The 57,671-nt window shown below is 40.1% G+C and carries 52 protein-coding genes (2 of these 52 only partly in view); 41 read left to right on the plus strand and 11 right to left on the minus strand.

What is annotated here, in order from left to right; translation table 11 throughout:
- From IGL15_RS00855 to IGL15_RS00875, 5 genes are all read left to right on the plus strand, one after another.
- On the plus strand, window positions 1-1,061 hold the 3' portion of the coding sequence (locus IGL15_RS00855) for a UDP-N-acetylmuramoyl-tripeptide--D-alanyl-D-alanine ligase (RefSeq protein WP_025479235.1). The gene continues 292 nt to the left of window position 1, outside the view; the window shows 1,061 of its 1,353 coding nt (coding positions 293-1,353); its start codon lies off the left edge, out of view; the stop codon is at window positions 1,059-1,061.
- Between the two features lie 321 nt (window positions 1,062-1,382).
- A complete protein-coding gene (gene cshA / locus IGL15_RS00860; RefSeq protein WP_002296553.1) occupies window positions 1,383-2,894 on the plus strand; it encodes a degradosome RNA helicase CshA in 1,512 nt (503 codons plus the stop codon).
- A gap of 129 nt (window positions 2,895-3,023) precedes the next feature.
- A complete protein-coding gene (acpS, locus tag IGL15_RS00865) occupies window positions 3,024-3,374 on the plus strand; it encodes a holo-ACP synthase (protein WP_002296554.1) in 351 nt (116 codons plus the stop codon).
- Window positions 3,375-3,389: 15 nt separating this feature from the next.
- On the plus strand, window positions 3,390-4,511 hold the full coding sequence (alr, locus tag IGL15_RS00870) for an alanine racemase (RefSeq protein ID WP_002296555.1): 1,122 nt from the start codon (window positions 3,390-3,392) through the stop codon (window positions 4,509-4,511).
- Window positions 4,512-4,521: 10 nt separating this feature from the next.
- Entirely contained in the window at window positions 4,522-4,884 is a 363-nt protein-coding gene (locus tag IGL15_RS00875; protein WP_002289874.1) for a type II toxin-antitoxin system PemK/MazF family toxin, read from the plus strand.
- 175 nt (window positions 4,885-5,059) lie between these two features.
- Here the strand turns inward: IGL15_RS00875 and rpsN are convergent, their stop codons facing one another.
- A complete protein-coding gene (rpsN, locus tag IGL15_RS00880) occupies window positions 5,060-5,329 on the minus strand; it encodes a 30S ribosomal protein S14 (RefSeq protein WP_002293413.1) in 270 nt (89 codons plus the stop codon).
- Between the two features lie 189 nt (window positions 5,330-5,518).
- Between rpsN and IGL15_RS00885 the strand changes: the two genes are divergently transcribed.
- From IGL15_RS00885 to IGL15_RS00895, 3 genes are all read left to right on the plus strand, one after another.
- Complete coding sequence (locus IGL15_RS00885; protein ID WP_438766355.1) at window positions 5,519-6,466, plus strand: NADP-dependent oxidoreductase; 948 nt, start codon at window positions 5,519-5,521, stop codon at window positions 6,464-6,466.
- Between the two features lie 305 nt (window positions 6,467-6,771).
- A complete protein-coding gene (locus IGL15_RS00890; protein WP_104765612.1) occupies window positions 6,772-9,477 on the plus strand; it encodes a YhgE/Pip domain-containing protein in 2,706 nt (901 codons plus the stop codon).
- 595 nt (window positions 9,478-10,072) lie between these two features.
- Window positions 10,073-11,896, plus strand: coding sequence for an APC family permease (locus tag IGL15_RS00895; protein ID WP_002294202.1), 1,824 nt, complete (start codon window positions 10,073-10,075; stop codon window positions 11,894-11,896).
- A gap of 141 nt (window positions 11,897-12,037) precedes the next feature.
- On the opposite strand, the gene IGL15_RS00900 is transcribed toward IGL15_RS00895, so the two are convergent.
- The gene (locus tag IGL15_RS00900) at window positions 12,038-12,928 is read right to left on the minus strand and encodes an ArsR/SmtB family transcription factor (protein WP_002298354.1); all 891 of its coding nucleotides are present in this window, start codon (window positions 12,926-12,928) and stop codon (window positions 12,038-12,040) included.
- A 313-nt stretch (window positions 12,929-13,241) separates the two neighbouring features.
- On the opposite strand from IGL15_RS00900, the gene IGL15_RS00905 reads away from it, so the two are divergent.
- The 12 genes from IGL15_RS00905 to IGL15_RS00960 all read left to right on the plus strand — a co-directional run bounded on the left by IGL15_RS00905 (window position 13,242) and on the right by IGL15_RS00960 (window position 24,147).
- Window positions 13,242-14,492: an extracellular solute-binding protein gene (locus tag IGL15_RS00905; protein ID WP_002298352.1), complete on the plus strand. Its 1,251-nt coding sequence runs from the start codon at window positions 13,242-13,244 to the stop codon at window positions 14,490-14,492.
- A gap of 44 nt (window positions 14,493-14,536) precedes the next feature.
- The gene (locus IGL15_RS00910) at window positions 14,537-15,427 is read left to right on the plus strand and encodes a carbohydrate ABC transporter permease (protein ID WP_002298350.1); all 891 of its coding nucleotides are present in this window, start codon (window positions 14,537-14,539) and stop codon (window positions 15,425-15,427) included.
- 11 nt (window positions 15,428-15,438) lie between these two features.
- Window positions 15,439-16,290 (plus strand): carbohydrate ABC transporter permease, encoded by an 852-nt coding sequence (locus tag IGL15_RS00915; protein WP_002315574.1) that lies wholly within the window; start codon window positions 15,439-15,441, stop codon window positions 16,288-16,290.
- Between the two features lie 8 nt (window positions 16,291-16,298).
- Window positions 16,299-16,715 (plus strand): hypothetical protein, encoded by a 417-nt coding sequence (locus IGL15_RS00920; protein WP_002337069.1) that lies wholly within the window; start codon window positions 16,299-16,301, stop codon window positions 16,713-16,715.
- A gap of 15 nt (window positions 16,716-16,730) precedes the next feature.
- Window positions 16,731-17,687 carry a glycoside hydrolase family 43 protein gene (locus IGL15_RS00925; RefSeq protein ID WP_104765315.1) on the plus strand — a complete coding sequence of 319 codons (957 nt, stop codon included), beginning with the start codon at window positions 16,731-16,733 and terminating at the stop codon, window positions 17,685-17,687.
- Window positions 17,688-17,705: 18 nt separating this feature from the next.
- Window positions 17,706-19,328 carry a glycoside hydrolase family 43 protein gene (locus tag IGL15_RS00930; protein ID WP_104765314.1) on the plus strand — a complete coding sequence of 541 codons (1,623 nt, stop codon included), beginning with the start codon at window positions 17,706-17,708 and terminating at the stop codon, window positions 19,326-19,328.
- A gap of 10 nt (window positions 19,329-19,338) precedes the next feature.
- Entirely contained in the window at window positions 19,339-20,784 is a 1,446-nt protein-coding gene (locus IGL15_RS00935) for an alpha-N-arabinofuranosidase (RefSeq protein ID WP_002337067.1), read from the plus strand.
- Window positions 20,785-20,788: 4 nt separating this feature from the next.
- Window positions 20,789-21,055, plus strand: coding sequence for a DUF6171 family protein (locus IGL15_RS00940; protein WP_002315578.1), 267 nt, complete (start codon window positions 20,789-20,791; stop codon window positions 21,053-21,055).
- Window positions 21,056-21,107: 52 nt separating this feature from the next.
- The gene (locus tag IGL15_RS00945) at window positions 21,108-22,298 is read left to right on the plus strand and encodes an arabinan endo-1,5-alpha-L-arabinosidase (protein WP_002298336.1); all 1,191 of its coding nucleotides are present in this window, start codon (window positions 21,108-21,110) and stop codon (window positions 22,296-22,298) included.
- A gap of 630 nt (window positions 22,299-22,928) precedes the next feature.
- On the plus strand, window positions 22,929-23,192 hold the full coding sequence (locus IGL15_RS00950; protein ID WP_002294199.1) for a type II toxin-antitoxin system Phd/YefM family antitoxin: 264 nt from the start codon (window positions 22,929-22,931) through the stop codon (window positions 23,190-23,192).
- Entirely contained in the window at window positions 23,192-23,458 is a 267-nt protein-coding gene (locus IGL15_RS00955; RefSeq protein WP_002294198.1) for a Txe/YoeB family addiction module toxin, read from the plus strand. Before IGL15_RS00950 ends, IGL15_RS00955 begins: the two co-directional genes overlap by 1 nt.
- Window positions 23,459-23,658: 200 nt before the next feature.
- A complete protein-coding gene (locus tag IGL15_RS00960) occupies window positions 23,659-24,147 on the plus strand; it encodes a mannosyl-glycoprotein endo-beta-N-acetylglucosamidase (protein WP_002296561.1) in 489 nt (162 codons plus the stop codon).
- 541 nt (window positions 24,148-24,688) lie between these two features.
- On the opposite strand, the gene IGL15_RS00965 is transcribed toward IGL15_RS00960, so the two are convergent.
- Genes IGL15_RS00965 through IGL15_RS00980 form a run of 4 tightly spaced genes read right to left on the minus strand, consistent with a single transcriptional unit; the run spans window position 24,689 to window position 28,091 of the window.
- A complete protein-coding gene (locus IGL15_RS00965; RefSeq protein ID WP_002319469.1) occupies window positions 24,689-25,360 on the minus strand; it encodes an ABC transporter permease in 672 nt (223 codons plus the stop codon).
- Window positions 25,357-26,274 carry an osmoprotectant ABC transporter substrate-binding protein gene (locus tag IGL15_RS00970; RefSeq protein WP_002298332.1) on the minus strand — a complete coding sequence of 306 codons (918 nt, stop codon included), beginning with the start codon at window positions 26,272-26,274 and terminating at the stop codon, window positions 25,357-25,359. The genes IGL15_RS00965 and IGL15_RS00970 overlap by 4 nt, the downstream gene beginning before the upstream one ends.
- Window positions 26,271-26,912, minus strand: coding sequence for an ABC transporter permease (locus IGL15_RS00975; protein WP_002293405.1), 642 nt, complete (start codon window positions 26,910-26,912; stop codon window positions 26,271-26,273). Before IGL15_RS00975 ends, IGL15_RS00970 begins: the two co-directional genes overlap by 4 nt.
- Window positions 26,913-26,915: 3 nt before the next feature.
- Window positions 26,916-28,091, minus strand: a complete 1,176-nt coding sequence (locus tag IGL15_RS00980; protein ID WP_002294192.1) for a betaine/proline/choline family ABC transporter ATP-binding protein — start codon at window positions 28,089-28,091, stop codon at window positions 26,916-26,918.
- 192 nt (window positions 28,092-28,283) lie between these two features.
- On the opposite strand from IGL15_RS00980, the gene queA reads away from it, so the two are divergent.
- Entirely contained in the window at window positions 28,284-29,315 is a 1,032-nt protein-coding gene (gene queA / locus IGL15_RS00985; RefSeq protein WP_104765313.1) for a tRNA preQ1(34) S-adenosylmethionine ribosyltransferase-isomerase QueA, read from the plus strand.
- 618 nt (window positions 29,316-29,933) lie between these two features.
- On the plus strand, window positions 29,934-32,573 hold the full coding sequence (locus IGL15_RS00990; RefSeq protein WP_104765311.1) for a cation-translocating P-type ATPase: 2,640 nt from the start codon (window positions 29,934-29,936) through the stop codon (window positions 32,571-32,573).
- A gap of 167 nt (window positions 32,574-32,740) precedes the next feature.
- Here the strand turns inward: IGL15_RS00990 and IGL15_RS00995 are convergent, their stop codons facing one another.
- Window positions 32,741-33,439, minus strand: coding sequence for a DUF975 family protein (locus IGL15_RS00995; RefSeq protein WP_002294185.1), 699 nt, complete (start codon window positions 33,437-33,439; stop codon window positions 32,741-32,743).
- 216 nt (window positions 33,440-33,655) lie between these two features.
- On the opposite strand from IGL15_RS00995, the gene tgt reads away from it, so the two are divergent.
- From tgt to IGL15_RS01040, 9 genes are all read left to right on the plus strand, one after another.
- Window positions 33,656-34,801: a tRNA guanosine(34) transglycosylase Tgt gene (tgt, locus tag IGL15_RS01000; RefSeq protein WP_002294183.1), complete on the plus strand. Its 1,146-nt coding sequence runs from the start codon at window positions 33,656-33,658 to the stop codon at window positions 34,799-34,801.
- Window positions 34,802-34,897: 96 nt separating this feature from the next.
- The gene (yajC, locus tag IGL15_RS01005) at window positions 34,898-35,269 is read left to right on the plus strand and encodes a preprotein translocase subunit YajC (RefSeq protein WP_086324370.1); all 372 of its coding nucleotides are present in this window, start codon (window positions 34,898-34,900) and stop codon (window positions 35,267-35,269) included.
- A gap of 304 nt (window positions 35,270-35,573) precedes the next feature.
- A complete protein-coding gene (adhE, locus tag IGL15_RS01010) occupies window positions 35,574-38,171 on the plus strand; it encodes a bifunctional acetaldehyde-CoA/alcohol dehydrogenase (protein ID WP_104765309.1) in 2,598 nt (865 codons plus the stop codon).
- Between the two features lie 228 nt (window positions 38,172-38,399).
- The gene (bglB, locus tag IGL15_RS01015; protein ID WP_002288261.1) at window positions 38,400-39,506 is read left to right on the plus strand and encodes a beta-galactosidase BglB; all 1,107 of its coding nucleotides are present in this window, start codon (window positions 38,400-38,402) and stop codon (window positions 39,504-39,506) included.
- 16 nt (window positions 39,507-39,522) lie between these two features.
- Window positions 39,523-40,551 (plus strand): TRAP transporter substrate-binding protein, encoded by a 1,029-nt coding sequence (locus IGL15_RS01020; protein ID WP_104765308.1) that lies wholly within the window; start codon window positions 39,523-39,525, stop codon window positions 40,549-40,551.
- Between the two features lie 5 nt (window positions 40,552-40,556).
- A complete protein-coding gene (locus tag IGL15_RS01025) occupies window positions 40,557-41,036 on the plus strand; it encodes a TRAP transporter small permease (RefSeq protein ID WP_002288258.1) in 480 nt (159 codons plus the stop codon).
- A 15-nt stretch (window positions 41,037-41,051) separates the two neighbouring features.
- Window positions 41,052-42,347, plus strand: a complete 1,296-nt coding sequence (locus IGL15_RS01030) for a TRAP transporter large permease (RefSeq protein ID WP_002288256.1) — start codon at window positions 41,052-41,054, stop codon at window positions 42,345-42,347.
- Between the two features lie 10 nt (window positions 42,348-42,357).
- Window positions 42,358-43,182 carry a sugar phosphate isomerase/epimerase family protein gene (locus tag IGL15_RS01035; RefSeq protein WP_002322744.1) on the plus strand — a complete coding sequence of 275 codons (825 nt, stop codon included), beginning with the start codon at window positions 42,358-42,360 and terminating at the stop codon, window positions 43,180-43,182.
- A 164-nt stretch (window positions 43,183-43,346) separates the two neighbouring features.
- Window positions 43,347-44,246: an AraC family transcriptional regulator gene (locus tag IGL15_RS01040; RefSeq protein ID WP_002288252.1), complete on the plus strand. Its 900-nt coding sequence runs from the start codon at window positions 43,347-43,349 to the stop codon at window positions 44,244-44,246.
- A gap of 125 nt (window positions 44,247-44,371) precedes the next feature.
- On the opposite strand, the gene IGL15_RS01045 is transcribed toward IGL15_RS01040, so the two are convergent.
- Window positions 44,372-45,241 (minus strand): AraC family transcriptional regulator, encoded by an 870-nt coding sequence (locus tag IGL15_RS01045; RefSeq protein WP_104765307.1) that lies wholly within the window; start codon window positions 45,239-45,241, stop codon window positions 44,372-44,374.
- 152 nt (window positions 45,242-45,393) lie between these two features.
- Here IGL15_RS01045 and rhaB point away from each other — a divergent pair, with 152 nt between their 5' ends.
- The 10 genes from rhaB (at window position 45,394) to IGL15_RS01095 (ending at window position 54,836) form a co-directional block, all read left to right on the plus strand.
- Window positions 45,394-46,854, plus strand: a complete 1,461-nt coding sequence (gene rhaB, locus IGL15_RS01050) for a rhamnulokinase (protein ID WP_104765306.1) — start codon at window positions 45,394-45,396, stop codon at window positions 46,852-46,854.
- A complete protein-coding gene (gene rhaA, locus IGL15_RS01055) occupies window positions 46,851-48,107 on the plus strand; it encodes an L-rhamnose isomerase (RefSeq protein ID WP_104765305.1) in 1,257 nt (418 codons plus the stop codon). Before rhaB ends, rhaA begins: the two co-directional genes overlap by 4 nt.
- 13 nt (window positions 48,108-48,120) lie before the next feature.
- Entirely contained in the window at window positions 48,121-48,966 is an 846-nt protein-coding gene (gene rhaD, locus IGL15_RS01060; RefSeq protein ID WP_002288248.1) for a rhamnulose-1-phosphate aldolase, read from the plus strand.
- Window position 48,967: 1 nt separating this feature from the next.
- The gene (gene rhaM / locus IGL15_RS01065; protein ID WP_002298313.1) at window positions 48,968-49,279 is read left to right on the plus strand and encodes an L-rhamnose mutarotase; all 312 of its coding nucleotides are present in this window, start codon (window positions 48,968-48,970) and stop codon (window positions 49,277-49,279) included.
- Window positions 49,280-49,360: 81 nt separating this feature from the next.
- Window positions 49,361-50,512, plus strand: coding sequence for a lactaldehyde reductase (fucO, locus tag IGL15_RS01070; RefSeq protein ID WP_104765304.1), 1,152 nt, complete (start codon window positions 49,361-49,363; stop codon window positions 50,510-50,512).
- A gap of 126 nt (window positions 50,513-50,638) precedes the next feature.
- The gene (locus IGL15_RS01075) at window positions 50,639-51,397 is read left to right on the plus strand and encodes an IclR family transcriptional regulator (protein WP_002351454.1); all 759 of its coding nucleotides are present in this window, start codon (window positions 50,639-50,641) and stop codon (window positions 51,395-51,397) included.
- 99 nt (window positions 51,398-51,496) lie between these two features.
- Window positions 51,497-52,141, plus strand: coding sequence for a bifunctional 4-hydroxy-2-oxoglutarate aldolase/2-dehydro-3-deoxy-phosphogluconate aldolase (locus IGL15_RS01080; protein WP_002288242.1), 645 nt, complete (start codon window positions 51,497-51,499; stop codon window positions 52,139-52,141).
- A gap of 6 nt (window positions 52,142-52,147) precedes the next feature.
- Window positions 52,148-53,155 carry a sugar kinase gene (locus IGL15_RS01085; protein ID WP_002338609.1) on the plus strand — a complete coding sequence of 336 codons (1,008 nt, stop codon included), beginning with the start codon at window positions 52,148-52,150 and terminating at the stop codon, window positions 53,153-53,155.
- 15 nt (window positions 53,156-53,170) lie between these two features.
- Window positions 53,171-54,013 carry a 5-dehydro-4-deoxy-D-glucuronate isomerase gene (kduI, locus tag IGL15_RS01090; protein WP_002288239.1) on the plus strand — a complete coding sequence of 281 codons (843 nt, stop codon included), beginning with the start codon at window positions 53,171-53,173 and terminating at the stop codon, window positions 54,011-54,013.
- 19 nt (window positions 54,014-54,032) lie between these two features.
- A complete protein-coding gene (locus IGL15_RS01095; RefSeq protein WP_033585961.1) occupies window positions 54,033-54,836 on the plus strand; it encodes a gluconate 5-dehydrogenase in 804 nt (267 codons plus the stop codon).
- Window positions 54,837-55,084: 248 nt separating this feature from the next.
- On the opposite strand, the gene fni is transcribed toward IGL15_RS01095, so the two are convergent.
- The 3 genes in view from fni to mvaD are tightly spaced (at most 12 nt apart) and all read right to left on the minus strand, a layout consistent with a single transcriptional unit that may run on beyond the window.
- Complete coding sequence (gene fni / locus IGL15_RS01100) at window positions 55,085-56,149, minus strand: type 2 isopentenyl-diphosphate Delta-isomerase (protein ID WP_002337058.1); 1,065 nt, start codon at window positions 56,147-56,149, stop codon at window positions 55,085-55,087.
- Complete coding sequence (locus tag IGL15_RS01105) at window positions 56,146-57,231, minus strand: phosphomevalonate kinase (protein ID WP_002288233.1); 1,086 nt, start codon at window positions 57,229-57,231, stop codon at window positions 56,146-56,148. The genes fni and IGL15_RS01105 overlap by 4 nt, the downstream gene beginning before the upstream one ends.
- 12 nt (window positions 57,232-57,243) lie before the next feature.
- On the minus strand, window positions 57,244-57,671 hold the 3' portion of the coding sequence (gene mvaD / locus IGL15_RS01110) for a diphosphomevalonate decarboxylase (protein WP_002288232.1). The gene runs 550 nt beyond the window's last position; the window shows 428 of its 978 coding nt (coding positions 551-978); the start codon falls outside the window, past its right edge; its stop codon occupies window positions 57,244-57,246.

A 57,671-nucleotide genomic window follows, 5' to 3' on the forward strand; every position in this document is an offset into this window, starting at 1 on the left:
TAGGCGCAGAAGTCGTTGCAATTACAGGAAGCAATGGTAAAACCACCACGAAAGATCTAACCGCGTCTGTCTTGTCTGAAAAATACAAAACATATAAGACGCAAGGAAATTACAACAATAATATTGGTCTTCCTTACACGATTTTGCACATGCCCCAAGATACAGAAAAGATCGTTTTGGAAATGGGCATGGATCACGCCAATGAAATCACGGAACTTTCACTGATGGCTCAACCAAAAGCTGCAGCAATCACAATGATCGGTGAAGCACACATAGAAAATCTTGGGTCGCGAGAAGGAATCGCTAAAGCCAAAATGGAAATCACTGACGGACTTGTACCAGACGGATTACTCGTTGTGCCCGCAGATGAACCGTTGCTGACACCTTTAACGGCAACATTAGTACAAACAGTCACAACATTCGGTATTGGAAATGGCGATGTTCATGCGGAAGTGACAGCAAAAGGAAAAGCACAAACCGATTTTGTAGTAGAAGGAGAAACATTTACGATCCCGCTGCCTGGAAGTTATAATGTAACGAATGCTTTGATTGCGTATACGATCGGGCGCTTCTTTGGACTGTCCATACCTGAGATACGCCAAGGGCTCGCCCATGTTTCTATCACTCAAAACAGAACCGAATGGCTAACGGCAGGAAATGGTGCAGCTATTTTGAGCGATGTCTACAATGCAAATCCAACAGCCATGGGACTGGTATTAGATACTTTTAAAAATCTGCCAACAAAAGGGCGCAGAATCGCTGTGTTAGCAGATATGCTGGAATTAGGGAAAGATTCTTTAAGCATGCATGCGCAAATGAGTGAACATATCGATCCTGAGAAATTTGCCATGATTTTCTTGTACGGGGAACAAATGCATGCATTAAAAGAAGAATTGAACCAAAAATACCCCCAACTACCTGTGTTCTATTTTGAAAAAGAAAAGAATAAATTGATTGATGCTGTAAAACAAAATCTTGAAGCAACAGATAGTATTATGCTAAAAGGCAGCAACAGCATGGGCTTATTTGAAGTGGTAGAACAGCTTCAGCAAATGAAATAAAAATCTGTAAACTTGCAGAAAACGAAAAACTATGTTAGAATAACCTATTGCCGAAAGATGAAGAGAAATTGGACTGGTTTTGCCATAGAAACAACTTGTTGAAGCCAGATGTCATAATAATGATAAAGCTGAACGCGACCCGTTTGGCTTTTCTAATGCCTAAACTTCGCAAAGTGATTTTTCGGTGGTGCCACAGGGGCTAAGAATGGATAAAAACGTGCGTGGCCACTGTCAAAAAGAAACAATACACTTTGACCGAACAAATCGACGGGGTAGCAAAAAAGCTACATCCTCAGTTAACAACCATATAGGAGGATTCATTTGAAATTTAAAGAACTAGAATTATCACCAGAATTGTTGAAATCAGTCGAACGCGCTGGTTTTGAAGAAGCAACGCCTATCCAAGCAGAAACGATTCCACTAGCATTAGCTGGAAAAGACGTTATTGGACAAGCACAGACAGGTACAGGGAAAACAGCTGCATTTGGATTACCAATGTTAGAAAAAATCGATCCAGATCGTCACGAATTACAAGGTTTAGTTATCGCACCAACACGTGAATTAGCTATCCAAACACAAGAAGAATTATATCGTTTAGGGCGCGACAAAAAAGTACGTGTACAAGCCGTTTACGGCGGAGCGGATATTGGCCGTCAGATCCGTGGCTTGAAAGATCGTCCACATATCGTTGTGGGTACACCAGGACGTATGCTTGACCACATCAACCGCCACACATTGAAACTTGGAACCGTTCAAACATTAGTTTTGGATGAAGCAGATGAAATGTTGAATATGGGCTTCTTGGAAGATATCGAAAAAATCATTTCACAAGTTCCTGATCAAAGACAAACATTACTTTTCTCAGCAACGATGCCGCCAGCTATCAAGAATATTGGCGTTAAATTCATGAAAAATCCACATCATGTGAAGATCAAAGCGAAAGAAATGACAGCTGACTTGATCGATCAATACTATGTCCGCGCAAAAGAATACGAAAAATTCGATATCATGACTCGCTTGTTTGATGTTCAAACACCTGAATTAACAATCGTCTTCGGACGTACAAAACGCCGTGTAGACGAATTGGCACGCGGATTAGAAGCACGCGGTTACCGTGCAGAAGGAATCCATGGCGATTTGTCTCAACAAAAACGAATGAGCGTATTGCGTTCATTTAAGAGCGGTCATTTAGATATCCTTGTAGCGACAGACGTTGCTGCACGTGGATTAGATATTTCAGGTGTCACTCATGTGTACAACTATGATATCCCTCAAGATCCAGAAAGCTACGTTCACCGTATCGGACGTACAGGCCGTGCCGGAAAAGGCGGTATGTCTGTGACTTTCGTTACACCAAATGAAATGGACTACTTGCATGTGATTGAAAACTTGACGAAAAAACGGATGACGACTTTACGTCCTCCAACCGAAAAAGAAGCATTCAAAGGTCAATTAGGTGCTGCAGTTGAACAAATCGAAACAAAACTTGCAGAAAATGGTCTAGATAAATACCTGCAAACAGCAGATAAATTATTAGAAGAATATTCTGCACAAGATTTAGTTGCACTTTTGCTAAAAACGACAGCAAAAGATCCAGCTGATGCAGTGCCAGTGAAGATCACACCAGAACGCCCATTGCCAATGCAGAAAAAAGGATACAATAAAAATGGCAAACGTGGTGGCGGAAACAACCGTAATCGTCGTGACGGCGGTAATTATCGTGGAAACAAATCAAAAGGCGGTTATAGCAAAAATAATAACAGCCAAAAAGATGGCGGTAAACGTCACAATGATAAAAAACGCGGATTTGTAATCCGTTCAAATAACGATTAAACATAAAATGAAAGTTTCTCTTTTTTAAGAGAAACTTTCATTTTTGTTATTTGTGGACTTATTTGTGGCAAAATGGTTATAATTTGGTAGAATGAGAGTGTTCTAAATTTATTGAAAAGAGAAAAGCATATGATAAAAGGAATTGGGATCGATGCAGTCGAACTTCCTAGGATCACTCGGCTGATCGAAGAAAAACCAAAATTCATTGCACGAATCTTGACCTCTGATGAAATGAAACTATTCCAGTCCTTGCCTTTTCATCGCCAAGTAGAATTTTTAGGCGGGCGTTACGCTTGCAAAGAGGCTTTCTCTAAAGCTTGGGGAACTGGGATCGGAAAAGTTACCTTTCAAGATGTTGAGATTTTAAAAAATGAAAATGGTCAGCCTGTTGTGACGCGTTCACCTCATGAAGGCAATGTATGGGTCAGTATTACTCATACAAATGAAACAGCTTTTGCACAAATTATTTTGGAAGACTAGAAAGAAGGAAAAACGATGGTTGTCGCTTGGCACCGCCCAACGAAAGCAGTGATACATAAAAAAGCTATAACTGAAAATGTAGCAAATGAAGTTGCAAGACTTCCGCAAGGAAAAGAATTGTTTGCAGTAGTAAAAGCAAACGGATACGGTCATGGAGCTATTGAAACAGCTGAGGCAGCAGTTGCAGGTGGAGCTTCGGGCTTTTGTGTTTCAAATTTAGATGAAGGAGTCGAGTTGAGAGAAGCTGGATTTACTCAGCCCATCCTTATCTTGAATATGGTTCCTTACGACGCACTGACTGTAGCTGTTGCTCATGATTTATCAGTAACTGCAGGTACACGGGAATGGTTGCAGGCAGCAGCTGCTGTTTTAGAGAAAAGTAAGCTAGAGACGCCTCTTTCGATTCATCTAAAAGCAGACACTGGGATGGGTCGTATCGGATTTTGTACACCTGAAGAAGTAAAAGAGGCAGCTGCATTCATCAAAGAAAGTCGTGTATTAGAATGGGAAGGTTTATTTACCCATTTTTCTACAGCAGATCAGGCAGATGATACATATTGGAATCTGCAAAAAGAACGCTTTATAGAAGTGCTAAAAAAACTTCCTGAACTTCCTCGATATGTACATGTCAGCAATAGTGCAACGGCTTTATGGCATGATGAAACAATCGGCAATATGATTCGTTATGGAGTAGCAATGTACGGACTGAATCCCTCTGGGCACGCACTACCGGAAGTTTATCCATTGCAGCCAGCACTTGAGCTGGTTTCTGAATTGATTCAAGTCAAAAAACTCCCAGCAGGTGAAGGAATCGGCTATGGAGAAACATATATCACTCCTGAAGCAGAGTGGATCGGAACGATACCGATCGGTTATGCAGATGGCTGGCCACGAAAGATGCAGGGTTTTTCTCTATTGGTAGAAGGGAACTACTGTGAAACGATTGGGCGTGTATGTATGGATCAACTGATGATCCGATTGCCTCAAGAATTTCCTGTCGGAACAAAAGTGACGCTTATCGGCAAAAATGCAGACAAAGAAATCACTATGCAGGATATAGCAGATCAATTAGGTACGATCCACTATGAAGTGGCTTGCGGATTAGGACAGCGGATACCAAGAGAATATCAAGAATAAGGAGGATCCTATGGTAAAAAGAGGAGATATTTATTTTGCTGATCTTTCTCCAGTCGTGGGATCGGAGCAAGGCGGAACACGCCCAGTTTTGGTTATTCAAAATAATCTAGGTAACCATTTTAGCCCGACGATCATTGTTGCGGCCATAACGGCAAAAATGGCTAAACCTAAGCTTCCGACTCACATTGGGATCAAAGCTACTGGAACAGGAATAGAAAGAGACTCCGTTATCCTGTTGGAGCAGATCAGAACGATCGATAAATCAAGATTGAAAGAAAAGGTCTGCCATTTGGATCGACCCATTATGGCAGAAGTTGACCGAGCATTGAAAATTAGTGTGGGTATCGAAGCACTGACTCCTGTTACTAAATAAATATAGCGAAGTAACCATGCAGCCTTTACATATAAAAAAGGACCAACTGTGCGTAAAAAAAGATACGTCTGCTTCTAGTACCAGCATTTCTGCTAGAAGAAGCGAACGTATCTTTTTTGATGATCCAAGGAGTGGTCCATGCGCCCTCCCCCTTTACATTACAGCCAGACTTGGATTACCAGCTGGCTTTTTTTACTCCTGGAATCAAACCTTTATGTGCTAATTCACGGAATTTTATACGGGACATCCCGAATTTACGCATGTATCCGCGAGGGCGTCCATCGATCAAATCACGATTTTTCAATCGTTCTGGACGAGCATCTAAAGGAAGTTTGCGCAAGCCTTCGTAATCTTTTTGCGCTTTTAATTCCTGGCGTAAAGCAGCATAGCGTTCAATCGTTTCTTGCTGTTTTTTTGCTTTGGCAATCTTTGATTTTTTAGCCATCAACAAATTCCTCCAATTATTTTTTATTAGCGTAAATCGTAATCTTTACGCTTTTGGATAAATAATTTAACACGTTTCGCGAAAAAAGACAATTATTTTGTTTTGAATCATGCGCCAAAACGAAAAGACATTTTTTTTGTCAAAATAAAGGCATAAACGTAAACTTAAAGAAAAAGGGAGATGGTGACCATGCGAAGATTTGCAATTAACGGTTACGGAGAAGCACAAGATGTTTTTGAAGAAATCGATGCTCATCCCAGAGAAGTCGGTTCTGGACATGTTCGTGTAGAAATAAAAGCATTCAGTGTGAATCCTTATGATGTTGCCTTGTGTTTAGGAGAAATGAAAGAGATACGAACATTGAAATTCCCTTATGTACCAGGTAATGATGGCGCTGGTATTGTGACAGATATTGGTTCAGATGTCACAACTGTTCATGTAGGTGATCGAGTAGCTGTCCATGCAGTCGGCGGGACTTACGGAGAAGAAGTCGTGTTGCCATCAGCAAAAGTAGCAAAAATTCCAGATAAAATGAGTTGGGAAGAAGCAGCCGGAATGGTCACGCCAGGAATTACGGCTTATAATCTAATCAACCATTTGACGGAAATCCAGCCGACAGATACTGTAATGATACTAGGAGCATCAGGTGCGGTCGGGTCAAGTCTGATCCAGCTTCTCCATGAAAAGGGAATCCGAATCTTAACCAGTGCATCCAGTAAAAGTGAGGAAAAGGTAAAAAAATTAGGAGCTTCAGCATTTGCTGCTTATGATAAAACAAATCCAGGTCTGCAATTTGCTGATCAGGCAGACCTTGTAATCGATGCGACGAAAGGAAGTATCAAAGGAGAAACCGGCATCCAGATCATGAAACCAGGCGGCAGGTATGTTGCATTAAATGACCTCCCAGATCTAGATTTGCGGCAAAAAAAGGAAGGCTTTTATGAATCGTTTGTTCCAAGAAAGGAATATCTAGATGCAGAAGCCTTTGCTGGCATAATCAAAGCCTACCAAAAAGGAGCCTTTCATGTTTTTATTTCAATGAATCTGTCTGCTTCACTTAAGCATGTCATCCAAGCACATCAGCTAGTTGAAGGACATCCTCCTGCTGGGAAAATCATCCTGTCATTCGAAAAATAAGAAATACAGGAATAAAAAACGAAAAAAGCTGAAACATTTTTGTAGGGGCAAAGACAAAAAATGTTTTAGCTTTTTTGCGTATACGTATAATAGATAAAAACTTTGGCATAAAATTATCTTTCCCTTTTATTTCATGATAAAGTAAAGGCTGTAATCCTTAATTATTTCTCAATATGTAAGAGATTACAATGAGACAATTGCCGTGATATGTCCAAAAATTCGACTTTTTTGAAAAAAGCCGATTGAAAAAAGTATGAAATACATGGTAAAGTAATTCAGCTGAAAAAAGAAGAAGGGGGAGAACTATGCAGTCAATCAAAAATACGCTTCGATTATATTTGCTTGACTGGAAACGGATTTTCAAAAACCCGATTGCAACACTTCTGATCATCGCGATCATGATCATCCCTTCGCTATATGCGTGGTTTAACATCAAAGCATTATGGGATCCATATGGAAATACTGGAGAGCTGCCAATTGCTGTTTACAGTGCAGACAAGCCAGCAGAGTTTCAAGGTAAAGAAGTGGCCATTGGGGAGCAAGTCATCGAATCGCTTCATAAAAATAAACAATTAGGATGGCAATTCGTTGATTCAAAAGAACAATTAGAAGACGGAGTCCGTTCCGGAAAGTATTACGCAGGTATTTACTTGCCAAAGGATTTCTCAGAAGATCTGCTGAGTTTTACTAGTGGTGATATCAAGAAACCAAAAATCGAATATACGGTAAATGAAAAAATCAATGCGATTGCACCGAAAATCACCGATAAAGGAGCAAGTTCGATCCAATCGCAAATCACAAATGAATTTATCAAAACAGCCAGTTCGACTTTATTGAAAGTATTCAATGAGATAGGTTACGACATCGATACGAACCTAGTAAGTATCAATAAAGTCAAAGATATGATTTTATCAACAGATGAAAATTTGGACACGATCGACGGCTACACAAAACAAGTCCTCGAATTACAAAGTCAACTACCTGAAATCAAGGAAAAACTGAATAAAGCAAATGAATTCGTGGATTACATCCCTAAAGTAGATGAGATGGGTGAAAAAGTCGTTGCATTGAATGACAAAATGCCTGAATTGAAAGACCAAGCAAAAATCATCCTTGATTTGCAAGAAAAAATCCCAGAGATCCAAAATGCCGGTAAACAACTAGCAGAGATCGACGGTGATTTTGCTTCGATCCAAGAGACAATGAACCAAGGAATCGATGAAGCAAAACAAGGCTTGACGATCATCCAACAAGTACAGGATATCTTGCCAGATGTGAAAAATTTAGAAAACCAGGCAAGTGATCTAGCAAACCAAACAAAATCAGGTGCCTCTCAGCTGAAAGATGCGATACCAAGCATCACAAACAGCGTAGATGTCACATTGAAGTCAATTGGACAAGTGGCAACAACGACAGGTTCGTTAATAGATACTGTAAGAACAGCTATTGAAGATGGTAAGCTGACTGATGATGAAAAGAAAAACATCAGCAATGTATTGAACGGCTTTATTGACGGAATATCTCAACAACAAAATGCAATCGATAAACTGGTCGAGTTCCTGACTAAATTGCAAACAAGTGCTGGAAATACGAAATTGCAGCCAATTATTGATCAGCTAAATCAATTAAAACCCTTGCTAAGCAATCTGCAAAACCGCCTATCTGCTTTGAACACAGCTGTTCAAAATGAAGACACGAAGGCTATTGATGAATTGCTAGATCAAATTGATGCCGTTGTTAATAATATCAATGGCATCATTGCTGGTATCAATACAGGTCAAATCAGTTCCACTGTCACTTCTCTACTAGACCAAGTCATCGATACGATTGGGACTGCACAAGGCGCACTGAGCAAAGCGGACCAGATCGACTTTGATTCGCTTCTCAGCTCAACGAAAGCAACTGTAACGAATGCAGTGGCAATTTTAGAAAAATATCAAAAAGAAATGCCTGCAATTGGACAAGAAATCCATGATGCCAATACAATGCTGAATGGAAATATGGATACCATCGTCAATGGCATCAATGAAGGGGCAGACCTATACAACAATGAATTACCGATCCTTCAGCAAAAATTAGGATTGGCCGCTGATTTTATCCAAAATGATTGGCCAGCACTAAAAAATGAAATCACCGGTACATTGACAACAGTAAATGAAAAAATGCCAGAAGTCGAAATAGCTGTGAACGCTGCTGCGGACTTGATCAACAATGACTGGCCAAATATCAAAGCTGGTATCCAAAAAGCAGCAGACGCGATCCGAAAAGGCGAACAAGAAGTCGATCTAGGCGAAGTCATCAAATTATTGAAACTAGATGCAACAAAAGAAAGTGACTTCTTTACACAACCTGTTGAGCTACAAACCAATGCGCTTTATCCAATCGCAAATAACGGTTCAGCTAGCACCCCGTTTTATACTGCACTATGTCTGTGGGTCGGCGCTGTTCTTCTTTCAAGTGTTGCTACGACAGAATACTATTTAGGAAAGAAAGACCGAAACAATTTTACGAAACGAGAACAATTCGTTGCTCGTATGCTGACATTTTTGACAATGGCGATTGCGCAAAGCTTGATCGTTACATTAGGGAATATTTTCTTACTAGGAGTAGATGTCCAAAATCCGGTCTACAGCGTGTCATTTGCTGTCTTGATCGCCTTAGCGTTCATGATGATCGTCTATGTCTTGGCTGCATTATTCGATAATGTCGGTAAAGGGATCGCTATTATCATCTTAGTACTGTCGATCTCTGGCGGAGGCGGGAACTATCCGATCCAAGTCTCAGGGAAATTCTTCCAAATGATCAATCCGTTCTTGCCATTTACTCATGCGGTAAACTTGTTACGGGAATCTGCAGGAGGAATTTATTGGCCAAATGCTACGAAAGCAATCTGGATCATGATCGGTTTGTTTGTTGTCTTTGGAATCGTAGGAACGGCAATCTATCCGTTCATCGAAGAAAAAATGACGAAATTCAAAGAAGCGGCGCATGAGAGCCATATTTTTCATTAAAAAAGAGGTTGTGAAATCAGTGTTTTGACCTGAGTATTAGAGAAAAAAATGGAAAAATAGTTCCTCATATTTTGCCGTTTTTTGAGCTAATACCGAGGGTCAGCTGATTGAACACCGTGTACCAAGAGGTTGTAAAAAAGCTGCTCTGCATCAAGTAATAAGAACGACCAAATAAAAACAGCTTCTTATGTTTTTAATTTGGTTGGGCTTATTACCGCAGATGCAAGCTTTTAAACACCGTTTATCAAGAGGTTGTGACAACTGCGCTATGCTTCGAGTAGTAAGAATTATGGGTAGAAAGCAACCTTACATCTCTCTTTCAAAAGTTAAGATATCAAAAAGGATAGAACTTGATTTTCTAAGTCAAGTTCTATCCTTTTATTATAGAATTCAAAGAAAAAGCCCATAAAAAAATGTTAGATTTTTGCTGTATTAAAGCGTTTGAAAAAGCGCTTGATATTTTTCTGTTTTTTTCCAATTATTTTCTTAAAGTTTATTGACTTTTAAGGTCAGTGAGCGTACTATAACATCTTGTTTACTATAAATTTTCGACTATAAAACTTGAAGTAAAATTGTGTGTAAAGGAGTTTAGAAATTGGATTACTTAAAAAGGTTGTTAGTAGGTAAGCCTTTAAAATCTGCTGAAAATGATGAGCACAAATTAACCCGATTTGCTGCTTTGGCATTATTGTCGTCTGATGCGTTATCATCTATTGCATATGGTACGGAACAAATCGTTGTCGTTTTAGTCGCTTTGTCTGCTGCAGCCATCTGGTATTCGCTACCCATTGCCGCTTTTGTTATTATTTTATTGATTTCATTAACGCTATCATATCGTCAAATCATCCATGCTTATCCTCATGGCGGGGGAGCATATGTCGTCAGCAGTGAGAATCTTGGAAAGAATGCTGGCTTGATTTCCGGTGGCTCTTTATTGATCGACTACATGTTGACAGTAGCAGTATCTGTCTCAGCAGGTGCTGAAGCGATCACATCAGCGGTGCCAGCACTCTACGGTCATCAAGTCGCTATTTCTGTGACAATCGTTTTGCTACTGATGATGCTGAATCTTCGTGGTCTGAGGGAATCTGCATCGTTCCTATTATTTCCGGTGTACACATTTATCCTTGTGATCTCGTTACTGATCGTTGTTGGTTTATATAATATCGTGACAGGTGCTGTGCCATTGCAAGCTACTGCACTTCCAGGAGCGGCTGTGCCGGGTGTTTCTATCGCTTTGATTTTACGAGCATTTTCTTCTGGTTCTTCCTCTTTAACTGGGGTGGAGGCGATTAGTAATGCTGTACCATTCTTTAAGAAGCCAAGAGCAAAAAATGCCGCTGCTACGTTGACGATGATGGCATTGATCTTAGGTTTCTTCTTCGTGGGGATCACATTTATCAACTATTGGTATGGGATCGTTCCTGAAAAAGAAGTCACTGTTTTGTCTCAAATTGGTAAAGCTGTCTTTGGACATGGTATTTTGTATTACGTCCTTCAATTTGCTACAGCGCTGATTTTAGCAGTTGCTGCTAACACCGGTTTTTCTGCTTTTCCAGTTCTTGCATACAATCTGGCAAAAGATAAATTCATGCCTCACATGTATCAAGATCGTGGGGATCGACTAGGCTATTCCAATGGGATTATCACACTAGCGCTAGGTTCGATCGTATTGCTGTTTATTTTCCATGGCTCAACAGAACGCTTGATTCCGTTATACTCTATCGGCGTGTTCATTCCATTTGCTTTATCTCAAACAGGGATGGTCGTCAAATGGAAAAAAGAAGGAAAAAGATGGTTAAGCAAATCGATTGCCAATATTACAGGTGCGTTCATCTCATATGCAATCATTGCGATTTTGTTTGTCTATCGGTTAGGGGACATTTGGCCTTTCTTCATCATTATGCCAATCGTTATGTTCATTTTTTATAAGATCCATGATCATTATAAAAAAGTAGCAGAACAGCTTCGTTTAGAAAATGATGCAAAACTACATGATTATGACGGGAATACCGTTCTTGTATTAGTCGGGAATGTGACACGGGTAAATATCGGTGCGTTGAATTACGCACGTTCGATCGGTGATTATGTCGTTGCGATGCATGTTTCGCTAGACGAAGATGTCGAAAAAGAAAAAGAAATCGAAGCAGAATTTAAAAAGCATTTCCCAGATGTCCGTTTTTCAATCGTCCACTCTTCTTATCGCTCGATTGAAAATCCAATTATCCGTTATGTAGATATCGTAAGTAAAAATGCAGCGAAACAAAACTATACAACTACTGTGTTGATTCCTCAATTTGTACCAAACAGACGCTGGCAGAATATTCTCCATAACCAAACAAGTTTGCGGTTAAGATTGCGATTGTCTTGGCGTGAAAATATCGTTGTCAGCACCTATAGCTACCATTTGAAGAAATAAACCAAGTTTTAAAATCAAAAACAGACCCTCTAGCTCTTAATTGAAGCTAGAGGGTCTGTTTTGTCTTATTCTCAGCTAAAGGTGCCCTCTATAAGCCATTAAAGATGGGAACAGCGTATGAAATGTTATTATTCTTCCTATTTAGCTGTAAAACATTTTGATTTTGATGTCTTGATCATAATTTCCGAATCCTTTGCCAAATAATGTACAGCCTCCTATATTTTCAGCTTCTTCCTTTACCTCGACTCTTAAGTGCCATGTGTCTTCATAGGTAGGAATATCCTTGATCGTGACATCTGACAATGGTTCGCCTTCCATATAAGTTCCATGTTCCATGATTCGAATCGTCTTCAACAGCCCGTATTGATTTAAGTTGTCTGGATACCAATCTGGCGTATACTTGCCTCGAATATCTGCAAAATCTCCGGGGCTTGTCCAGGTGCCCAATGTGATACCGTTTAAGCTAAAGGTAATGTCAGACGGCCAATTATTATTAGAAAAAGGAAATTCAGAAGAAATCTCCATGGAAATCTCCATCATCTCTAGTTTCTCATCTGGAGAAAGGAAATTGGGTGACTGGTATTCAACAAAGCCTTTCGTGAACCAGAGAATCCGACCATCCATTCGATTCGGGTCCATAAAAAATTTAGGTTCATCTACTGGACCGATAAAACCAGAGAGTGTCGCTAATCCACAAGTTGGTTCAACAAAATAATTTGTATAATGACCGATCGGAATCGAAGTTTCTCTAGTATCAAAGGCATTAAATATTTTCTCAGGAAAGTTAATATCAATATGATCCACTCTCAAACTGGAAATCTTTTTTTGCCCCACACGTTCCGTTTTGATGATTTTGGCTTCCTCTAATTTTTTGATGTGCACCGTAATAATCGCACTGCTTAAACCTAATTCTTGTGCCAACTCTTTGACATTCATCTTGTTTTTAGCCAGCAATTGAATAATTTTGATCCGCACGTTACTGGCAAGTGCCTCATAGACAGGTAATGCTTCTTGATTGATTTCTAATTGCATCGTGTCGCCTCCGTTTAAACTGTTTGATTTACTTGAATGTTAATATATTTGCTAATTTGTGTAAATAGCATTGTTTATTTCGTTTATTGATTAATATATTTATTAATTAAAGTAGCGATTATTCTAGTAAAGTTAATTAAAATGTTGTTGACAGCGGTTACAAATAAAGTTATGATTTATTTGTAAATAGAAAACGTTTGCAAATTTTGGTAATAAGTAATGAAATTATATACGAATTGATAGTAAATAGTGATGAGGAGGATAGGAGTGTTCGGCTAGGTCATAATTCAATTTCAATGAAAGAGGGAAGAACATGAAGAAGAAACTTATTATTATTGGTGCATTGGTTGCAGTAGTCGCAATTGCTTTTGCCGGTTTTAAACGTTACCAGTCTTCAGAAAAAGAAAAATACACAATAAATTTTTGGTCTCCTCTTACGGGGGATGATGGTGCTTATATGGACAAGATTGTAGATGAATTTAATGAACAGTCTGGATCAGATTACAAAATTAATCACGTCATCACATCTGATATGTATACAAAATTAAGTACAGTCGTTAGCTCTAAAAATGGTATTCCTGATTTAACATTAATGCATTCCTACAAAGTAGAGGAATTTGTTAATTCGAATATTCTCGATACGGTTGAACCTTTGGTTTCGCATCAACCAGAGCTACAAAAAGGCAATTATTTAGATACTGCTTGGAATGCAGGAACAATTGGAGGCACTCAGTATACAATTCCGTTAGATATCCATGCGAGTGCAATGTACTATAATCAGGACCTTTTAGAGAAATATGATGTTACCTCTTGGTTAGACGATAATATTGTTACTTTTGATGAAATGATGTCATTAGCAGGGAAAATGGACGAAGGCGATTATGTTGTTAACAATGCCTTACTTTCCTGGGTTATTTTGGCTCAGATCCGTAATTTAGGAGGAGCTATTTCTGATGAGGCTGGCAATCCGACCGTTAATACTCCGGAAATGAAAGAAGCATTGGAAAGAATTAAAGCACTAACCGATGCTGGGTTAATGACTCCTTATGGCGAAGACGGTTATCTGATGTTCCAAGGTGGAAATGTTCTATTGTCCACAGATGGTACTTGGACTTCAACCGCGCATGATGCTGTTGAAGGGCTGAATTGGGGTGTCACAAACATTTATTCAACATCTGATGATATTGCAACAAATCGGGCTGCTTCCCATATGTTTGGTATGTTGAAGAGTGAGTCTAGAACCGATGAGAAAGAAGAAGTCATCGCGCAATTCTTAGAATTCGTTCGTACGAATTCGATTGAATGGGCAAAAGCGGGACAAATTGTCGCTAGTAAAGACATTTTAGAAAGTGATGATTATCAACAATATCCTCAATCCTTCTTTACTTCAACATCAGAGGAAGAAGATACACTTTATATCTTTGACTATGTTTATTTCTCCTATGTATTAGAGGCATTAGACGTCTATTGCACAGATATTGCATACAGTGAATTAGACTTGGATGAAGGTTTAGCAACGATGCAACAATATGTAGAAGATAAGATTGCGGAAGTGGCTAAATAATTGAAAGGGGATAATTTTATCCCCTTTCTGATTTTTGGAAGGGAATGAAAGGAATGAAAAAAAAGAGCATTAACTGGGCTTCAATTGCATTCATTGGACCGCATATGGTTCTCTTTATTATTTTTGTATGCATTCCAACAGTCTATGGGATTTATGCTTCATTTACTCAATGGAATTTGATTTCTGATCCTGTTTGGGTCGGCCTAAACAACTATAAGACGTTGTTATTTGATAGTTCGTCCACTTTCTATACTCAATTTTGGAATGGTTTGAAAAATACCTTTATTTTTGTTTTGATCATGGTACCACTACAGATCATTATTCCTTTGATGATTGCAGCGGCACTGCAACATAAAAAAGTGAAGCTGAAAGGACTTTTTCAAGCGGTTCTATATATTCCAGGTCTTATCTCTGTATCAGCTGGTTCTTTGATATGGTCACTGATTTTTCACTCTCGATTAGGTGCCGTAAATAATATTTTTGGGTTTGATTTCTCTTGGGCATCGCGACAACCTTATGCGTGGATCTTGATTTTCGCTGTCAGCATTTGGGGAGCGATTGGTGGTAACATGATCATCTATCGCTCAGCTTTAGCGGGTGTCAATGAAGATCTTTATGAAGCCGCAGAGATCGACGGAGCTGGATCGTTCCAAAAATTTTTGAACGTGACCTTGCCGTCTATTCGGTTTCCACTGTTATATACGATCGTGATGACAACTGCTGGGGCATTTAACGTCTTTGCACAGCCTTTGATGATGACTGGTGGAGGACCCAATCAAAGCACGACTGTATTGATGATGTATATCCGTTCACTGGCTTTTAGTCAAGGGGAATCAATTGCAGGGATGGCTTCGGCTATGGCAGTCATATTAGGATTGATCATTATGTGTGTGTCCGTATTTCAATATTTTCTTTTAGATAGAAGCAATACTTAAGGGGGTAAAAAATGAATACACAAAAGAAACATATACCTAGTATGATCATCGCATATTTGTTTCTGATCGTTTTATGTATCATCTGGGTTATTCCATTGATTTTTAGCTTCGCCACTTCTTTTCGTTCTCAGACCGAAATCGTCTCCACTGGGTTTCGCTTGTTACCCGTAAATTGGATATTAGATAACTATATAGCGATTTTAACCAATACCTCTACTGCGCCTATCATGCAGTGGTTATGGAATTCACTGTTTATCGCAGTCACTCACACTGTCTTAGTTGTGATCGTTGTTTCAGTGACAGCTTATGGTTATGGCAGAACGCGCTTTAAATATCGTGATCGAATCTTTTATCTTTTGATGGGGATCTCGATGTTTCCCGGTGTTGTGAATTTGATTCCTTCCTATAAAATCATCGAAACATTTGGTTGGGTCAATTCATCTCTTGCCATGATTGTTCCAGGACTGGCTGGAATGGGGAATATTTTTCTTGTCAGACAATTTATGAAGGGAATTCCTCTTGAGTTTGATGAATCGGCGCGAATGGACGGTGCAGATGAGTTTACAATTTTTTCAGAGATTATCGTTCCGTTGATCAAACCTGTTCTGATCGTTGCCGGACTCTTTTCTTTCACTGGCTCTTGGAATGATTTCTTATGGCCAGTAATCGTGTACACAGACGTTAGTAAGATGCCAATTACGGCTGGGCTGCTTTTATTACAAGACATTTATGGGAATTATCGGATGATTGGCCAGTTAATGGGATCAGCATTGATTGCCATTATTCCCACAGTACTGCTGTTTTTATTTGCCCAAAAATATTTCATTGAATCTATGAACTTAAATGCAGGAATAAAAGGATAGTGAAGATCATGAATCGAAAACTGGAAAGAAACTTACTACGTGCCAGTGCGGTCTGGGATGTCTGTATTGGTCTCGTAACGATGTTTGGGTATTATCCTTGGTTTGAAGAACAAGGGATCGCAGCGTTTCAAAATCAAAATCAGTATGAATATTTACAATCAAGTCTTATAGGTATGATCTCAAAAGTAGTGTTGATCGTTGCATTAGCAACGATTTTGATGGGCGTTATCAGTTGGATCAACGCGAAGAATATGCGAGACAAACAAATAAACAAAGGAACGATACGTTGGATGATCGCCTGTGTCATCATCCATTTGATCATCTATGATGTGATTGGTGTCGTCCTCTATTTACTAGCTACGACGATGTATATGTCTAAAAATAAAGCAATAAAAATACTAAAAACGGAAAATGGAATTTTTTAAGAAGGTGTAGAATTTATGGCAGAAAATTATTTGGAACCGATTGTATTAGAACGAGCAGACCCATGGATATACAAGCATACCGATGGATATTATTACTTCACTGGATCAAAACCAGGGTATCAGGAAATCGAATTAAGACGTGCGAAAACCTTGAAAGGACTGACTGACGGTGAAGTAAAAGTCATCTGGACGGCTCATGCCGAAGGCTCAATGAGTGAGCTGATCTGGGCACCAGAGATTCATTTTATTCAGGGAAAATGGTACATCTATTTTGCTGCTGCAGATCATGGAGAAGTCAGAAATGATCAGCATCATCATCGGATGTTTGCAATCGAAAATGCGAAAGAAAATCCCTTTGAAGGAGAGTGGGTGGAAAAAGGACAAATCAAGACGCAATTTGAGAGTTTCAGTTTAGATGCTACGGTATTTGAACATAGGAACCGATTGTATTATGTCTGGGCACAAGTAGATCCAAATATTCCAGGCAATTCCAATCTTTATTTATCAGAGATGGAAAATCCTTGGACATTGAAAGGAAAGCAGATTCTTCTGAGTATCCCTTATTATGAATGGGAAAAAATCGGCTTCAAAGTAAACGAAGCACCCGCCGCTTTGATTAGAAATGGAAAAGTGTTTATCACTTATTCAGCAAGTGCGACGGATGAAAACTATGCGATGGGGCTTTTATGGGCAGATGAAGAGAGCGATTTGTTGAATGGCTACTCGTGGAACAAATTAAAAGAACCAGTGTTTTCAAGTTCTGAGCGTAATTCTCTTTATGGTCCTGGTCATAATTCATTTACAATTGATGAGGAAGGAAAGCAAGATATTTTAGTTTATCACGCTCGACCAGAAAAAAATGATTATAGTGATCCATTGGAAAATCCAAACAGACATGCGTATGTTCAGCCATTTACATGGCATAAAAATGGACTGCCTAATTTTTGCGAACCTGGTGTAATCAAAGCTTAAGAAAAAGAGAGGAAAAAAATGACTACAAAAATAAATATGATCAGTAGGATGATACCTGTTTTTTTGACCAGTTTTTTTCTTATGGGATGTCAAACAGGGGAAGCTGCCGAGCAGCTTATACAAAAGGAGTGGGAAACAACATCTAAGGAACGGGTATCGATCCATGACCCTTCAATTACAACTATCCATGAGGAAAATCAAGAATTATTCTATGTATTTGGTTCACATCTTGCTCAAGCAAAAACATCAGACTTACGAACGTGGGAAGTTCCTTTTTCTCACGAATATGAATCAATGGAAGACAATATTATTTATGGAAATACCAAAGAAAATCTAGCTGAAACATTTAAATGGGCAGGATATGATGATGCTGATTCAAAAGGCGGCTATAGTCTTTGGGCGCCAGATGTGATCTGGAATGCTGATTATGAATGGTCAAATGGAGACAAAGGAGCCTACATGCTTTACTACTCAGCTAGTTCTACTTGGCGGCGTTCAGCGATTGGATTAGCTGTAGCAAAAACAATTGAAGGACCATACAGCTATTCTGACACAGTTATTTATTCTGGATTTACAGAAAAAGATTCAACGGATGGTAGTGACCGTAATACAAACTATCAAAATACTCATTTGGCAAAACTGATCAAAGATGGAAAAATAAGTGGTTTTAGTGAAAACTGGTCTATCGAAGCCGGTCTTACCTATAACACCGATTATGCGCCAAATGCCATTGATCCCGCTTTGTTTTATGATGAAGAAGGGAAACTATGGATGACCTATGGTTCTTGGTCCGGCGGTATCTTTTTATTGGAAGTTGATCCAGCCACTGGAAAACCAATGTATCCTGGTGAAGATAGCACTACAGAAGATGCGCGCATCATTGATCGCTATTTTGGGATTAAACTCTCAGGTGGCTATCATCAATCAGGAGAAGGTCCCTACATTGTTTATGATGAGAAAACCGATTATTATTACCTATTCGTCACTTACGGTGGTTTAGCAGCAAAAGGTGGTTACAATATGCGACTATTTCGCGCTGAAAAACCAGAAGGACCTTACCTTGATGCCCAAGGAAATAGCCCAATCTTGGATAAAGGTGAACAAAATGTGAATTATGGTATCAAATTGATTGGGAACTATCAATTTTCGTTTCAACAAATGGGGTATCGAGCAGCGGGACACAATTCGGCGATCATCGATGAGAATGGTCAGTGGTCCTTGGTGTATCATACGCGCTTTAACAATGGAACCGAAGCCCATGAAGTGCGGGTCAACAGAATGTATATGAATGAGGAGGGCTGGCCAGTTCCAGCACCCTATGAGTATCGAGGCAATGAACAAGTAGCAGATGCTTTGACAGAAGATGAAATTATCGGGCGCTATGAAATCATTAACCATGGCACCGACAATGGAACGACCATGCTAAAAACGCAGATGATCGAGTTTCAAAAAGATGGAAACGTTACTGGAGACTTGACCGGAACTTGGACGTACGATGCGGGATACTTGGTGTTGACTTTTGAAGAAACTACCTTCAAAGGAATCTTATTAACTCAGGAAATAACAGAATTCGAGCAGCAAAAGTTAACGTTTTCAACGATTGGCGATAATAATGAGTCCATTTGGGGAATCAAAGAATAGGAGTAGGAAAATGACAATCAAAATTCTACACACAAAATCAGGAACAACGATCAGCAAATATATCTACGGTCATTTTGCAGAGCATCTAGGCCGTTGTATCTATGAAGGATTATACGTTGGAGAAGATTCGCCGATCCCAAATAAAAATGGGATGCGGATCGATGTGGTTGAAGCACTGAAAAACATTCAAATCCCTGTGCTGCGTTGGCCAGGCGGCTGCTTCGCCGATGAATATCATTGGAAAGACGGGATTGGTCCTAAAGAAAACCGCAAAACGATGGTCAACACTCACTGGGGCGGCGTGACTGAAAACAATCATTTCGGGACCCATGAATTTTTTGAATTGATCAAGCAGCTGCAATGTGACGCGTATGTCAACGGCAATGTCGGCAGCGGAACGGTGCAAGAAATGTCAGAATGGGTGGAATACATCACGATGGATGGCATTTCTCCGATGGCTGATCTTCGCAGAGAAAATGGCCATGAAGAAGCGTGGGAAATGAAATTTTTTGGCGTAGGAAACGAAAACTGGGGTTGTGGCGGCAATATGCGGCCAGAGTACTATGCGGATCTGTATCGCCGCTATCAAACCTATGTCCGCCAATACGGTGACAAAAAAATCTACAAAGTCGCTGGCGGAGCGAATGTCGCAGACTATCATTGGACAGAAACGCTGATGAAAAACGCCCATTGGTTGATGGACGGCCTAAGCTTGCACTACTACGTTCATCCGCAAGGCTGGGAAGAAAAAGGTAGCGCCTTGGAATTTAATGAGGCAGAGTGGCAAGTGACCTGTGAAAAAGCAGCCTACATGGATGAATTATTGACCCGCCACAGCGCTATCATGGACCAGTATGACCCAGAAAAGCGTGTCGGAATCATTGTTGATGAATGGGGCACTTGGTTCTCAGCAGAACCTGGTACGAATCCAGGCTTCTTATACCAACAAAATACGATCCGTGATGCCATGGTCGCAGCGATCACCTTGAATATTTTCCATAAACATGCCAAGCGAGTGCACATGGCAAATATCGCACAAACCGTCAACGTCCTGCAAGCGATGATTTTGACAGATGGCGAACAAATGGTGAAAACCCCAAGCTATCATGTATTTGATTTGTACAAAGTCCATCAAGATGCTGAAACCATTGATAGCCATGGAACCAGCAGCGATACCATTACGTATACGATTTCGAAAAAAGAGGATACGATCCATCTATCGGTTTGTAATTTTGCTACCCAAGGCACGGAAGAATTATCCTTCTCCCTTGAAACAGCGATCAATAAAGTGAAAGAAGCTCGTTATATCGTGGGAGACAAAATGAACGCACACAATGATTTTGATCATCCTGAAGATGTGGCGATCCAAGACTTCACCGCTTACGATGTTGAAGAGAACAAAGTCAGCTTGCGTGTGCCAGCAATGAGTGTTCTAACGATCTCATTGACAGTCTGATCCCATGACTTGTAAAGGATGCGAAGTGAAAGATGTTGCTGTAGCAGCACAGGAAGACATTGAATCCTTGATTGCAGAACAACTTTCTTTAGAAAGAGACTTGGCTTTGCCGGAGATCGTCAGTAGGAGAATCGCTGTTTGTGAGACCTGTCCACTGCGATTGAATCATACCTGTACCAAATGTGGCTGTTTTTATCGGTTTCGCGCAAACTTAGCTAAGAAAAACTGTCCTGCAGGAATGTGGGAACAAACAGGACAGCTCGTCAAGTAGCTGTCCTGTTTTTATAAAATAGTATAAATCAATTAGGAGATGAGGGAAAGACATGACAGCGATCAATGGGGTTCATGATCCTACGATTATTGAACATGAAGGCACCTTTTATTTATATTCAACGGACACACAACAGCCCAAAACGGCTGGTGTACCAATTCGTAGCTCAAAAGATTTGATCCATTGGCAATTTGAGAAACAGGCATTGTCAGAAATGCCTGAACCAGCAGTAAAATGGAGCAAAGCTCAAGGACTATGGGCACCGGAAGTTATTCGCTACAAGGACGAATTCCGTATGTATTATTCTGCTTCGACATTCGGCAGTACCACTTCTTTTATCGGCTTAGCTACAGCATCAGATCCTTTGGGCCCTTGGGAAGATCAAGGAGAGGTTGTTAAAACCAATGCAACTCTTGCACAGCATAACGCGATCGATGCCAATATTGCTTTTGACCGCTCGGGTGAGCAGTGGTTTGTCTATGGTTCTTTCTTTGGCGGAATCTATATTGCTCCATTGAACAAAGAAACTGGAAAACTTCAAGAAAAGAGCTATGGCCAACGGATTGCTTTTCGTCCGAAAACAGTTGATACTGCTATTGAAGGCCCATTTATTTATTATCATCCTGAAACCGATTATTATTATTTGTTTGTTTCTTTCGATTCCCTTAACGATTCGTATAATATCCGTGTCGCCCGAGCAAAAGAAATTACAGGGCCATATCTGGACTGGCATGGTACGGCCATGACGGATCAAGAAAAGACGCCAACCGAAGTAGGGACCAAACTGTTGGGCAGTTATCAGTTCTCAGAAGAAACAGTTGTATACGCTCCTGGTCATAATTCGATCTTTACGCAATCCAATAAGGAAAGCTTTGTTGTGCATCATGCACGGAGAAAACCATTTAGTGACCAATTCCATTTACAAATACGTAAACTCTATTGGCTGGAATCAGGCTGGCCAGTAATCTCTGCTTCAATCTATCAGGGAAGTGTTTCACGAATGCCAGAGCAAGAAACTCTGTTAGGAAAGTGGGAAATCATCCAATTTGATTACGAATCTCAAATTATATCTTCTCAACAGCATGAAATAACAGAATTAAAAAAAGAAGGACGAAGTTACTTGTGGGAAGGAAATGAATTTGTCCCATATTATGAGTACATCGACCAAAAAGAAAGGTTGTTTTTCTCTGGAATCAATGATCAGGGCGTTGCGTTTCTTGGTCGAAAAGTGTGCGAAGAATAAAAAACAAGCAGCACAATGAGCAGATTGCATTGTGCTGCTTATAAACGTATACTGCTGCCCTTTTTACTAAATACTGCCTTTTAATAATCTGGCGCCATAAGTAGGAATCTCAGCCTCGTCAAGTGACCATTTTTTGTTACCATAACTCAGTGCCATTTTTAATTGGTGATTCACAAACCCAACGGTCTAAGCAAGTATCAAATCGATAGTGAACATGAATGACAGGAGACGAAAGAGGCAATCATTTTTGAGGCAGTAGAAGACTTGACGGCCAAAATCAGTTTTGAATAACCGTTACAAATCTTTCGTGCGTATCCTCAGGTTATTCAAGATATCAATCAAGTCACACTGCAACGAGGAACCTTCGTGTATTGGTGTTGTTGCATAGACTCACAGGCTTTGGATTCGACCTTTGCTAAAGATGATACGTTGTTACCAATTACTTTACGTTTGGCTACCGCTAGTCGTAAAGGAGTAAGAAGTGAGCGTGGACAAAGATCCTCCCTAAAAAGGGGTCTTTTTCTCTATGTAAAAAAGAGGAAAAGTTTGCTGAATTTAAGTGCTTTATTGTATTTTTTGACGTACTTAATCAAGTACGCTATAATTATATCAGAAAAAGGAGGAGAGACAATGGCTAATACAACGATGAATCCTAGCACTGCTCGTAAAAATTTTTATCAGTTATTGAAAGAGGTAAATGAAAATCATACTGAAATCGAGATTATTAGTGATCGTAGTGGAAACAATGCTGTATTGATTGGGCTGGAAGACTGGAGAGCGATTCAAGAAACCCTTTTTCTTGAGCAAACAGGTACTTTAGATAAAGTACGAGACCGCGAAAAAGATGACAGTGGCTTTACGAATATCGATGATATTGATTGGGAAGCTCTTTGATGAGTAACTATACAGTCGCAATCAAAAACTCTGCGAAAGTGGATTTAAGAAAAATCAAGCAATCGAATTTAAAGAAACAATTTGAAGAAGTGATTCAGACATTGAAGGAAGATCCATATATGCCCACGCAGTCTTTTGAAAAGCTGAGACCTACACATGAAGGCAGATACTCACGCAGGCTGAATAGACAGCATCGAGTGGTTTACAAAGTTGATGAGGAAAATAAAGTTGTGGAAATTTATTCTGCCTGGACACATTATGAGTGAAGTGAGAAGAGCCAACCTTTTTAGATAGTTAACAAAGAGTCTCCCCAAAAAGGAGACTCTTTTTTTGTTCTAAAACCAACCTTCTTGGATTTATTGCATGATTTCTTTAATTTGTTCCTATATCTCCACCTTTGAAGGGTCATTGTTTGAGTTTAGGAATGGAATGTTGACGGGTTTATGTAAAACAAGGAGGAAGAAGTGTGACAAGGAAAATCAGTAAAATTGGAGCATCGTTGTTAGTGTTGGCAGTGGCAACGACCATCGATTATCGCCAAAGTGAGGCGAAGACAATTGGAAATGTCGTTTATCGAGAAACAGCCAAAAGTATGTTGAAAAAAGCAATGGACAATCAACCGGAGTCGTCTTATTGGTTCCCAGAGGATTCGTTGGCATGGTCTTTTGGAAAAGATACAGATACGAAATACAATACCAGTGTCGTTCCTTTAGCAGAGCGGGTATCCAAAGCGACATTGCCGAACATGAATGTCACTCAAACGGAAGAAGTCAAAGTCGTGGCGCTTTCGGCCATGAATAGCAGTATCAACGGCAATGCATCACGAGGGATCGATATCTTTTACGCCAATGTCTTTTCTTATTGGCAATATATCGATCAATTGGTTTACGGGGGTGCTCTTCTGGTGAAGGATCATCGTATCGCCAAGTCTAGTTGCGACGGATGCAGTCCATAAGAATCGTGTACCGGTTTTAGGAACCGCAAACCTCCCATGGCGAGAAGCTGGAATGGCTAGATATGTTTTTAGCCAAGGATGAGGATGGCAAGTTCCCGATTGTATAAAAGATGATCGAAGTTACCGATACGGCAGTCACCAGTTTTGATGATGCAGCTGAAGGCATCGAACAATCGAGGACTGATGGAAAAGGCTTAAATGAAAGCCACGCCAAAGGATGTAAGAATTGATGCCCAATTCAAAGAACAAGCAGACGAGTATTTAGAGATCATGTGGTATGAATTCCATGACGAGTGATGGGAAAATGGATTGGCAAAATGCCTTAGCGGATAAGAAAAAAACTTAGTCGGTGGATGCAGAGATGAACCCGTTGGCAGTATGAAGTTGGAGTATACGGAATGGATAAATAGCTAAGAAAAGCAACTCTTTGCCCATAAGGAGGGAAGAATCAGAGTGGATTATTGCCTTAAAAAATGACAGAACTAAAAAAGCCTTTGCGACCAACAAATGGTCGCAGAAGCTTTTGTTTTTTACAATAACATCAGCGTGATGTACGGCTGGCTGGATCTAGCCGTCTTTCCAAAATACCTAAAAGCCAGTCCGTGATAATCGCCATTAATGCAGTTGGCAATGCACCTGCTAAAATAATCGATGTGCCATCTGTTGCATTGGTTCCTCGGATAATGATATCTCCAAGACCACCAGCACCGACGAATGCACCGATCGCGGTTATCCCGATGGCAACAACTAACGCGTTTCTTATGCCTGCCATGATAACAGAAACAGAGAGTGGTAACTCTACCATGAATAGTCGTTGTCTAGCAGTCATCCCCATGCCTTTGCCGACATCAAGGATGTTTTTATCTACTTGGATCATCCCGGTATACGTATTCTTGATGATCGGTAAGAGGGAATACAAAAATACAGTAACAATCACGACATTGACTCCCAGGCCTAATCCAATGATTAAAATGGAGATCATGGCTAGAGAAGGGATCGTCTGGATGATATTCGCCAAACGAATCACCCAGTTTGCTAATTTACGTCTCCTAGAAATCATGATCCCAACCGGAATCCCGACAACTGCTGCAAAGAGGACACCATAGATAGAAATCAGGAAGTGACGGATAAATTGTGCAAAGATATAGGAGCCATTTTCCTGGAAATAATAGAAAAATTGTTGAAAGACATTCATTTTATCCAATTGCTTCACTTCCCTTCAAAATAGTGGTTTTCTTGTAAGAAACGTTGTGCTACTACTGATGGTTCCACTAGATTATTATCTGCTTCGTAGTTCAATTCCTGCATTTTTTCCGTACTGATGGTATGACCTAACTTATTTAAGGCTTCTTTTAAATGAGGCGTATCAGCTAATATCTTGTTGTCTACAACTGGAGCAGCATCATATGGTGGGAAGAATTGACGATCATCTTCCAACATGACTAGATCATAACTGGCGATCCGTCCATCCGTAGAGTAGCCAAGAACAATATCCATTTTTCCTGCTTCGACTGCGTCATAAACAAGTCCAATCTGCATAGGTAATATCGAATTGAAGGAGAAGCCATAAGTTTCTTGGAAGCCGTCATAACCGTCTCCTTTACGATTGATCCAAGAAGTATCTACACCAGCTACTAATTCATCCGCTACATTTTTCAGATCGCTGACTTTAGATAAATGGTATTTTTGTGCGGTGTCTTTTCGAACAAGAAAGACATACGTATTTTCAAAACCATAGGACGGGAACCACGTTTGATCGTATCTTTTCTCAAATTCATCTTTCACGGTAGCAAACGCTTTTTTCGGATCTTTTTCAGGAGGAAGGTTCAATGTAGTCGTTAAATCTGTTCCTGTGTAGCGAGCCGCTGAAATTGAAGCATCTCCGTTCATCATCGCTTGATGGTTGATAGTTGTGGTAGCCAGATTGTTGATGATTGCGGTATTTTTATCTGTATAATGTTCAACCATTCCGGCAACTAGGCTTGCTAAGATCTGTGCTTCTGAAGTGATTCCACCTGTGATCGAAATGGTGTCTTCATCTGTATTGCTGGCAAGACCAGGGAAAGAACAACTCGCAAGTATAAGAAGAGAGAAAAGAACCATGGTCATTTTTAGTATACGTTTCATTCTTCATTCTCCTCTCTAAGTGCGATCGGTGTCAGCCGGTGTTCCAAGAGACCTAGAAGCCAATCAGCCAATAGTGCTAAAATCGTTACAGGGATCGTACCTGCCAAAATGAGATCTGGTTGGTAATTATTCAGTCCACTAAAAATCAAATCACCTAAACCACCAGCCCCGATATAAGAAGCAAGTGTAGCCCATGCAATCACGTAAACGGCAGCTAAACGAATACCAGCCATGATCGTTGGCATAGCAATGGGCAATTCAACGGAAAAAATGGATTGGAACTCAGTCATCCCCATGCCTTTTGCCACATCCCGATAATTCCAATCGACATTTTTCATCCCAATGTACGTATTACGTAAAATCGGCAATAATGAATAAATAAAGAGTGCGATAATCGCAGGTAATTTACCTACGCCAAATAGCGGGATCATCAATGCCAATAAAGCAAGAGAAGGGATTGTCTGCAAGGCACTGGTTAAGCCAATCACAATCGTGGCAGCTTTTGGAAAACGTGTCAGTAAGACACCAAGCGGTACAGCAATGATGATACCAATGATCAAAGCAAGTCCCGAAATATAAAGATGTTCAAAACCTTTTGAGAGAATTTCTGAACCGTGTTGATGAAAAAACTGCTGCATAGGTCAGACCTCCTTAGATTCTTCAGGAGTAGCTGACTCTGCAACATCAGTAGTTGCGGGATCTTCTCCCCAAATCACATCGTAGACGATATCCACTAATGATGCACGAGTCAGGATACCTACAACTTTGTTCTGTTCATCAACGACCGGCACGTATTTCAGTCCGCGTTTTAAAATGCGTTGCAAGGTATCACGAAGATAGGCGGATTCTTTTACGTAAAAAACATGTTTATTTAATATGTCGCCGACACTGGATACTTTTCCTCGCTTTTTATTCAACGTTTCTACATCGATAAATCCTTTTAATACATTCGAATTATCGGTAACTAACAACGTATCTACACGTTTTTCCCTCATAAGTTTGATTGCTTCTTGTAATGATTTTTCCGGTGTAATCGTGATTGCTGTATTTAGCATAACTTCTCCGACTCTTGTCGCATTTGGCTTGGCTTGTAGTAGGCGATCTTCTCCAATCAACTCTTCTACGAAATCGTTTGCAGGATGACGTAAAATATTTTCTGGTGTATCAAATTGGATCACACGGCCTTCACTCATGATGGCGATACGGCTTGCTAGTTTAATCGCTTCATCCATGTCATGGGTTACAAATACGATCGTTTTTCCCAAACGCTCTTGTAAATCTTTGACAAGGTCTTGCAAGGAATCACGAGTGATGGGATCAAGCGCACCGAATGGCTCGTCCATCAAGATGATATCTTGATTCGCTGCAAGGGCACGAACGACTCCAATACGCTGCTGCTGCCCACCAGATAATTCATGTGGGTAGCGATCTAACATCTCACGGGGCAATTCCACAAGATCAATCATTTTTTCAGCTGTTTTATTCCGTTCTTCTTGACTGACTTTCAACAATTTTTGGACAAGAGTGATATTTTCACGGATCGTCATGTGAGGCATCAATCCAATACTTTGGATAACATAGCCGATCTGACGTCGCAATTCCACTGGATCAATTTCTTGGATGGATTTTCCATCAATCAAAATTTTCCCTTGTGTTGGATCAGTCATTCGGTTGATCATCCGCATCGTCGTCGTTTTTCCGCTTCCGCTCGTACCGATAAAACAAATGAACTCACCCTTTTCAAATGAAAGATTGACGTCCTCTACAGCGACTTTTCCACCTTTATAAATCTTTGACACATTTTGAAATTCAATCATGGTGCCACCTCTTTTTCTATTTTCAATGAAGAACTATCTATTACTAGTATGCCTAAAACAATGAGAAAATACAAATAGGGTAGTTTTTTTATTTAGGAAAACAAAAAATAGAAGTGAAAAAGTGCTGATTTTGCCAACAGAACGAAAAACATGATAGAATGATGAAGCACATGATAGAAAGTGAGTGACGATATGTTAACAACAGAAGATTTTGATTTTGACTTGCCGGAAGAGTTGATCGCACAAACACCATTAAAAGACCGCGATCATTCTCGTTTACTTGTTTTGGATCGGAAAACTGGAGAAATGAAAGACAAGCATTTCCATGAAATCATTGAAGAATTACACCCTGGAGATGCGCTAGTCATGAATAATACACGAGTTCTGCCCGCTCGTTTATATGGAGAAAAACCAGATACTGGTGCGCATTTAGAAGTCCTTCTTCTAACGAATACACAAGGAGATACGTGGGAGACATTGATCAAACCTGCGAAACGTGCCAAAGTGGGGACAAGAATCTCTTTTGGTGATGGCAGATTGCAAGCAGTAGTGAAAGAAGAATTGGAACACGGCGGACGGATCATTGACTTTGAGTATGAAGGAATTTTTCTAGAGATTCTTGAATCATTGGGAGAAATGCCATTGCCTCCATACATCAAAGAACGTCTGGAAGACCCAGATCGCTATCAAACTGTCTATGCGAAAGAAAATGGTTCTGCTGCAGCGCCAACAGCTGGATTGCATTTTACGAAAGAATTACTTGATGAGATCGAAGCAAAGGGCGTTGAATTAGTCTATCTGACACTACATGTAGGGTTAGGTACATTCCGACCTGTCAGCGTAGATAAAATTGAAGAACACCATATGCATAGTGAATTCTACCGTTTGACGGAAGAAGCAGCTGAGCGATTGAACCAAGTACGTAAAAATGGCGGGAAAATCGTGGCTGTCGGAACAACTTCAATTCGAACATTAGAAACGATTGGAACGAAATTTAATGGAGAAATCAAAGCAGACAGCGGATGGACTGATATTTTCATTACGCCTGGCTATGAATTCAAAGTGGTAGAAGCTTTCTCAACTAATTTCCATTTGCCAAAATCAACTTTAGTCATGTTAGTTAGTGCCTTTGCAGGAAGAGAATTGACTTTATCTGCTTACCAGCATGCGATTGACGAGCGCTATCGTTTCTTTAGTTTTGGAGATGCGATGTTCGTGAAATAAGGTTATGAAAAGCCGCTAGTTTTGAATAACAAAAAAACTTTACAAAGATTTTATGACAAAGAAAAAGCCGAGCTCTCGATAAGCTCGGCTTTCTTGTACCTCGGAAGGATTCAAATAAACAGAAATGATTGTAACTTTCCATCATACATGCAAAGCACGGTGTTGAATTTCTTCATGTTAAACAAAAATTTTGTTTTCGTTACATCTTCAACATTTGAAACATCTCTTGTTCCTATTCAATTTTCAGACGTTTACGTTATTCAATTGTTACGTATCGCATTACTTCTTGTTTCGGATACTCCGTGATCCAAACATCCATACGCATTCACTATTTATAGGTTTGTACTCTACACGCATGTCTAGGTGAAACCTGTACTTCTAACAACTTTGTTTGCTTACACTGTTCTATCGAGAAATTCTTCTGTCTATTTGATGGTATCCTCCTTCCTTACATCTATATAATAGCATCCTTTGGTAGCGTTTGCAAATATAAGCACTTTAGATTTTACGCTTTCTTAACAAATAATCGATAAGCCCTTTATTTGAAGTAAATAAAAAAAGGATGTTATAGTAAAATAAGTACCTTTTTTTGTACGAAGATTTTAAAGGAGGAATAGGATGGAAGAATACAAGCAGACAATAGAAGAAGTAAAGAAGGTAACAGAAGCAGATCCAGATACTGGGTTGTCTTCACAAGAAGTGGATGAACGGCGAAAAAAGCAGGGATTGAATAAATTCGATGAGGCGCCGAAAGAGTCGATGATCAAAAAATTCTTTCGAAGCTTGTCGGATTTTACAACGATCATCCTTCTCGTAGCAGCGGTGATTTCCTTTTATACCGCATTTGCTACAGAACATGGGGATTTATTTGAAGGACTGCTGATCATCGCTATCGTTGTGATCAACTCGGTATTGGCGATTGTCCAAGAAGGAAACGCAGAAAAAGCACTGGAATCCTTGCAAGATATGAATAAACAAACGGCAACTGTCATACGAGACGGCAAAGTGACCACTGTTGAGTCAGAGCAACTGGTAGTGGGTGATATTCTTGTTTTAGAGTCCGGTGATGCTATTTCTGCCGATGCCCGTTTGATCGAAGCATCACAATTACGTGTAGAAGAATCGGCGTTGACTGGAGAAAGTGAAGCAGTTGAAAAAGATGCAGCATTTATTGCTGAAGAAGATGAGCCATTAGGTGACCAATTTAATATGGTATTTAAAGGATGTACGGTTGCTGCAGGTCGTGGGAAAGCTATCGTCACAGCCATTGGTATGGCAACAGAAATGGGTAAGATTGCGGATCTTTTGAACGAAAATACTATGCAAAAAACACCTTTACAGGTCCGATTGAATCAGCTAGGCAAACGAATCAGTATGATCGCTTTAGCGGCTGCGGCTTTAGTATTTGTGATTGGTGAACTGCAAGGAGAACCACTCCTTGAGATGTTCATGACTTCGATTTCCTTAGCTGTTGCAGCTGTACCGGAAACCTTGACTGTTATTGTTACGTTGACACTTGCATACGGTGTGCAGAAGATGGCGAGGAAACATGCGATCATCCGACAGTTGCCAGCAGTTGAAACGCTAGGAACCGCTAATGTTATCTGCTCAGACAAAACAGGAACGCTGACACAAAATGAAATGCGCGTCCGCCGGGTATGGAGCAAAGAAGATGAAGTAACGAATATCGAAGACTCAATGACGAACAGCGCGATGGAAATATTGAAAATGGCTGCACTATGTACAGATGTGACGGTCGAGCAAGAAGATGACGACCTTGTTATCAAAGGTAATCCAACAGAAGTAGCCATCGTTAGGGCTGTTGAAGAGAATTATCATACAAAAGCAGAATTAGAAGAAAAATATCCACGAGTAAACGAGCTTCCTTTTGATTCTGAACGAAAAATGATGACAACAGTTCATCAAATGGGTGAAAAATACATCTCAATCACCAAAGGAGCATTCGATGTTCTTGCTCCGCGCTTTAGTTCAGGCGATGTAGAACAAGCAGCGATTGTCAATGATCGCTTTGGTAAACGGGCGCTGAGAGTGATTGCTGTTGGTTATGCTACTTATGACGAAGAACCGCAAGATATTTCTTCTGAAGCACTGGAAAAAGACTTACGTTTGATTGGTCTGATCGGAATGATCGATCCACCACGTCCAGAAAGTAAAGGAGCAATCAAGCGAGCGAAAAAGGCTGGCATCAAAACAGTCATGATCACTGGAGATCATGTGGTAACTGCCAGTGCCATAGCGAAAGAATTAGGTATCTTAAATGATCCGTCAGAAGCACTTTCAGGATCAGAACTGCATCAATTATCAGACGAAGAATTAGATGAGCGTGTCAAAGCTCTCTCTGTCTATGCTCGGGTAACGCCAGAAGACAAGATCCGGATCGTCAAATCTTGGCAACGTACAGGTGCAGTCGTAGCGATGACTGGTGATGGTGTGAATGATGCACCAGCGTTGAAAGCAAGTAACGTCGGATGTGCTATGGGGATCACAGGAACAGACGTGGCGCAAAGTGCCGCAGATATGATTCTGACGGATGACAACTTTGCGACGATCGTAGACGCTGTCAGTCAAGGTCGTTCGGTTTATCAGAATATTCGTAAAGCTATCAACTTTTTGCTAAGCTGTAATATTTCGGAGATCTTTATTGTTTTGATTGCGATGCTGTTAGGCTGGGGAGCGCCATTCACAGCTGTGCAACTACTGTTTGTCAATGTAGTTGCCGATGGTCTTCCAGGATTTGCTTTGGGAAGAGAACCAGCAGAACACGGCATCATGGATCAGCCTCCTATTCCGAAAAACGAAGGGATCTTTGCTCGAGGTTTATTGCAAAAAATCGCCATAAACGCAGGAGTCTTCACCATCGTAACGCTGTTTGGTTACTATTTAGGTAGTTATGTCGATACTATTAGCCCATGGGTAGATGCAAGTCAGCATGTCGGTCAAACTGTTGCATTCTTGATCTTAGCTTATTCATCGATTTTGCATGTGTTCAATGTACGCAGCAGTCAATCGATCTTCAAAGTTAATTTAGCAACCAATAAAGCTTTGGTAGAAATGGCGTTACTGGCATTAGCTATTACAACGGCTGTTGCTTTGCTGCCATTTACGCAAGAACTATTCGGCCTAGTACACATCAGTTTGAATCACTGGTTCTTGGTAGGGATTTTGTCTATCGTACCAATCGCGGTCAATGAACTGATCAAGTTCCATCGATTACCGGAAGCAGAAGAAGAGGAATGATCAACTGTTTCTAAGTTGATTTTCTTTTTACTGGAACTATACAAAAAGGAGGTGTGACATAAATGTTGTCACACCTCCTTTTTGCTAATGGGCTGAATGTTTCTTTTACTACCTCTCGATAAACGGTGTTCTCCTGCCAACCCCTCGGTCACAAGTCACACTCTCTTTTAAATATCTTTTGGCAATTGTTCATAAAATGCTGCTTTTGTTGCGGAAATGTATGGGCTGAGCCATAGATAACCAATACCAGCAGTTGCTAATGCTAAGATATGCCAGCCGATAAATGAAAGATCTAACCAGAAAAGTTGTCCTTTATAACCATCCATCAATTTTCGACTTGCAGTGATTGTATCCAGTACTTTAGGTGTTTGTCCTGTTTCTTGGACGATATCGTAGTAGATAAAATAGCTTTGAGAATAAGAATAGCTTTTAATGATTCCAGGAATAACTAATAGCAAACCCCATAATGTTGTAAAGATCGAGATCAGCACAGCTAAGCCGATCACTCCGCCGATAAACAAACCTTTGAATCCACGAAATGCATCTTTGAATGGTTCGATCTGATCTTTTTGTCCACGTAAAATATCAAGATAAGTCCAAGAAATACCGCTCATGAACAAAGCGCTAATGATGCTGGAAATAATTCCGCCACCGCCTCCTGAACTACCGCCTCCTGAAGTTGTCGCATCTGAGACGCTCGCTGATCCATCATATATGGTGGTGGCAAACAAGATAATAGGAATCATAATAAGAAGAATAGCAGCAATACCAATCAATGTAGGGATTAGATTTAGTAAAACAGCTTGCCCCCAACGTCCTTTTAAACTCTCTTTTGCTTGGCGTTTTAATTCTGCAGAAGATTGCATGATTTTTCCCTCCTTTTCTTTAATAACACCAATATATCATGTATCAAAAAATATTTCTGTCATAATGTTTTTCTTTTTTTGTTATTCATAAAAAAAGGATAAAAAAAAGAATATTAAATAAAATAGAAGGAAGCCGAGGGAACTTGCAAAAAGTACTTGAAACGATTATGATGGTGGGAGTTGTCAAGATATTTTATATAGAAAGTAGGGAAATGAATGACGCAACCTGCCATTCGCTATCGTTTAATCAAGAAAGAAAAACATACTGGCGCGCGTTTAGGGGAATTGATCACGCCACACGGAACTTTCCCCACACCAATGTTCATGCCAGTAGGAACATTAGCAACAGTAAAAACAATGTCCCCAGAAGAGTTGAAAGAAATGGGTGCTGGCGTTATTTTAAGTAATACATATCATTTATGGCTGCGCCCTGGTGAAGACTTAGTAGAAGAAGCTGGCGGACTGCATAAATTTATGAACTGGGATCAACCGATTTTAACAGATTCAGGCGGCTTTCAAGTTTTTTCATTAAGTGATATGCGGAATATCGAAGAAGAAGGCGTGCATTTCAAAAATCACTTGAACGGTTCGCGTATGTTTTTATCACCAGAAAAAGCAATCAACATCCAAAATAAATTGGGCTCTGATATCATGATGAGTTTTGACGAATGTCCACCATTCGATGAAAGTTACGACTACGTGAAAAAATCGGTAGAACGTACGTCTCGATGGGCAGAACGAGGATTGAAAGCTCATGCTAATCCAGATCGTCAAGGATTGTTTGGAATCATCCAAGGAGCAGGATTTGAAGATCTTCGTCGTCAAAGTGCGAAAGATCTAGTCGGGATGGATTTCCCTGGTTACTCAATCGGCGGGTTATCTGTCGGGGAACCTAAATCAGAAATGAACCGTGTATTAGAATTCACTACACCGTTGATACCCGAAAACAAACCACGTTACTTGATGGGTGTCGGCGCTGCTGATTCATTGATCGATGGTGTTATCCGTGGAGTAGACATGTTTGACTGTGTCTTGCCTACTCGAATCGCTCGAAATGGCACATGTATGACTTCTCAAGGCCGTCTAGTAGTGAAAAATGCGAAATATGCCCATGATTTCCGTCCAATTGATGAGAAATGTGATTGTTACACATGTAAAAACTATACACGTGCATATATCCGCCATTTGATCAAATGTGATGAAACATTTGGCATTCGTTTGACTTCTTACCATAATTTATACTTCTTGTTGAATCTAATGAAACAAGTACGTCAAGCAATCATGGATGATAATTTGCTTGAATTTAGAGAAGCCTTTTTTGAAGAATACGGGTTCAATAAAGAAAACGCAAAAAGTTTCTAAAGGAAAATCTTTTAAAAATTAAGTAAAAAACTAGTGTTAACAGCATTTTTCTGCTAAAGTGTTTTTTGTAGATACAGAATTAGTGAGGTGAAAAAAATGGGATCATTACCAATGCTTGTGATGTTTATCGCGCTATTAGCAATGTGGTTTTTTATGTCACGTTCGCAAAAGAAACAACAGCAAGAACGTCAAAACTTGTTAGATAGCATGAAACCAGGTGATTCAGTCGTAACGATCGGCGGATTACACGGAGTTGTTTCAGAAATCGACAATGATAAACGGACAGTCGTTTTAGACTGCGAAGGGATCTTCCTTGAGTACGATCGTGCAGCAATCAAAACGGTCAAACCAGGGACTGTCGTAACAAATGATGCAACGACTACTGTTGAAACAACAGAAGAACCAGCTGAGACAGTTGAAGTAAAAACTGAAACAACAGAAACGCTGGAAGAGAAGAAAGAAAAATAAGTATCAAAGCTTATTTAAAGACGAGGTAGGGCAGAAAGATGTCCTACCTCATTTTTTATTCAAAAAAGAAAGAGATAAGAGCGTGGAATATATTGCTCAACATTGAATAATCGGGTGTATCATATAAATAATAATAAATAACTTTATATATTTTTCTATGCAAATGCTTATAAATAAAGGGATTTGATATTTAAAAATAACTGTGAAAAAAATCACAAAAAAGTGTTTACATAGAAAAACAAATATTGTATGATATACATGTGAATGATTTAACAAATAACCATGACCCATTAGGAGGATAATGATGGCTAAAGTAATGGAAAAAGAAAAAACGAAGACAATTGACGTACAAGCAATGATTGATGGTTTGGCAGAAAAAGCAAATGCAGCATTGAAAGAAATGGAAAGCTTTGATCAAGAAAAAGTAGACCATATCGTTCATGAAATGGCAATGGCAGCTTTGGATCAACATATGCCATTAGCAAAGATGGCTGTGGAAGAAACAGGTCGCGGTGTTTACGAAGATAAAGCAATCAAAAATATGTATGCGTCCGAATACATTTGGCATAATATCAAACATGATAAAACAGTTGGTGTGATCAATGAAGATGTCCAAAAAGGGTTGATTGAAATTGCTGAACCAGTCGGTGTGGTTTGCGGAGTAACTCCAACAACGAATCCGACTTCCACAACGATTTTCAAATCAATGATCGCGTTGAAAACAAGAAATCCAATCGTTTTTGCTTTCCATCCAAGTGCCCAAAAATCTTCTGCAGAAGCAGCACGAGTAGTACGTGATGCTGCTATCGCTGCCGGAGCTCCTGAAAATTGTATCCAATGGATCGAACATCCATCGATTGAAGCGACTTCTATGCTGATGAACCATCCAGGTATTGCAATCGTCTTAGCAACAGGTGGAGCAGGAATGGTCAAATCTGCTTACTCTACAGGAAAACCAGCTTTAGGTGTAGGTCCAGGTAATGTGCCAGCTTATATTGAAAAAACAGCAAAAATCAAACGTGCAGTGAACGATTTGATCGTTTCGAAAACATTTGATAATGGAATGATTTGTGCTTCTGAACAAGCTGTGATCGTGGATAAAGAAATCTATGCAGCAGTAAAAGCAGAATTCCAAGCACACCAAGTTTATATCGTAAAACCAGATGAATTGCAAAAATTAGAAGATGCAGTGATGAACGAAGGAAAATATGCGGTCAATCCATCAATCGTTGGACATTCTGCGATGGAAATCGCAAAATTGGCAGGAATCAGTGTACCAAAAGGAACGAAAATGCTGATTGCTGAATTGGAAGGCGTAGGCCCAGATTATCCGCTATCAAGAGAAAAACTTTCTCCAGTTCTTGCCATGATCAAAGCTAACAACACGGACCATGCGTTTGATTTGTGTGAAGGTATGTTGAATCTTGGAGGATTAGGACATACAGCAGTTATCCATTCAGAAAACGAAGAGTTGCATGTCAAATTCGGTCTTCGAATGAAAGCTTGTCGTATTTTAGTGAATACACCATCTGCAGAAGGCGGCATCGGTGATATCTATAACGAAATGATTCCGTCATTGACTTTGGGATGCGGTTCTTATGGTAAGAACTCTGTTTCTCGTAACGTCTCTGCTGTAAACTTAATCAATGTCAAAACTGTAGCGAAACGGAGAAATAACATGCAATGGTTCAAATTACCGCCAAAAATCTTCTTTGAAAAGAACTCTCTATTGTACTTAGAGAAAATGGAAAACGTTAAACGTGTCATGATCGTTTGTGACCCTGGTATGGTCCAATTCGGTTACTGCGATACAGTTCGTGAAGTATTGGCACGACGTAAAAATGATGTGAAGATCGAAGTCTTCTCAGATGTTGAACCGAACCCATCGACAAATACCGTATACGCAGGAACGAAACTGATGGCAGACTTCAAGCCAGATACAGTAATCGCTCTTGGAGGCGGTTCTGCAATGGACGCAGCTAAGGGAATGTGGATGTTCTATGAACACCCAGACACATCTTTCTTTGGTGCAAAACAAAAATTCTTGGATATCCGTAAACGGACATATAAGATCGACAAACCAGAAAAAACACAATTCGTATGTATCCCGACAACATCAGGGACTGGTTCTGAAGTAACGCCATTTGCGGTCATCACTGACAGTGAAACACATGTGAAATATCCGTTAGCAGATTATGCATTGACGCCAGATGTCGCAATCGTCGATCCTCAATTCGTCATGTCAGTTCCAGCATCTGTCACAGCAGATACCGGGATGGATGTGTTAACACATGCAATCGAATCCTATGTTTCAGTCATGGCTTCAGATTATACACGTGGATTGAGCCTACAAGCAATCAAGTTAGTCTTTGACTATTTAGAAAAATCAGTAAAAACACCTGATATGGAATCACGTGAAAAAATGCACAATGCTTCTACAATGGCTGGTATGGCGTTTGCTAACGCATTCCTAGGTATTTGTCACTCAGTCGCACATAAAATCGGCGGGGAATACGGGATCCCTCATGGACGGACAAATGCGATTCTTTTACCGCATATTATCCGCTATAATGCAAAAGATCCACAAAAACATGCGATGTTCCCTAAATATGACTATTTCCGTGCAGATACAGATTACGCAGATATTGCAAAATTCTTAGGTCTGAAAGGCGAAACAACAGAGGAATTAGTCGAAGCTTTAGCAACGGCTGTTTATGAATTAGGAAAATCTGTCGGCATCAACATGAGTCTAAAAGCTCAAGGAGTCACACAAGAAACACTAGATACAACCGTAGACCGTATGGCTGAATTAGCTTACGAAGACCAATGTACGACAGCTAATCCGAAAGAACCATTGATCTCTGAATTGAAACAGATCATCATTGATGCTTACAACGGATAAGCAAAAGAAAGCGTAGAAAAAAGATAAGAAAATAGATGAAAAAGAACTTGGAAAACGTTGTTTCTCCAAGTTCTTTTTTTAATTTCCAAGTAACTGAAAGTTACTTTTGTTATTTAACATTTAGGTCAATTTTAGACAGTTTTTGTTCAAAAAGCGATATTTATAGTGGACGGTATTACTGCTATATTAAGGATATAAAATGAAAGCGTTTAAAAAGGTGGCGTAAAGATGATTATTAAAGAAGAGATTTTTGTACCTAAAGAATTAGTGAAAGAAAAAATTGACCTGCTCGTTGAAAACCTGACAACGATCAAAGACGATAATGGTGAATTTTTGTTGGACTTTGATGGACTGAAAGTAGATGACAAAAGCTGGACAGTGTGGAATTGGCCACAAGGTGTCGGTCTATATGGTATTTATAAAAATTACCAGATGACAAAAAATCCTCGCGCTTATCAAGTGGTCAATGAATGGTTTGAGGATCGTATGGAAGAAGGCGCTCCGCCCAAAAACGTCAATACAATGGCACCGCTATTGACTATGGCTTACTTGTATGAAGACACGAAAGATTCACGCTATTTGCCTTATTTAGAACAATGGGCAGAATGGGTCATGAATGACATGCCTCGGACAAATGAAGACGGGTTACAGCATGCCACATATGGACCGGAAAATAAGAATCAGTTGTGGGACGATACATTGATGATGACAGTGCTTCCTTTGGCAAAAATCGGGAAACTGTTGAATCGCCCAGAATATTTAGAAGAAGCTCGTTACCAGTTTATGATCCATATCAAATACTTGATGGATAAACGAACAGGATTGTGGTATCACGGCTGGACGTTTGAAGGAAATCATAACTATGCCGAAGCATTTTGGGCTCGTGGAAACTGCTGGTTGACGATTGCTATTCCAGAGATCATTGAAATCTTAGAATTATCGAAAGAAGATGCATTGCGCAAATTATTGATCGAAACACTTGAAGCACAAGTGCGTGCATTAAAAACTTATCAGTCTGAAAGCGGTTTATGGCATACGTTGTTGGATGATCCTTCTTCTTACGTAGAATCTTCTGCAACTGCAGGATTTGCTTACGGTATTTTGAAAGCGGTCCATAAACGTTATTTACCACAAGAATATAAAGAAGTCGCTTATCGTGCTATCCAAGGATTGCTTGAACAAATCGATGAAAAAGGAGAGGTTCAAAACGTTTCAATCGGGACAGGAATGGGGGACAGTTTAGATTTTTATCGGAATATCGGAATCACAGCAATGCCTTATGGACAGTCGTTAACGGTGCTTTGTTTGACAGAATTGCTCGTCTCTTATTGTTAAAAGAAAGGAAACCCATATGAAAAAAACATCACTGCTGTTTGCAGCAAGTTCGCTTAGCCTAGGTCTGCTAGGTCTAAGCGGCTGCGGAAATAATTCTAGTGTGGCAACTGTCGCAGATGCAGACGTAAATGAGATAGTTACCTTGCGCTTTGCTTATGCAAGCAACAGCCAGCCAGTAATTGATGCAATGAATGAATTTGGGCGTTTAGTAAAAGAAAAAACAGATGGTTCCGTACAGATCCAGTATTTCCCAGATGGACAACTGGGTGGAGAACGTGAACTGATCGAATTGACACAGTCAGGAGCAGTAGATTTCACAAAAGTAAGTGCCTCAGCGTTGGAAAGTTTCTCTAAAGATTATTCGATTTTTTCAGTTCCTTATCTATTCAATGATGAAGAACATTTCTTTAAGGCGAGGGATAATGAAGAAATAATGGAGCCAATCTACCAATCGACCAAAAATTTAGGATTTACCGGATTGACCTATTATGATTCTGGTCAGCGCAGCTTTTATATGGTAGACGGTCCGATCCATACGCCGGAAGATTTGAAGGGAAAGAAAATCCGTGTGATGCAAAGCGAAACCGCTATCAAAATGGTAGAGCTTTTAGGCGGTTCGCCCGTACCTATGGGAAGTGATGAAGTGTACACGTCTCTTCAATCCAATTTGATCAACGGATCAGAAAACAATGAATTTGTCTTGTATACAGCTGGACATGGTGGTGTGGCTAAATACTATTCCTATGATGAGCATACACGTGTGCCAGATATCATCATCATGAATGATGCCATCAAAGAACAGCTAACTGATGAGCAGGAAAAAGCCATTGAAGAAGCAGCGAAAGAATCAACGGTTTTTGAAATTGAAGCTTTTGCAAAAGCAATTGAAGAAGAAAAAGCTTTAGCACAAGAAGAACATGGAGTCCAATTCAATGATGTAGATAATACACCGTTTCGAGAGGCAGTTGCCCCACTTCATGATATATTCAAAAACGATCCTACCTACAAAGACCTTTATCAAAAGATCCAAGAGCAAGGAGCGTAGCTGTGATGAAAATGATTTTAAACAAGGTATTAGAGATCCTGGGAGCTGTTTTGCTTGTTGGGATGGTCGCTGTTGTTTTATGGCAAGTATTTTCCAGAACGGTTTTAGGAAATCCAAATACGGTCACGGAAGAGCTTGTTCGATTCGGTCTTGTCTGGTTTGCCATGTTGTCTTCCGCGTATGTTGTGGGACAAAAAGCACATTTAGCCGTAACGGTTTTAAGTGAAAAATTAACTGGCAAAAAAAGTAAAATTTTAGAAGTTGTTGTTCAAAGTTTATTTCTGGTATTTGCTGCGATGATCATGGTGTATGGCGGATGGAATGCTGTCACATTGACAATGGGGCAGATCTCGCCTTCTTTAAGTATTCCTATGGGATATGTTTATCTGTCAGTACCTGTATCGGGGGTACTCATCATTATCTATAGCCTGATCAATCTAATCGATACATTAAGCAACAAGCCAGCAATTCAAGAAAAAATATAAAAATGGAGGAATAAAATGGCAATAGAAGCCGGATTAGTGTTATTTTTTGTATTTGTTGTGTTGCTTGTATTAGGGATGCCGATTGCTATAAGTATTGCATTCTCATCGATGATGACTTTATTGTTAGTTATACCGTTTGATGTTTCTGCTTTTAGTTCAGCTCAAAAAATGGTGGGAAGTATCAATAGTTTTTCGCTGATCGCTATTCCGTTTTTCGTTCTCTCGGGCATTATCATGAATAATGGAGGGATAGCTAAGAAACTAGTGGATTTTGCGATGTTGTTCGTCGGGCGCGTGCCGGGGGCTTTGGCTCATACGAATGTGTTAGGGAATGCTTTATTTGGTTCCATCTCTAGCTCGGCCATTGCCGCTTCTACCGCGATTGGTGGAGTGTTGATCCCTCAGCAAGTGGAAGAAGGATATGACCGGAAGTTCGCGACAGCGGTCAATATCGCGTCAGCTCCGACAGGTATGGTCATTCCTCCAAGTACTGCTTTTATCATGTATTCACTTGTTGCTGGTGGTGCTTCGATCTCTGCTTTGTTTATGGGAGGTTATCTCGTAGGCGCTTTGTGGGCGCTAGGAATCATGCTAGTAGCATTCATCGTTGCTAAAAAGAATAAATACCCTGTTGTCGAAAAAGGACAGATGGCTCATGCTGGAAAAATAATAAAAGAGGCGATTCCTAGCCTTCTATTGATTGTCATCATTATCGGTGGTATCTTGACGGGGATATTTACAGCAGTAGAAGCTTCAGCGATAGCTGTCATTTACTCCCTGTTGATTGCTATGTTTTACTATAAAACGGTAAAACTAAAAGATATACCTAATATGTTGTTTCAATCAGTAGCAATGTCAGGGACGATCATGTTCTTATTGGCTACTTCTTCCATGATGTCTTTCGCCATGGCGTTTACCGGTATTCCTCAGGCAATTAGTTCGTTGATTATGGGCGTAACGGATAATAAATTTATTATTCTGTTATTAGTCAATCTTGTGTTATTACTGGTGGGTATGTTTATGGATGTGGCGCCTGCTATCTTGATTTTTACACCAATATTTTTACCAATCGTCACAAGTGTAGGGGTTGATCCTGTACATTACGGGTTGTTTTCAATCATGAATCTGTGTGTAGGCTCCATCACGCCGCCAGTAGGTACAGGACTATATGTCGGTGCAAGTGTAGGAGGCGTAAAAGCAGAGGCAATGCTGAAACCGCTTCTTCCTTTTTATGGGGTTATCTTAGTCGTCTTGTTTTTGATTACTTACTTCCCGCAAATCGTCATGTGGCTACCCAATATGCTGAGTTAGGAGAATAGTTATGTTGAACATTACAATTAGAGGACATGATCTTTCCGAAGTCCAAACGATAGAAGATCTTGCAGAAAAAACAAAAGAACAAGGGATTCATACACTGCAGCTCGCCTTAGGTCTTTCGTTTCCTGAAATACCTTCTGGCGCAAATGAGATCAATTCTGGGATGGGAAATTATGTCAAACGAGTTTTAGAAAAGCAAGAAGTGACCGTAGGAATTTTAAGTTGCTATATCAATATGATTCATCCAGATTTAACGATACGAGAAGAGTTGCTGACAAAGTTCGAGCAGTATCTTCGCTATGCTTCTTCCTTTGGTGCGTCGATGGTTGCTTCGGAAACTGGATGTGTTTTGCCGGAAATCCAATATACGGAAGAAAATTTCACAGATGAAGCATTTGCTGAAGCAGTGTCCGTTATCCGTCGCTTGGTAAAAGCTGGAGAAAAATACCAAATGATGGTGGGGATAGAACCAGGTTTGAATCATCCGGTGTATTCTTTAGCAAGGGTAGAGCAGCTGATCCAAGCAGTAGATTCGGACTATCTAGGAATCATTTTAGATCCGACCAATTTGATCACAAGTAGTGATTATCAAGAACAGGTCCAATTGGTAGAAGAAGCTTTTGAACGTTTTGGTGAAAAGATATGTGCGGTTCATTTGAAAGATTTTCGTGTCGAACAGGAAAAAATCGTGCCGGTAAATTTGGGAGATGGTGTGATCGAGTACACAAAAATCAAAGAAATCATCATGAAGAATCGTCCGTACCTGTATGTGGTTCTTGAAGAAACAAAAGATGATGGGATTCGTTATGGAAGAAGTCTTCTTGAATAATGTAAAGAAGACGTTGGTTAACTAATATTTAGAATGGAGGGGGCGGGGCTAGAAGATGCCACGTCTCTTCTTTTTTATAAGAGTATATAAAAGCAGCTCTTTTTGATTACAAAAAACGTGGTATAATAAAATTGTGCATAAGTGAACAAAAGGAGGTGCGGCACATGCTCCAAAAGAAAATCAGCGGTGAACAAGTCAATACGATGGTTTCTGATCAGTATGAAATCTATCATGTCAAAGATGTCGTCAGCCAAAATAAAACGATCTATCATCATCATGATTTCTATGAGATCCATGCTACATTAAAGGGCGAAGCGACTTTTTATTTGAACGGACGACAATTTACGATCAAAGCAGGAAGTGTGCTGCTCATCCATTCCAATGATTTGCATCGTATCGTCCGCCAATCTTCAGATGTATTCGAGCGTGTCTATATCTTTGTTACCCCTTCTTTTCTGGAAAGTCGTTCCACGCCATGGTCTAATCTATCGGCTTGTTTTCAACCAATGGGAGAGAAGAGGAGTCGTGTATTGCAAATAGAACAGGAAGTATTGAAGCAAAAATTATCATTTATCGACCATCCTCCTGATAAAAAAATTTACGGTGAAGACATAAAATATGAACAAGCTCTGGTAGAATACTTGATTTTTCTCAATCAAGTTGTACAAAAAGAAGAGAGTGCGCAAGAACAGAATGCTGTAGTTCCTAATGAGCGTGTGGAACAAATGTTACAATATATCTCAAAAAATTTATCTCATCCGCTTTCTTTAGAGGAAATGGAAAAGCAGTTTTTTGTCAGCAAATACCATATCACACGAGAATTTAAAAAGTACACTGGATTTACGTTTCATCAGTATGTAATGAAGAAAAAGCTGATCTATGCCAAGCACTTGTTGCGAGAATACCGCAGCTCTAGTGCTGTATATAGTAAAAGTGGTTTTTCTTCTTATCCGCATTTTCTGAAAGCATTCAAGAGAGAGTTCGGCATAACGCCTAAAGAATTTTTGAAACGTGATACACAGAAACAGTTGGTTCATTATGAACATTTTGAAGATGAACAATGAGAATGATCACTAAAAAATAACCGCAGTAGCTGCTGTTGTTTACATAGAAGCAGAAACTGCGGTTATTTTATTTTTATCTATATATTTCAAAATATTTTGAAAGAATAACGTACATATTATATGAATCAGCTGAATTTACGAAAGTCTCTCGGCGATAGTCCTGTTTTTGCTTTGAACAGGCGGCTAAAGTAAGCAAAATTCTCAATCCCTATTTCTTCGGAAATCATTCGAACCGTAAATTCTGTATACCGAAGAAGGTCTTTAGCGTAAGAGAGTTTTTTGCTGATCAAATAATCGATTGGTGGAGAACCGATAAATTTGGAAAAATCTTTGCTCAGCTGATATTTATTCAATAAGAATTGTTGTTCTAATTGATCAAGTGTAATCGTTTCTTTGAAATGTTCGTCTAAGTATTGCTTCAGTTTGTAAACGTAGGCGGGAATATCCTCTTCTTCGAAATCTAGCTGATACTTTTGCAAAATCAGTTCATTCAGCAACTCGTGGATAGCTACAGAGGACTGGAAATCGGTACGGGCATTCGTGCCTTGTTGCATGTGGATCAATTCTGTGATCAAATGGTGGATCTTGTTTTCTGATGGATCCCCTGTTGAATGGAAGGTGTTATGGCCGTCTTTTGTGAACTCCTGATAAAATGATTGGACGTTCTGACCATTCAAATGGATCCAATCCATTTCCCATGGTTCTTCGCTGATCGTTTGATAACGCTGATATTCTTGGCAGTCAATAAAAAATAAGTCTCCAGCTTTTAGCTGTTGCTGATTATCATTATATGTAAGCGAACCTTCGCCAGACAAAGTAAACTTTATCAAGTAAGAAGGTAAATGTGCTCGTTCAGTATAGTAAGGGATTGGTGCTTTGAAGTAACCGATTTCTTGGATATAAAAAAATAATTTCCTGCTTCTTTGTGTAGGCGTCAAGATCACTCTTTTTGAGTCTTCAGACCATGAGTGGTTGGCTTTTTCCCAGTAATCCATGTAAACACTCCCAACTTGTCAAGATAATGCAATTATATACCAAAATAGTGTGAAGCAAAATATAAGATTCTGTATTATGATAGCATTGTTAATAAATGATAACGCTTTATTAATAAAGCGCTAATCAACAATAAAGTAAAAGAGGTGGAGAAATGAATCCAACATTTGTTGCCATCGATATCGGTGCATCAAGCGGACGACTAATGAAAAGTACGAGGGATGCAAAAGGTGCTTTGATCTTGGAAGAAGTACACCGGTTCAAAAACGGCTTTCGGAACAAAGACGGTCACGATCGCTGGAAGATCGATTATCTTATCAAAGAGATTTTGATTGGATTTGAAAAATTAAAGCAGACAGGGATTGATCGTCTTTTTGCGGGGATCGATACATGGGCAGTCGATTACTGTCTGATTGACGAACAAGGGGATCGGATAAATGATCCGATTGCTTATCGGGACAAGCGTACCAATGGAGCAGTAGAACAGTTTTCTGAAATCTATTCTCTAGATAAGTTGTATGAGCAGACAGGGATTCAGATCCAGCCTTTCAATACCTTGTTCCAATTGTTTGCTGAAGAAAAAGAAAATTTGGCAAAAGCACATAAATTGTTACTGATACCTGATTATTTAGGGTATGTCTTTACTGGTAACATGGTGACGGAGAAAACTAATGCATCTACTATGCAGCTGCTGAATGCAGGGACAAAAGAATGGGAAATAGAACTTCTTGAAAAAATCGGTGTCTCGAAGGAATTATTTCCACCATTGACAGAGCCGGGAACGATACTAGGAGATCTGCAAAAAGAACAATTTTCAAAATATGATTTGCCAGATGTGACCTTTATCACAGTAGCAAGTCATGATACGGCGTCAGCTGTATTAGGAACGCCAGGTCAAGGAGAACGTTGGGGTTATATCAGCAGTGGGACATGGTCGCTTTTAGGGATTGAAACAAAGATCGCCAATGTTTCTCGCAATGCTTTTTCTGAAAATTATACGAATGAATGGGGTGCCCATAACACGGTGCGTTTTTTGAAAAACATCATGGGGATGTGGTTGATCCAGGAAGTTGCCCGAATGCAAGAGTACGAGTACAGTTATGCGGAATTGGCAGAGCTTGCTGCAAAAGAAAAACCGCTGCAGCAAGTGATGGAAATCAATGACCCTCGATTTTTGAATCCCCAAAATATGATAGAAGAGATTCAGCAATACTGTTTTGAAACAGAGCAGCCAGTCCCTGTCTCACCGGGAGCTATCGCTCGTTGTATGTATGATAATCTTGCTCTTTGTTACGCACAAGAGCTGATCAAAGTAGAACACTTAACTGGAACGAAATTGGAAAAGCTGCACATCGTAGGGGGCGGATCGAATAATCGTCTACTGAATCAATTGACAGCAGATTATGCCGGAATCATTGTAGAAGCAGGTCCTAGTGAAGCCACAGCAATCGGGAATGTTGCCATGCAAATGCTCAGTACAGGTCAGTTTTCGAATATAGAACAAGCAAGAAATGTAATCAAACAGTCGTTTCCATGTGAAACTTTTTACCCAGATGAAAATAAGCAAAACACGATGGAATGGTACGTGAATAAAATCAAAGGAGTAATCGTATGAACACGATTGAAAAAAATTACGAACAAGCAAAAGAAAAATATGCAACTATCGGTGTAGATACAGATGCTGTACTAGAAAAGATACAGGACATCAAAATTTCTATGCATTGCTGGCAAGGAGACGATGTCAAAGGTTTCTTGACACCGGATGGCGAATTGACCGGTGGAATCATGGCGACAGGGAATTTTCCAGGAGCCGCACGAACACCTGAAGAGCTTAGACAAGATCTGGAGAAGGCTTATTCGTTGATACCGGGCAAACACAAATTGAACCTTCATGCTATCTATTTGGATACAGAAGAATCTGTCGATCTAAATGAAATTGAGCCGAAACATTTTGAAAAATGGGTAGAGTGGGCAAAAAAAGAAGAAATCGGTCTTGACTTCAATCCGACTTTCTTTTCGCATCCAATGATGAAAGACGGCTTTACATTGGCTCATCCAGATAAAGAAGTTCGTGAATACTGGATTGAACACGGGAAAAGAAGCCGCAAAATCGCGGAATACTTTGGAAAAGAAACTGGACAAACAAGTATCAATAACTTTTGGGTACCTGATGGGATGAAAGATAATCCGATTGATCGTTTTATTCCACGGAAACGTTTAATGGAATCACTCGATGAAATTTTTACAGAAGAGTTAGATGGACGGTATGTACAAGATGCAGTAGAAAGCAAACTATTTGGTTTAGGCGCTGAAGCTTATACAGTCGGCTCCCATGAATTTTATATGGGTTACGGGTTGACTCGTGACAAACTTGTTTGTCTAGATGCTGGACATTTTCATCCAACAGAAGTGATTTCCAATAAATTATCTTCATTAGCTTTATTCAGTAAAGGAATCATGCTGCATGTTTCCCGTCCAGTGCGTTGGGATTCAGACCATGTGGTTTTGATGGATGATGAATTGCAGGAAATCGCTAAAGAACTAGTCCGTAACGAATTGTTGGAAAAAACAAATATCGGTCTGGATTTCTTTGACGCAACGATCAACCGTATCGCTGCTTGGGTCATCGGTACGAGAAATACACAAAAAGCACTGCTGAAAGCTATGCTGGAACCAGTTGAGCGATTGAAAGAAATGGAGCTGGCTTTTGACTTTACTTCAAGAATGGCTTATACGGAAGAATTGAAAGATTTCCCGTATGCCGATGTATGGAATTATTTCTGTTACAAAAATCAAGTTCCAGTTGGTTTGGATTGGCTGGAAGAAGTCCAGGAATATCAAAAAGACGTGTTGGAATTAAGAAAATAGGAGTGTGGCTATATTGAAAAAAATAGATATTTTACAAGCGCCTTATGTGAAAGAAATGATCGAAACGACATCGAATCTTTATCGCTTGGGATGGGATGAAAGAAATGGCGGGAATATTTCTTATTTACTAAAAGAAGAAGAGATCACACCGTTCTTGGATCCTGAAAAAGTGATCCGCCGCATCTCGATGATTTTTGATGCCAGCCGTTTGGCAGGATGCTATTTTATTGTAACTGGTTCAGGAAGATATTTTAAAAATGTAGCGAGCGAACCTGCCGAGAATCTTGGAATCGTTCGAGTTGCTGAAGATGGCAAAACACTGGAACTTTTGTGGGGGCTGGAAAACGAATGCCTTCCTACAAGCGAGTTGCCAAGTCATTTCATGAGTCATATCGCCCGTTTAGAAGTAGACCCAGATAATCGGATCGTTATGCATTGCCATGCTAGTCATCTATTAGCGATGAGTTTTACGCATGAATTAGACGAACGTTCCTTTAGTCGTACGCTATGGCAAATGTGTACGGAATGCTTAGTTGTTTTTCCAGAAGGAATTTCCATCATTCCGTGGATGGTTCCGGGAACAAATGAGATTGGGGAAGCGACAGCTGAAAAAATGAAAGAAACTCGATTGGTTTTATGGCCACAACATGGAATCTACGGGTCAGGAAAAGACATGGATGAAGTCTTTGGTTTGATCGAGACAGCAGAAAAGGCAGCAGAAGTCTATACGTACGTTAAAGCGCAAGGGCCAATCTTGCAAACAATCACGGACGAAAACCTGTGGCATTTAGCAGATGCGTTTGGTGTTACTCCGAAAGCAGGTTATTTGGAGGAAGTTCATACGAAAGCAGGTGTCTGACATGGTGAAAAAAGCTTTTTGCATGAAAGTTTACCCAGAAAAACAAGAAGAATACAAAAAAAGACATGATGAACTTTGGCCAGAAATGCGTACAGCACTTCGTGAACACGGGGTCATCGACTATTCGATCTATCTTGATCCGAGTATAAGTTTGTTATTTGGTTACTTAGTGATCGAAGATGAAAAGTTATGGGAAAAAATGGCAAATACATCTATCAATCAAAAATGGTGGAAGTACATGGAAGATATCATGGAGACAAATCCAGATGCCTCTCCAGTCAGTTGGGAATTGATGCCAGTCTTTGAACTGTAGTAACAAGCAACTGGGCAACCGGTTGCTTGGGGTTCTTTCGTTTTTATTGTGAAAAATAATACAAATTAGGAGGAATAAAAAATGAGTAATCGAATGATTTTAAATGAAACATCGTATTTTGGAAAAGGAGCGATTGAGTCGATCGTCCCTGAATTTCAGCAGCGAGGATTCAGCAAAGCAGCTGTCATTACTGACAAAGGATTGATCGAGCACGGTATAGCAACAAAAGTAACAGAACTTCTAGATAAAGCAGCAATCGATTATGCTTTATACGACGGGATCGTACCTAATCCAACGATCCAAAATGTAAAAGATGGAGTGGCTTTTGTTAAAGAGGCAGAGGCAGACTGTTTGATCGCAATCGGTGGAGGTTCGCCAATCGATACGGCAAAAGCCATTGGGATTATTTTGACGAATCCAGAGTTTTCAGACGTCATTAGTTTAGAAGGTGTTGCTGATACGAAAAATCCATGTTTACCTATATTAGCTATACCAACGACTTCTGGAACAGCAGCAGAAGTAACGATCAACTACGTCATCACAGATGAAGTAAATCACCGAAAATTTGTTTGTGTTGATCCTCATGATATCCCAATCGTCGCGTTCATCGACAGCGATATGATGATGGGAATGCCGAAAAAATTGGCTGCATCAACAGGTATGGATGCTATGACGCATGCTATTGAAGGGTTTATCACAAAAGTCGCTTGGGAAATGACTGATATGCTGCATTTAAAAGCAATCGAAATCATCGGTCATTCTTTGGAAGCTTCTGTAGATGGCGATCAAAATGGGCGAGAAAAAATGGCATTAGGACAGTATATTGCGGGAATGGGCTTCTCAAATGTCGGTTTAGGACTGGTACACGGGATGGCTCACCCGTTAAGTGCATGGTACAACATTCCTCATGGCGTAGCGTGTGCAGCACTTTTGCCAACTGTCATGAAATATAACAAAGAATATACTGGAGAAAAGTACCGTGAGATCGCTCTTGTTCTAGGGATTAAAGGAGCAGCTGAAATGTCTTTAGAAGATGTAAGAGAAGCGGCTTGTGGTGAGATCGATCGGTTGAGCAAAGCGGTTGGAATCCCAGAAACCATTTCTGAATTAGGTGTAAAAGAAGCAGATATCCCAGCAATTGCAGAAGATGCTTTGCGAGATGTATGCACACCAGGAAATCCAAGAGAAACGACAGTAGAAGAAATCATTGCTTTATATCAAAGTTTGATGTAAAAACGAAGCGGATCTTCAACATTAAATTGCCTGTAAAGAGAAATGGTAGTTTATATCTGGATATCTCTTTTAAATTGATGGTATTTCCGCTATAATTTTTCTTATAAAGAAATAGGAGAATATTATATGGAAAATAAAAAGCCTTATGGAACTGTATTGATCAAAGCCTCTAAAATACTAGACTATTTAGCGGAAAACCAAGATGTCTCTTTGCAGACGATCGCAAAGGGTGTGGGAATGACCTCTTCTACAGTCTTGAAAATACTAGATACTTTGCTGATGATCGGCTACGTAAATAAAAATTCAGAGAAAAACTATCGTTTAGGTGCAAAGCTTATTCGCTACGCGAATAAAAACATTGAACAAATCGATTTGGTAGAGTTGACTTTACCGTTTTTAGAACAGCTGCAGCAAAAGATCGATGAGACTATCCACTTAGGGGTATTGGACAACAATGAGATTTTGTACGTGAACAAACTAGATCCAAAACATCAAACGATCCGTATGTCTTCAAAAATCGGAATCACCCGACCATTATACAATTCTGCGATGGGCAAAGCCGTATTAGCAGAATTCAGTGAAGAGCAGTACACTGATTATCTTGAAAAGCATCCGTTGATCCCTTACACAGAATATACGATCACCAATGCATTACGGTTGAAAAAGGAAATCCAAACGGTAAAAGAAACCCACATCGCATTTGACGATGAAGAAATCGAACGTGATATTTTTTGTATAGGAGCCTCAATCGTGAAAAACGAACAAATCATTGGTGCATTTAGTGTAAGTATGCCGAAATATCGTTTAACAGATGAGTCAAAAGAACAAATAATCAGTGCCCTCAAGCAAACAAAAAGCGAAATCGAGCAAAGAATTCAAAAATAATGAAAAAAGCGTTTGCAATTTTTCTTTTCTGCCGTATAATATGGGTATAGATTTCCAAGTTATAAAATAAAATTTCTAAATAGGAAATAGGTGGAGAAGATGAAAAAAATTGATATTTTATCTCGATTGAAAAACGCCGGAGTGATTGCGGTGGTACGCGGAAAAAGCAAAGAAGAAGCTTTGAATGCTTGCCACGCAATCATCAAAGGTGGTCTAACTGGTATTGAGTTGACTTTTACAGTCCCTCAAGCAGATCAAGTAATCAAAGAACTTTTGTCATTCTACAAAGACCAACCAGAAATAGTGATTGGCGCAGGCACAGTATTAGACGCTGTCACAGCTCGCTTGGCTATCTTAGCTGGCGCAGAGTATATTGTTAGCCCTTCCTTTGATCAAGAAACGGCAGAGATGTGTAATCTGTATCAAATTCCTTACTTACCAGGATGTATGACTATTACCGAGATCAAAACAGCGCTGAAAAGCGGGGTAGATATCGTCAAACTATTTCCTGGAAGCGCTTATGGACCAAGTATCATTTCTGCCTTCAAGGCGCCGATGCCTCAAGTCAATATCATGCCAACTGGCGGTGTGAGTCTGGACAATATGAAAGAGTGGTTCGATGCTGGTGTCGTAACAGTCGGAGTAGGTGGGAACCTTTTAGCACCCGCAGCTACAGGAGATTTCGACAAAGTAACGGAAGTCGCGCAACAGTATGCAGCAAAAATGAAAGAAATCAAGAGGTAGCTGCTTATGGGAAAAGTAGTGACACTCGGAGAAATCATGTTGCGATTGTCCACAGAGCAGGGAACCCGTATCGATTCAAGTGAACGATTCGCTGCCCATTATGGCGGAGGGGAAGCAAACGTAGCAATTTCTTTAGCTAATTACGGACATGAAGCGATTTTTGCTACAAAAGTACCTGATAACGCATTGGGAAAAGCAGTCAAAAAGCACTTGCAATGTTATGGAGTAGATACGAAACAGGTATTATCTGGTGGATCAAGACTAGGTACTTATTATATGGAAACTGGTAGTGGCGAACGCGCCGCCTCAGTGATCTATGATCGTGCCGGATCAAGTTTTGCTGAAATGGATCATTTGGAATGGACGCTAGAGGAGTTATTCCAAGGAATAGATATATTTCATGTTTCAGGAATCACCCCAGCTTTGTCTAAAAAATGGCAAAAAATGACGAAACAGGTGATAGAAGCTGCAAAAAAAGCTGGCTGCCTGATCAGCTTCGATATCAACTATCGTGGAAAATTATGGACACAGCAAGAAGCCAGCGAAGTAATCCATCAGCTTTTACCTTTAGTAGATATCTGCTCAGCTGGAAAAATGGATGCTCTTTATTTGTTAGGTATCGAGAAAGCGCCAGAAGCAGAAGAACAACCTCTAATTTATTATTATCAAAAAATGCAGGAAAAGTTCCCGAATATTCAGGTGTTTTATTCGACCAAGCGTACCGTTCATTCAGCAAGTGAAAATGAATTGAAGGGGACATTGTGGATGAACCATGAATATGTGGAATCCCAAGTCCATAGAATCACCCCAATCGTGGATCGAGTAGGTGGCGGAGATGCTTTTGCAGGTGGCGTGCTCCATGGGATTTTATCCAATATGTCTCCGCAAGAAATCATTGATTTTGCTACGGCAGCTTCTGCCTTGAAGCATACGATCCATGGGGACTGCAACCAATTCAGTCAAGAAGAAGTCGCACAATTTTTAGCATGCGGCTCTGGAAAAATCATTCGATAGAAGGAGTAGAAGAAAATGCAAGAAATGGAAACACGTTATACACACAGTCCAGAAGATATCCGTCATTATTCAACGGAACAATTGAGAAAAGAATTTTTAGTAGAAAAGGTATTTGAACCAGGGAAAATCAGTTTGACTTATACGCACAACGATCGAATGATCTTTGGTGGAGTGACACCTACTGAAAAAGAATTAGAAATCACATTAGACAAAGAACTAGGTGTTGATTACTTCTTAGAGCGTCGTGAACTAGGTGTGATCAATATCGGTGGACCAGGATTCATCGAGATCGATGGGCAAAAAGAAGAAATGAAAAAACAAGACGGATACTATATCGGAAAAGAAACACGACATGTTGTATTTTCTTCTCAAGATGCTGAAAACCCAGCTAAATTCTATATTAGTTCTGTTCCAGCTCATCATAAATATCCAAATGTAAAAATCAGTATCGACCAAGTAAAACCAATGGAAACTGGTGAAGGCCTGACACTGAATGAACGTAAAATCTATCAATACATCCATCCAAATGTATGCGAAAGCTGTCAATTACAAATGGGTTATACGATTTTAGAACCAGGAAGTGCTTGGAATACGATGCCTTGTCATACACATGAACGTCGTATGGAAGCTTATGTCTACTTTGATTATGCCAATGAAGATACACGTGTGTTCCACATGATGGGCAAACCAGATGAAACAAAACATTTAGTTGTAGACAATGAACAAGCCATTATTTCGCCAAGCTGGTCGATCCATTCAGGTGTAGGTACAAGCAATTACTCATTCATCTGGGCAATGTGCGGAGAAAATATCACCTATACAGACATGGATATGGTGCAAATGGATCAATTAAAATAAGCATAAGGGAGAGAAAATGATGGAATTTAGTATGGATATGTTTCGTTTAGATGGAAAAGTAGCATTAGTCACCGGTGCTGTCTATGGTATTGGATTTGAGATTGCACGCTCTTTAGCTACAGCAGGAGCAAAAATCGTATTTAATAACTTGAACCAAGAATCAGTTGATGAAGGTATAGCGCATTATAAAGAAGCAGGCATCGATGCAAAAGGTTATATCTGCGATGTGACCGATGAAGAAGCGGTTCAAGCGATGGTTCAACAGATCAAAGAAGATGTAGGTTCAGTTGATATTCTAGTCAACAATGCAGGGATCATCAAACGGACACCGATGATCGAAATGGATGCGGCAGACTTCCGCCAAGTAATCGACGTGGATTTAAATGCCCCATTCATCGTTTCAAAAGCAGTTATTCCGGATATGATCGAAAAAGGCGGCGGTAAAATCATCAATATCTGCTCCATGATGAGTGAATTAGGACGCGAAACGGTCAGTGCTTATGCTGCGGCAAAAGGCGGATTAAAAATGCTGACGAAAAACATCGCTTCTGAATACGGTCAATACAATATCCAATGTAATGGAATTGGACCAGGTTATATTGCTACACCGCAAACTGCTCCATTACGCGAAACACAAGAAAACGGTGAACGTCATCCATTCGATCAATTTATCGTTGGACGTACGCCAGCAGCACGCTGGGGCGAGCCAATCGATTTGGCTGGACCATCTGTCTTCTTGGCTTCTAGCGCATCTGATTTCGTTAACGGCCATGTCTTGTATGTGGACGGAGGCATACTTGCCTATATCGGAAAACAACCTTAAAAGAGCTTTAGTACACTGTTTAGTGGAGAGGTTGTGAAATCAGCGGATTGAACGAATACCGAAGGACAGCTGATTAAACATCATTTATTCGAAAAAAGAGGCTGGGACAGAAGCGTTTAACTCCAAGAAATAAGAAGGAATTCACGAAAATTGCTTTTCAAATTTTTGTGAATTTCAGCTTATTTCCGAAGGAGTTGCTTTTGCTTCCGCCGTTTGTACGTGTTTAGAGCGTGAGACAAAAGTGTTCTTTACTTTTGTCCCACGCTCTTTTCTGTGCGTCTTCCATACTTCACTAAGTCGATCCCTCTTGCTTCGCACCAATCCTTCACTGGTCCGGAAAAGATCAGAGATTGTTGGTGTAGGGCCGCGGTATTCGTTGCGCCGACCATAGTATAAAGCAGACGAAGCTCTTCTTGCCATTGCTTCATCAGTATAATAGTTTCTTCTACGCCATGATTCATCAGATGCGTCAGTACGGTTCCTGAAGTACCCACTGCATTTGCGCCGAGACAAAGGGCTTTAAATATGTCATAGGCATTGCGGATACCTCCGGAGGCTAGGATTTCCATAGAAGTGTCTGCTTCATTTGCTTCAAGCAATGAAGAGACTGTCGATTGCCCCCAGTCAGCTAAATAACTCAGTTCCCGCTTGGAGCGACGGGCGTTTTCGATCTGGGTGAAGCTTGTTCCGCTTCGACCGCTGATATCAACTGTATGAACTCCTAAAGCAGCTAGATCATTGAGCGTTTCTCTTGTCATGCCAAAACCGACTTCTTTTACGATGAGGGGGACGTCAATGGCTGTTTGAGTCTCTTGAATAAGTACTTTCCAATTGGTAAAATCACGGTCTCCCTCAGGCATAACCAACTCTTGAGGTGCATTCAAATGAATTTGTAAGGCATCTGCGTGAAACAATCGGATAGCTTCTTTGGCTCTTTCGACAGAAGTCCCTGCACCGATGTTGGCAATGATTTTCCCGTGAGGATATTCTTGTCGCATAATCGTATAAGTATCAGCTAAAGAAGGGTCTTTCAAGGCAGCGCTGACTGAACCAGTGGCAATCATCAAATCTGCTTCTCTTGCGACGATTGCAAGATCTTGGTTGATTTTTTTTGTTTTTTCGCTTCCGCCAGTCATTGCATTGATATAAAACGGGCTACTTAGTGTAAAACCAGCTGCCTGTGTGCTTAGATCAACATCAGAAACTGCTATTTGCGGCAAAGGGTTATGGATGATCCGTACGAAGTCAAATTCGTTTTTTTGTTTATCATGAAAGGCTTTAGCTAGTGAAACATGTTCGTCTTTTCGATTCATCGGTTTTCCTTTCTTTGATCGCTATAGACATGTAACGGCAGTGGAGTGATTTCTGCTTTTTCCCATGCACTCATTAAAGGAAGAATGCCAGATTTCTGGTCAACAATTACGATTCCGCAATCGCCACCACCTGCACCAGAAGATTTTGCGGCTCCTTCATACTGTTCAGCTAAATTACACAATTTGTTCAAAGCAGGCGTTTCGATGACGACCCCAGTGATTGCAGATAAATCATGCAGTAATTGTCGGTTTTTTCGAATCATCTGTTGGATCAACGTTACATTATTTTCTTTAAACCCTTTGATCATTTCGTTGACACATTCTGTACTGTTTTTTAAGAAAAGCTGATAAGCCACCATTTTATCTTCTCTCGAACGGTGAACTTGATCGACCAAATCAGAAGTAGAGGCAGGGCTACCCGTCCAACCAATCAATAAACGTAAATCTTCAGGAGCAATCAATGGCTCAATGGATAGACCTGGCCAATCCAGGGCAAGTAACTCACTGATAGAATGCTGAGTTTCTTGTTCTTGGAGCCAAGGATGGTCGAAGGTTGAGAAAGCGATCCAGCCACCATAACAGCTAGCAGCGATGTCGCCGCAGGAACCATTATCTTGAACTGCTAAATTGGCTAGTGCTGCAATCTTGAAAATCTCCAACTGAGATAAATTCAACGCGTAAAAAACATTCAAGGCTTTGACTGTTGCAACGGTCACGGCACCGCTAGAACCCAATCCATATTTCCGGCCATTTGAACTGTCTAACTCACTTGTTACTTTCAGATCATAAAAGGATAAAAGAATGTTTTTTTCTTGTGCATACTTTTCAGTCAAGCGAATAGCAGCAAGGATATAATGAAAAGGATTTTCCCGAATATCTAAAACTAATTCTCCGTTGCGTCTTGTCCAACGTACAGGCATCCCACTATATTGTGCAGATTGGATACTTCCGACTTTTCGTGCAGATTCTACAGTGACTGTCACGAATTGATCGACTGCAGCGATAACTGCTGGATGGCCTGTTTCAACAACTGCATATTCTCCGGCAATATAGAGTTTGCCTGGTGCAGATACTTCAATCATAAAAATCTCCCTTTATTCAATAATCGCAATTCCTGGACCAGCATGGGCAGTAATTACTTGTTCTTTGCTAAATAATTTGGTAAATGTTTCTTGTACCTCAGATAAATGGCTGTTTTCCACTAAAACTTTGACATTAGGGCCAGCATCCATCGTAAAGTAGCATGGAATGCCTTGCTTTCTCAATTGTCGCACCGCATCCATCGCTTTTAAGCTGTCAGGAGACCAGTAAGTGAATGGAGGCTGGGCAGCTAAAGTCGTTCCATGCATTTTTAGTCCGTTTCTTTCCATCGTTTCTCCGAGAAGTTGGAAATCTTTTGTTTTGATTGCTTGTTTCAATTGATATAGATCCCCTTCAACGGAATCTAACCAGCCTTGATAAAAACTGGATGTTTCGACTGTCCGACGCATCCCATTTCTGCTGGACACTTCTTTTTTCTGGT

It is taken from the genome of Enterococcus sp. DIV0436a (assembly GCF_051711605.1).
Lineage (GTDB): Bacteria > Bacillota > Bacilli > Lactobacillales > Enterococcaceae > Enterococcus_B > Enterococcus_B faecium.

Bases quoted from the DNA above. Each gene is read 5' to 3' on its own strand.
- acpS (WP_002296554.1), top strand. From the start codon at position 3,024: ATGATAAAAGGAATTGGGATCGATGCAGTCGAACTTCCTAGGATCACT.
- alr (WP_002296555.1), top strand. From the start codon at position 3,390: ATGGTTGTCGCTTGGCACCGCCCAACGAAAGCAGTGATACATAAAAAA.
- IGL15_RS00875 (WP_002289874.1), top strand. From the start codon at position 4,522: ATGGTAAAAAGAGGAGATATTTATTTTGCTGATCTTTCTCCAGTCGTG.
- rpsN (WP_002293413.1), bottom strand. From the start codon at position 5,329: ATGGCTAAAAAATCAAAGATTGCCAAAGCAAAAAAACAGCAAGAAACG.
- IGL15_RS00885 (WP_438766355.1), top strand. From the start codon at position 5,519: ATGCGAAGATTTGCAATTAACGGTTACGGAGAAGCACAAGATGTTTTT.
- IGL15_RS00890 (WP_104765612.1), top strand. From the start codon at position 6,772: ATGCAGTCAATCAAAAATACGCTTCGATTATATTTGCTTGACTGGAAA.
- IGL15_RS00900 (WP_002298354.1), bottom strand. From the start codon at position 12,928: ATGCAATTAGAAATCAATCAAGAAGCATTACCTGTCTATGAGGCACTT.
- IGL15_RS00905 (WP_002298352.1), top strand. From the start codon at position 13,242: ATGAAGAAGAAACTTATTATTATTGGTGCATTGGTTGCAGTAGTCGCA.
- IGL15_RS00910 (WP_002298350.1), top strand. From the start codon at position 14,537: ATGAAAGGAATGAAAAAAAAGAGCATTAACTGGGCTTCAATTGCATTC.
- IGL15_RS00915 (WP_002315574.1), top strand. From the start codon at position 15,439: ATGAATACACAAAAGAAACATATACCTAGTATGATCATCGCATATTTG.
- IGL15_RS00920 (WP_002337069.1), top strand. From the start codon at position 16,299: ATGAATCGAAAACTGGAAAGAAACTTACTACGTGCCAGTGCGGTCTGG.
- IGL15_RS00925 (WP_104765315.1), top strand. From the start codon at position 16,731: ATGGCAGAAAATTATTTGGAACCGATTGTATTAGAACGAGCAGACCCA.
- IGL15_RS00930 (WP_104765314.1), top strand. From the start codon at position 17,706: ATGACTACAAAAATAAATATGATCAGTAGGATGATACCTGTTTTTTTG.
- IGL15_RS00935 (WP_002337067.1), top strand. From the start codon at position 19,339: ATGACAATCAAAATTCTACACACAAAATCAGGAACAACGATCAGCAAA.
- IGL15_RS00940 (WP_002315578.1), top strand. From the start codon at position 20,789: ATGACTTGTAAAGGATGCGAAGTGAAAGATGTTGCTGTAGCAGCACAG.
- IGL15_RS00945 (WP_002298336.1), top strand. From the start codon at position 21,108: ATGACAGCGATCAATGGGGTTCATGATCCTACGATTATTGAACATGAA.
- IGL15_RS00950 (WP_002294199.1), top strand. From the start codon at position 22,929: ATGGCTAATACAACGATGAATCCTAGCACTGCTCGTAAAAATTTTTAT.
- IGL15_RS00955 (WP_002294198.1), top strand. From the start codon at position 23,192: ATGAGTAACTATACAGTCGCAATCAAAAACTCTGCGAAAGTGGATTTA.
- IGL15_RS00970 (WP_002298332.1), bottom strand. From the start codon at position 26,274: ATGAAACGTATACTAAAAATGACCATGGTTCTTTTCTCTCTTCTTATA.
- IGL15_RS00975 (WP_002293405.1), bottom strand. From the start codon at position 26,912: ATGCAGCAGTTTTTTCATCAACACGGTTCAGAAATTCTCTCAAAAGGT.
- IGL15_RS00980 (WP_002294192.1), bottom strand. From the start codon at position 28,091: ATGATTGAATTTCAAAATGTGTCAAAGATTTATAAAGGTGGAAAAGTC.
- queA (WP_104765313.1), top strand. From the start codon at position 28,284: ATGTTAACAACAGAAGATTTTGATTTTGACTTGCCGGAAGAGTTGATC.
- IGL15_RS00990 (WP_104765311.1), top strand. From the start codon at position 29,934: ATGGAAGAATACAAGCAGACAATAGAAGAAGTAAAGAAGGTAACAGAA.
- IGL15_RS00995 (WP_002294185.1), bottom strand. From the start codon at position 33,439: ATGCAATCTTCTGCAGAATTAAAACGCCAAGCAAAAGAGAGTTTAAAA.
- tgt (WP_002294183.1), top strand. From the start codon at position 33,656: ATGACGCAACCTGCCATTCGCTATCGTTTAATCAAGAAAGAAAAACAT.
- yajC (WP_086324370.1), top strand. From the start codon at position 34,898: ATGGGATCATTACCAATGCTTGTGATGTTTATCGCGCTATTAGCAATG.
- adhE (WP_104765309.1), top strand. From the start codon at position 35,574: ATGGCTAAAGTAATGGAAAAAGAAAAAACGAAGACAATTGACGTACAA.
- bglB (WP_002288261.1), top strand. From the start codon at position 38,400: ATGATTATTAAAGAAGAGATTTTTGTACCTAAAGAATTAGTGAAAGAA.
- IGL15_RS01020 (WP_104765308.1), top strand. From the start codon at position 39,523: ATGAAAAAAACATCACTGCTGTTTGCAGCAAGTTCGCTTAGCCTAGGT.
- IGL15_RS01025 (WP_002288258.1), top strand. From the start codon at position 40,557: ATGAAAATGATTTTAAACAAGGTATTAGAGATCCTGGGAGCTGTTTTG.
- IGL15_RS01030 (WP_002288256.1), top strand. From the start codon at position 41,052: ATGGCAATAGAAGCCGGATTAGTGTTATTTTTTGTATTTGTTGTGTTG.
- IGL15_RS01035 (WP_002322744.1), top strand. From the start codon at position 42,358: ATGTTGAACATTACAATTAGAGGACATGATCTTTCCGAAGTCCAAACG.
- IGL15_RS01040 (WP_002288252.1), top strand. From the start codon at position 43,347: ATGCTCCAAAAGAAAATCAGCGGTGAACAAGTCAATACGATGGTTTCT.
- IGL15_RS01045 (WP_104765307.1), bottom strand. From the start codon at position 45,241: ATGGATTACTGGGAAAAAGCCAACCACTCATGGTCTGAAGACTCAAAA.
- rhaB (WP_104765306.1), top strand. From the start codon at position 45,394: ATGAATCCAACATTTGTTGCCATCGATATCGGTGCATCAAGCGGACGA.
- rhaA (WP_104765305.1), top strand. From the start codon at position 46,851: ATGAACACGATTGAAAAAAATTACGAACAAGCAAAAGAAAAATATGCA.
- rhaM (WP_002298313.1), top strand. From the start codon at position 48,968: ATGGTGAAAAAAGCTTTTTGCATGAAAGTTTACCCAGAAAAACAAGAA.
- fucO (WP_104765304.1), top strand. From the start codon at position 49,361: ATGAGTAATCGAATGATTTTAAATGAAACATCGTATTTTGGAAAAGGA.
- IGL15_RS01075 (WP_002351454.1), top strand. From the start codon at position 50,639: ATGGAAAATAAAAAGCCTTATGGAACTGTATTGATCAAAGCCTCTAAA.
- IGL15_RS01080 (WP_002288242.1), top strand. From the start codon at position 51,497: ATGAAAAAAATTGATATTTTATCTCGATTGAAAAACGCCGGAGTGATT.
- IGL15_RS01085 (WP_002338609.1), top strand. From the start codon at position 52,148: ATGGGAAAAGTAGTGACACTCGGAGAAATCATGTTGCGATTGTCCACA.
- kduI (WP_002288239.1), top strand. From the start codon at position 53,171: ATGCAAGAAATGGAAACACGTTATACACACAGTCCAGAAGATATCCGT.
- IGL15_RS01095 (WP_033585961.1), top strand. From the start codon at position 54,033: ATGGAATTTAGTATGGATATGTTTCGTTTAGATGGAAAAGTAGCATTA.
- fni (WP_002337058.1), bottom strand. From the start codon at position 56,149: ATGAATCGAAAAGACGAACATGTTTCACTAGCTAAAGCCTTTCATGAT.
- IGL15_RS01105 (WP_002288233.1), bottom strand. From the start codon at position 57,231: ATGATTGAAGTATCTGCACCAGGCAAACTCTATATTGCCGGAGAATAT.